Origin of the sequence: Aquabacterium sp. (assembly GCF_035476535.1) — a bacterium.
Taxonomy (GTDB): Bacteria; Pseudomonadota; Gammaproteobacteria; order Burkholderiales; family Burkholderiaceae_C; genus Pseudaquabacterium.
Genome location: NZ_DATILJ010000019.1, coordinates 1 through 55,221, shown reverse-complemented (window position 1 = coordinate 55,221; position 55,221 = coordinate 1). Strand labels below are relative to the sequence as shown.

General features: G+C 68.7%; 56 protein-coding genes and 1 pseudogene (1 of these 57 only partly in view). 48 read left to right on the top strand and 9 right to left on the bottom strand.

Translation table 11 applies throughout. The features are described from left to right. Positions 1-1,043 carry the 5' portion of a cryptochrome/photolyase family protein gene (locus tag VLK61_RS02430; protein ID WP_325417908.1) on the bottom strand. The gene continues 466 nt to the left of window position 1, outside the view, so the window shows 1,043 of its 1,509 coding nt (coding positions 1-1,043); its start codon is at positions 1,041-1,043; its stop codon lies off the left edge, out of view. Between VLK61_RS02430 and VLK61_RS02425 the strand changes: the two genes are divergently transcribed. The 7 genes from VLK61_RS02425 to VLK61_RS02395 all read left to right on the top strand — a co-directional run bounded on the left by VLK61_RS02425 (position 1,042) and on the right by VLK61_RS02395 (position 6,543). Further along, the gene (locus tag VLK61_RS02425) at positions 1,042-1,632 is read left to right on the top strand and encodes a YqgE/AlgH family protein (protein ID WP_325417906.1); all 591 of its coding nucleotides are present in this window, start codon (positions 1,042-1,044) and stop codon (positions 1,630-1,632) included. The genes VLK61_RS02430 and VLK61_RS02425 overlap by 2 nt on opposite strands. A 37-nt stretch (positions 1,633-1,669) precedes the next feature. Next, positions 1,670-2,059, top strand: a complete 390-nt coding sequence (gene ruvX, locus VLK61_RS02420) for a Holliday junction resolvase RuvX (RefSeq protein ID WP_325417904.1) — start codon at positions 1,670-1,672, stop codon at positions 2,057-2,059. Then, positions 2,056-2,562 carry a bifunctional pyr operon transcriptional regulator/uracil phosphoribosyltransferase PyrR gene (gene pyrR / locus VLK61_RS02415; protein ID WP_325417902.1) on the top strand — a complete coding sequence of 169 codons (507 nt, stop codon included), beginning with the start codon at positions 2,056-2,058 and terminating at the stop codon, positions 2,560-2,562. Before ruvX ends, pyrR begins: the two co-directional genes overlap by 4 nt. After that, positions 2,562-3,524: an aspartate carbamoyltransferase catalytic subunit gene (locus VLK61_RS02410; protein ID WP_325417900.1), complete on the top strand. Its 963-nt coding sequence runs from the start codon at positions 2,562-2,564 to the stop codon at positions 3,522-3,524. Before pyrR ends, VLK61_RS02410 begins: the two co-directional genes overlap by 1 nt. Next, positions 3,521-4,828: a dihydroorotase gene (locus VLK61_RS02405; protein ID WP_325417898.1), complete on the top strand. Its 1,308-nt coding sequence runs from the start codon at positions 3,521-3,523 to the stop codon at positions 4,826-4,828. Before VLK61_RS02410 ends, VLK61_RS02405 begins: the two co-directional genes overlap by 4 nt. Further along, positions 4,829-5,587: a lysophospholipid acyltransferase family protein gene (locus VLK61_RS02400; RefSeq protein WP_325417896.1), complete on the top strand. Its 759-nt coding sequence runs from the start codon at positions 4,829-4,831 to the stop codon at positions 5,585-5,587. A 74-nt stretch (positions 5,588-5,661) separates the two neighbouring features. Next, positions 5,662-6,543, top strand: a complete 882-nt coding sequence (locus tag VLK61_RS02395; RefSeq protein ID WP_325417894.1) for a ribose-phosphate diphosphokinase — start codon at positions 5,662-5,664, stop codon at positions 6,541-6,543. Between the two features lie 36 nt (positions 6,544-6,579). On the opposite strand, the gene gpmA is transcribed toward VLK61_RS02395, so the two are convergent. Further along, positions 6,580-7,323: a 2,3-diphosphoglycerate-dependent phosphoglycerate mutase gene (gpmA, locus tag VLK61_RS02390; protein WP_325417892.1), complete on the bottom strand. Its 744-nt coding sequence runs from the start codon at positions 7,321-7,323 to the stop codon at positions 6,580-6,582. A gap of 88 nt (positions 7,324-7,411) precedes the next feature. On the opposite strand from gpmA, the gene VLK61_RS02385 reads away from it, so the two are divergent. The 4 genes from VLK61_RS02385 (at position 7,412) to VLK61_RS02370 (ending at position 9,787) form a co-directional block, all read left to right on the top strand. Then, the gene (locus tag VLK61_RS02385) at positions 7,412-7,819 is read left to right on the top strand and encodes a rhodanese-like domain-containing protein (protein WP_325417890.1); all 408 of its coding nucleotides are present in this window, start codon (positions 7,412-7,414) and stop codon (positions 7,817-7,819) included. Between the two features lie 130 nt (positions 7,820-7,949). Then, a complete protein-coding gene (gene grxC / locus VLK61_RS02380; protein WP_325417888.1) occupies positions 7,950-8,210 on the top strand; it encodes a glutaredoxin 3 in 261 nt (86 codons plus the stop codon). Positions 8,211-8,317: 107 nt separating this feature from the next. Beyond that, on the top strand, positions 8,318-8,788 hold the full coding sequence (gene secB / locus VLK61_RS02375) for a protein-export chaperone SecB (protein WP_325417886.1): 471 nt from the start codon (positions 8,318-8,320) through the stop codon (positions 8,786-8,788). Positions 8,789-8,806: 18 nt separating this feature from the next. Further along, a complete protein-coding gene (locus VLK61_RS02370) occupies positions 8,807-9,787 on the top strand; it encodes an NAD(P)H-dependent glycerol-3-phosphate dehydrogenase (protein WP_325417884.1) in 981 nt (326 codons plus the stop codon). 28 nt (positions 9,788-9,815) lie between these two features. On the opposite strand, the gene VLK61_RS02365 is transcribed toward VLK61_RS02370, so the two are convergent. Next, positions 9,816-10,286 carry a tRNA (cytidine(34)-2'-O)-methyltransferase gene (locus VLK61_RS02365; RefSeq protein WP_325417882.1) on the bottom strand — a complete coding sequence of 157 codons (471 nt, stop codon included), beginning with the start codon at positions 10,284-10,286 and terminating at the stop codon, positions 9,816-9,818. Between the two features lie 26 nt (positions 10,287-10,312). Beyond that, positions 10,313-11,038 carry a ComF family protein gene (locus VLK61_RS02360; RefSeq protein ID WP_325417880.1) on the bottom strand — a complete coding sequence of 242 codons (726 nt, stop codon included), beginning with the start codon at positions 11,036-11,038 and terminating at the stop codon, positions 10,313-10,315. Positions 11,039-11,060: 22 nt separating this feature from the next. Between VLK61_RS02360 and VLK61_RS02355 the strand changes: the two genes are divergently transcribed. The 8 genes from VLK61_RS02355 (at position 11,061) to VLK61_RS02320 (ending at position 17,479) form a co-directional block, all read left to right on the top strand. Continuing rightward, positions 11,061-11,963 (top strand): biotin synthase, encoded by a 903-nt coding sequence (locus VLK61_RS02355; RefSeq protein ID WP_325417878.1) that lies wholly within the window; start codon positions 11,061-11,063, stop codon positions 11,961-11,963. A gap of 127 nt (positions 11,964-12,090) precedes the next feature. Continuing rightward, positions 12,091-12,666, top strand: coding sequence for a DUF2244 domain-containing protein (locus tag VLK61_RS02350; RefSeq protein ID WP_325417876.1), 576 nt, complete (start codon positions 12,091-12,093; stop codon positions 12,664-12,666). A gap of 2 nt (positions 12,667-12,668) precedes the next feature. Beyond that, on the top strand, positions 12,669-13,841 hold the full coding sequence (gene coxB / locus VLK61_RS02345) for a cytochrome c oxidase subunit II (protein ID WP_325417874.1): 1,173 nt from the start codon (positions 12,669-12,671) through the stop codon (positions 13,839-13,841). A 32-nt stretch (positions 13,842-13,873) separates the two neighbouring features. Continuing rightward, positions 13,874-15,529 carry a cytochrome c oxidase subunit I gene (gene ctaD / locus VLK61_RS02340; protein WP_325417872.1) on the top strand — a complete coding sequence of 552 codons (1,656 nt, stop codon included), beginning with the start codon at positions 13,874-13,876 and terminating at the stop codon, positions 15,527-15,529. Between the two features lie 16 nt (positions 15,530-15,545). After that, complete coding sequence (locus VLK61_RS02335) at positions 15,546-15,662, top strand: cytochrome oxidase small assembly protein (RefSeq protein WP_325417870.1); 117 nt, start codon at positions 15,546-15,548, stop codon at positions 15,660-15,662. A gap of 27 nt (positions 15,663-15,689) precedes the next feature. Next, positions 15,690-16,313, top strand: coding sequence for a cytochrome c oxidase assembly protein (locus VLK61_RS02330; protein WP_325417868.1), 624 nt, complete (start codon positions 15,690-15,692; stop codon positions 16,311-16,313). Continuing rightward, positions 16,310-16,540 (top strand): DUF2970 domain-containing protein, encoded by a 231-nt coding sequence (locus tag VLK61_RS02325; RefSeq protein WP_325417867.1) that lies wholly within the window; start codon positions 16,310-16,312, stop codon positions 16,538-16,540. The genes VLK61_RS02330 and VLK61_RS02325 overlap by 4 nt, the downstream gene beginning before the upstream one ends. A gap of 54 nt (positions 16,541-16,594) precedes the next feature. After that, positions 16,595-17,479: a cytochrome c oxidase subunit 3 gene (locus VLK61_RS02320; RefSeq protein ID WP_325417865.1), complete on the top strand. Its 885-nt coding sequence runs from the start codon at positions 16,595-16,597 to the stop codon at positions 17,477-17,479. Between the two features lie 84 nt (positions 17,480-17,563). On the opposite strand, the gene VLK61_RS02315 is transcribed toward VLK61_RS02320, so the two are convergent. Then, positions 17,564-17,791: a DUF2909 domain-containing protein gene (locus VLK61_RS02315; RefSeq protein WP_325417863.1), complete on the bottom strand. Its 228-nt coding sequence runs from the start codon at positions 17,789-17,791 to the stop codon at positions 17,564-17,566. A gap of 39 nt (positions 17,792-17,830) precedes the next feature. Between VLK61_RS02315 and VLK61_RS02310 the strand changes: the two genes are divergently transcribed. Genes VLK61_RS02310 through VLK61_RS02290 form a run of 5 tightly spaced genes read left to right on the top strand, consistent with a single transcriptional unit; the run spans position 17,831 to position 21,885 of the window. Further along, on the top strand, positions 17,831-18,562 hold the full coding sequence (locus VLK61_RS02310) for an SURF1 family protein (protein ID WP_325417861.1): 732 nt from the start codon (positions 17,831-17,833) through the stop codon (positions 18,560-18,562). Then, positions 18,516-19,223, top strand: coding sequence for an SCO family protein (locus tag VLK61_RS02305; RefSeq protein WP_414636757.1), 708 nt, complete (start codon positions 18,516-18,518; stop codon positions 19,221-19,223). Before VLK61_RS02310 ends, VLK61_RS02305 begins: the two co-directional genes overlap by 47 nt. 6 nt (positions 19,224-19,229) lie before the next feature. After that, positions 19,230-20,357, top strand: a complete 1,128-nt coding sequence (locus VLK61_RS02300) for a COX15/CtaA family protein (protein ID WP_414636756.1) — start codon at positions 19,230-19,232, stop codon at positions 20,355-20,357. A gap of 14 nt (positions 20,358-20,371) precedes the next feature. Further along, a complete protein-coding gene (cyoE, locus tag VLK61_RS02295) occupies positions 20,372-21,277 on the top strand; it encodes a heme o synthase (protein ID WP_325417857.1) in 906 nt (301 codons plus the stop codon). Beyond that, positions 21,265-21,885 carry an SCO family protein gene (locus VLK61_RS02290; protein WP_414636755.1) on the top strand — a complete coding sequence of 207 codons (621 nt, stop codon included), beginning with the start codon at positions 21,265-21,267 and terminating at the stop codon, positions 21,883-21,885. Before cyoE ends, VLK61_RS02290 begins: the two co-directional genes overlap by 13 nt. Positions 21,886-21,935: 50 nt before the next feature. Here VLK61_RS02290 and rpoH read toward each other — a convergent pair whose 3' ends face one another. The 3 genes from rpoH to ychF form a co-directional block, all read right to left on the bottom strand. Further along, a complete protein-coding gene (gene rpoH, locus VLK61_RS02285; RefSeq protein ID WP_325417855.1) occupies positions 21,936-22,859 on the bottom strand; it encodes an RNA polymerase sigma factor RpoH in 924 nt (307 codons plus the stop codon). A gap of 140 nt (positions 22,860-22,999) precedes the next feature. Next, on the bottom strand, positions 23,000-26,152 hold the full coding sequence (locus VLK61_RS02280) for a CHASE domain-containing protein (protein WP_325417853.1): 3,153 nt from the start codon (positions 26,150-26,152) through the stop codon (positions 23,000-23,002). Between the two features lie 150 nt (positions 26,153-26,302). After that, positions 26,303-27,397 (bottom strand): redox-regulated ATPase YchF, encoded by a 1,095-nt coding sequence (gene ychF / locus VLK61_RS02275; protein ID WP_325417851.1) that lies wholly within the window; start codon positions 27,395-27,397, stop codon positions 26,303-26,305. Positions 27,398-27,486: 89 nt separating this feature from the next. On the opposite strand from ychF, the gene VLK61_RS02270 reads away from it, so the two are divergent. The 7 genes from VLK61_RS02270 to VLK61_RS02240 all read left to right on the top strand — a co-directional run bounded on the left by VLK61_RS02270 (position 27,487) and on the right by VLK61_RS02240 (position 34,063). Continuing rightward, positions 27,487-28,605: an FAD-dependent monooxygenase gene (locus tag VLK61_RS02270; protein ID WP_325417849.1), complete on the top strand. Its 1,119-nt coding sequence runs from the start codon at positions 27,487-27,489 to the stop codon at positions 28,603-28,605. 10 nt (positions 28,606-28,615) lie between these two features. Continuing rightward, positions 28,616-29,347, top strand: coding sequence for a DsbC family protein (locus tag VLK61_RS02265; protein ID WP_325417847.1), 732 nt, complete (start codon positions 28,616-28,618; stop codon positions 29,345-29,347). 23 nt (positions 29,348-29,370) lie between these two features. After that, on the top strand, positions 29,371-29,817 hold the full coding sequence (locus tag VLK61_RS02260) for a DUF3429 domain-containing protein (protein WP_325417844.1): 447 nt from the start codon (positions 29,371-29,373) through the stop codon (positions 29,815-29,817). Between the two features lie 3 nt (positions 29,818-29,820). Continuing rightward, a complete protein-coding gene (locus VLK61_RS02255; protein ID WP_325417842.1) occupies positions 29,821-31,551 on the top strand; it encodes a M61 family metallopeptidase in 1,731 nt (576 codons plus the stop codon). A gap of 43 nt (positions 31,552-31,594) precedes the next feature. Continuing rightward, positions 31,595-32,710: a DUF3108 domain-containing protein gene (locus VLK61_RS02250; protein ID WP_325417840.1), complete on the top strand. Its 1,116-nt coding sequence runs from the start codon at positions 31,595-31,597 to the stop codon at positions 32,708-32,710. 24 nt (positions 32,711-32,734) lie between these two features. Further along, entirely contained in the window at positions 32,735-33,526 is a 792-nt protein-coding gene (locus VLK61_RS02245) for an enoyl-CoA hydratase (protein ID WP_325417838.1), read from the top strand. A 174-nt stretch (positions 33,527-33,700) separates the two neighbouring features. Beyond that, positions 33,701-34,063, top strand: coding sequence for a DUF4148 domain-containing protein (locus VLK61_RS02240; protein ID WP_325417836.1), 363 nt, complete (start codon positions 33,701-33,703; stop codon positions 34,061-34,063). Between the two features lie 88 nt (positions 34,064-34,151). On the opposite strand, the gene lysS is transcribed toward VLK61_RS02240, so the two are convergent. Continuing rightward, positions 34,152-35,666 (bottom strand): lysine--tRNA ligase, encoded by a 1,515-nt coding sequence (gene lysS, locus VLK61_RS02235; protein WP_325417834.1) that lies wholly within the window; start codon positions 35,664-35,666, stop codon positions 34,152-34,154. Between the two features lie 194 nt (positions 35,667-35,860). On the opposite strand from lysS, the gene VLK61_RS02230 reads away from it, so the two are divergent. From VLK61_RS02230 to VLK61_RS02150, 17 genes and pseudogenes are all read left to right on the top strand, one after another. After that, positions 35,861-36,922 carry a Gfo/Idh/MocA family protein gene (locus VLK61_RS02230; protein ID WP_414636754.1) on the top strand — a complete coding sequence of 354 codons (1,062 nt, stop codon included), beginning with the start codon at positions 35,861-35,863 and terminating at the stop codon, positions 36,920-36,922. Further along, positions 36,922-37,509 carry an acyltransferase gene (locus VLK61_RS02225; protein WP_325417833.1) on the top strand — a complete coding sequence of 196 codons (588 nt, stop codon included), beginning with the start codon at positions 36,922-36,924 and terminating at the stop codon, positions 37,507-37,509. Before VLK61_RS02230 ends, VLK61_RS02225 begins: the two co-directional genes overlap by 1 nt. Next, positions 37,491-38,600 carry a DegT/DnrJ/EryC1/StrS family aminotransferase gene (locus VLK61_RS02220; protein ID WP_325417831.1) on the top strand — a complete coding sequence of 370 codons (1,110 nt, stop codon included), beginning with the start codon at positions 37,491-37,493 and terminating at the stop codon, positions 38,598-38,600. The genes VLK61_RS02225 and VLK61_RS02220 overlap by 19 nt, the downstream gene beginning before the upstream one ends. 17 nt (positions 38,601-38,617) lie before the next feature. Then, positions 38,618-39,844 (top strand): lipopolysaccharide biosynthesis protein, encoded by a 1,227-nt coding sequence (locus VLK61_RS02215; protein WP_325417829.1) that lies wholly within the window; start codon positions 38,618-38,620, stop codon positions 39,842-39,844. After that, a complete protein-coding gene (locus VLK61_RS02210; protein ID WP_325417913.1) occupies positions 39,844-40,425 on the top strand; it encodes an acyltransferase in 582 nt (193 codons plus the stop codon). The genes VLK61_RS02215 and VLK61_RS02210 overlap by 1 nt, the downstream gene beginning before the upstream one ends. Positions 40,426-40,433: 8 nt before the next feature. Then, a complete protein-coding gene (locus tag VLK61_RS02205) occupies positions 40,434-41,531 on the top strand; it encodes a glycosyltransferase (RefSeq protein WP_325417827.1) in 1,098 nt (365 codons plus the stop codon). Continuing rightward, on the top strand, positions 41,528-42,745 hold the full coding sequence (locus tag VLK61_RS02200; RefSeq protein ID WP_325417825.1) for a glycosyltransferase family 4 protein: 1,218 nt from the start codon (positions 41,528-41,530) through the stop codon (positions 42,743-42,745). Before VLK61_RS02205 ends, VLK61_RS02200 begins: the two co-directional genes overlap by 4 nt. After that, positions 42,742-43,443, top strand: a complete 702-nt coding sequence (locus VLK61_RS02195) for a class I SAM-dependent methyltransferase (RefSeq protein WP_325417823.1) — start codon at positions 42,742-42,744, stop codon at positions 43,441-43,443. Before VLK61_RS02200 ends, VLK61_RS02195 begins: the two co-directional genes overlap by 4 nt. Further along, positions 43,443-44,603: a DegT/DnrJ/EryC1/StrS family aminotransferase gene (locus tag VLK61_RS02190; RefSeq protein WP_325417822.1), complete on the top strand. Its 1,161-nt coding sequence runs from the start codon at positions 43,443-43,445 to the stop codon at positions 44,601-44,603. Before VLK61_RS02195 ends, VLK61_RS02190 begins: the two co-directional genes overlap by 1 nt. An 8-nt stretch (positions 44,604-44,611) precedes the next feature. Beyond that, complete coding sequence (locus VLK61_RS02185) at positions 44,612-45,208, top strand: sugar transferase (RefSeq protein WP_325417821.1); 597 nt, start codon at positions 44,612-44,614, stop codon at positions 45,206-45,208. Between the two features lie 7 nt (positions 45,209-45,215). Beyond that, entirely contained in the window at positions 45,216-47,108 is a 1,893-nt protein-coding gene (locus VLK61_RS02180) for a polysaccharide biosynthesis protein (protein ID WP_325417819.1), read from the top strand. Continuing rightward, positions 47,098-49,230: a choice-of-anchor D domain-containing protein gene (locus VLK61_RS02175; protein WP_325417817.1), complete on the top strand. Its 2,133-nt coding sequence runs from the start codon at positions 47,098-47,100 to the stop codon at positions 49,228-49,230. Before VLK61_RS02180 ends, VLK61_RS02175 begins: the two co-directional genes overlap by 11 nt. Further along, the gene (locus VLK61_RS02170; RefSeq protein ID WP_325417815.1) at positions 49,223-49,768 is read left to right on the top strand and encodes a TlpA family protein disulfide reductase; all 546 of its coding nucleotides are present in this window, start codon (positions 49,223-49,225) and stop codon (positions 49,766-49,768) included. The genes VLK61_RS02175 and VLK61_RS02170 overlap by 8 nt, the downstream gene beginning before the upstream one ends. Positions 49,769-49,774: 6 nt before the next feature. Then, positions 49,775-50,911, top strand: a complete 1,137-nt coding sequence (locus VLK61_RS02165; RefSeq protein ID WP_325417813.1) for a DUF3570 domain-containing protein — start codon at positions 49,775-49,777, stop codon at positions 50,909-50,911. A gap of 150 nt (positions 50,912-51,061) precedes the next feature. After that, positions 51,062-52,732, top strand: a complete 1,671-nt coding sequence (locus VLK61_RS02160) for a DUF1800 domain-containing protein (RefSeq protein ID WP_325417811.1) — start codon at positions 51,062-51,064, stop codon at positions 52,730-52,732. After that, positions 52,732-54,072: a DUF1501 domain-containing protein gene (locus tag VLK61_RS02155; RefSeq protein WP_325417809.1), complete on the top strand. Its 1,341-nt coding sequence runs from the start codon at positions 52,732-52,734 to the stop codon at positions 54,070-54,072. The genes VLK61_RS02160 and VLK61_RS02155 overlap by 1 nt, the downstream gene beginning before the upstream one ends. 14 nt (positions 54,073-54,086) lie before the next feature. Further along, a pseudogene (locus tag VLK61_RS02150) lies at positions 54,087-55,221 on the top strand (hypothetical protein); the annotation flags it as partial.

The window sequence follows — 55,221 nt, the reverse complement described above, 5'->3', positions numbered from 1 at the left end:
TAGCCGGTGCGGCCCTGGCACCAGCCCGCGAACCAGGCGTCGGCCTGTTTGCCCTGTTCCCAGTGGATGTCGTCGTAGGCCGGCTTGAACGCGTGGCCGACGACATGCGGGTGGTGGTGCAGGATCTGGTGGTAGAAGTCCCGCCAGACCAGTTCCGACAGCCACACTTCCGCGCCGCGTGAGCCGCCCTGCATGCGCTGCCAGGCCTCGCGCGCGAGCCCGCGGATCGACACGGTGCCGAAGCGCAGGTGCGTCGACAGGTAGCTCGGGCCCTTGACGGCGGGAAAGTCGCGCGTCTGGTCGTAGCGGTCGATGCGATCGATGAAGTCGTCGAGCAGCTCGTGGCCACCGCTGCTGCCGGTCGGCAGCTTCAGCTGGTGCAGGTTGCTCGGCTCGAAGCCGATCTCTGCCAGCGTCGGCATCACCGCGCCGGCCGGCAAGGGCGCCAGCGCCGAGGCATGCCGGGCCACCGGGTAGGCGTGCACGAAGTAGGGCGCCAGCTTCTTCAGCCACGCCGTCTTGTACGGCGTGAACACGCTGTAGGGGCTGCCGGTGGCGGTCAGCACCTCGGAACGCTCGAACACCACATGGTCCTTGCTGCTGTGCAGCGCGATGCCGGCATCGGCCAGCGCGCCCCGTGCCGCGGCATCCCGTGCCAGTGCGGCGGGTTCGTCGTCGTGGTTGCAGTAGACCGCCTGCACGCCCAGCTCACGCGCCAGCTGCGTCAGCAGGCTCACCGCATGGCCGTGCCGCACGATCAGCCCGGCGCCTTCGACCCCGTGCGAGTTGCCCAGCGCACGCAACTGCGCATCGAGCCCGAGCACGCTGTCGTGGATGAACTCCACCCGCCGGTCGATGCGCGGCAGCGGATCCAGGATGTCGCGGTCGAACAGGAAGACACACCAGACCCGTCGTGCCGCCTTCAGCGCGTGGTAGAGGGCCGCATGGTCATCGGCGCGCAGATCACGCCGGAACCAGACCAGCGCGCTGTCGAGTGATTTCTCCACGGGCGCAGTGTCGCCGATCATTAGAATCGGGCCCATGTCCTCGGACCGGATCAACCTCACCAACCAGTTCCTGATCGCCATGCCGGGCATGGCCGACGACACCTTCGCCGGCTCGGTGGTCTACCTCTGCGAGCACACCGAAAAAGGGGCCCTCGGGCTGGTCATCAACAAGCCGATCGACATCAAGCTGAAGAACCTGTTCGAAAAGGTCGAGCTGAGTCTCGATTCACCCGAACTGGCCGAGCAGCCGGTGTTCTTTGGCGGTCCGGTGCAGACCGAACGCGGCTTCGTGCTGCATGAAAAGCTCGGCAGCAGCGAAAGCCCCTACAACTCCACGCTGCAGATTCCCGGCGGCCTGGAGATGACCACCAGCAAGGACGTGCTGGAAGCGCTGTCGCATGGCGCCGGACCGAAGAAGCTGCTGGTGACGCTGGGCTACAGCGGCTGGGCCGCTGGCCAGCTGGAGGACGAGATCGGCCGCAACGGCTGGCTGAATGTCGACGCCAGCCTGGACGCCAACCGCGAGATCCTCTTCGACACGCCGATCGAGCAGCGCTACGACCGCGCGCTGTCGCTGCTGGGCATCGACCCGCGCATGCTGAGCCAGGAGGCTGGCCACGCATGAAGGGCAGGGCCGGCTTGCACACCGAGCAGGGCCGCCGATGAGCAGGGAGCACTCTTTTCTGGCATTCGACTACGGCCAGAAGCGCACCGGCGTGGCCACCGGCAACAGCCTGCTGCGCCAGGCCAGCGCGTTGACGACGATCGCCGCCGAGGGCGATGCCCGCTTCCCGCGCATTGCCGCATTGATCCAGGAATGGCAACCCGATGCGCTGGTGGTCGGCGTGCCGTTCCATCCCGATGGTGCGCCGCACGACAATACGCGCCGCGCTCAACGCTTCGCGCGCCAGTTGCATGGCCGCTTCGGCCTGCCGGTGCATGAAGTGGACGAGCGTTACTCCACGACCGAAGCCCACGCGCTAGGCGCCGCCGACATCGATGCGGCCTCGGCTGCGGTGATCCTCGAGCAGTATTTGAAGAGCCTTCCATGAGCACACTCACCCTCGATGCTGAGGCGCTGTACACCGAGCTGCGCGCCGGCGTGCGCAGCCTGTGGCGGCCGGACATGAACCTGCTGGGCATCTGGTCGGGCGGCGCCTGGCTGGCCGAGCGCCTGCAGCTGGATCTGCGGCTGGACGGCAAGCCCGGCGTGATCTCCAGCGCGCTGCACCGCGATGATTTCGGCGAGCGCGGCCTGGCCGGCGGCACCGATGCGACGAAGATCCCGTTCGCGGTCGATGGTGCGCACATCCTGTTGCTCGACGACGTGCTGTTCACCGGCCGCACGGTCCGGGCGGTGATCAACGAGTTGTTCGATTTCGGCCGGCCCGCCAGCGTGACGCTGGCCGTGCTGGTCGACCGCGGCGGCCGCGAACTGCCGATCCAGCCGGCCTTGGCCGCCGCCAAGGTGGCGCTGCCGCCGGCCCAGCGCCTGTCGCTGGCCCGCGCCGATGATGGCCGCTTCACCTTTTCATTGCGTGGGGAGCCGGCCTGATGCTCCACAAGCGCAACCCGCAACTCAACGCCCACGGCGAGCTGATCCACCTGCTGTCGATCGAAGGCCTGCCGCGCGAGGTGGTGACGCAGATCCTCGACACCGCCGGCACCTTCCTGTCGGTGAATGATCGCGAGGTGAAGAAGGTGCCGCTGCTGCGCGGCAAGAGCGTGTTCAACCTGTTCTTCGAGAACTCCACGCGCACCCGCACCACCTTCGAGATCGCGGCCAAACGCCTGTCGGCCGATGTGCTGAACCTGGACATTGCACGCTCCAGCACCGCGAAGGGTGAGAGCCTGCTCGACACCATCGCCAACCTGTCGGCGATGCATGCGGACATGTTCGTCGTGCGCCACGGCGAAAGCGGCGCGCCCTACCTGATCGCCCAGCACTGCGCGCCGCATGTGCACGTGGTGAATGCCGGCGACGGCCGCCATGCGCACCCCACGCAAGGCCTGCTGGACATGTACACCATCCGCCACTTCAAGCGCGATTTCACGCAGCTGTCGGTGGCCATCGTCGGCGACATCGTGCATTCGCGCGTCGCACGTTCGGACATCCATGCGCTGACGACGCTGGGCGTGCCCGACATCCGCGCCGTCGGCCCGAAGACGCTGGTGCCGGGCGACCTGCAATCGATGGGCGTGCGGGTCTGCCACGACATGGCCGAAGGCATCCGCGGCGCCGACGTGATCATCATGCTGCGCCTGCAGAATGAACGCATGAGCGGCGCGATGCTGCCCTCGGCCGGCGAGTTCTTCAAGAACTACGGCCTCACCGACGAGAAGCTGACCGGGGCCAAGCCCGATGCGATCGTGATGCACCCGGGGCCGATCAACCGTGGTGTCGAGATCGATTCGACCGTGGCCGATGGCACCCACAGCGTGATCCTGCCGCAAGTGACCTTCGGCATCGCGGTGCGCATGGCGGTCATGTCGATCATCGCCGGGAACGAAGCATGAAGATCCTAGTGCGCAACGGACGCGTCATCGATCCGGCCAGCGGCCGCGATGAAGTCACCGACCTCTCGATCGCCGCCGGCCGCATCGTCGCCATTGGCCAGGCCAATGCCGACTTCAACGCCAGCCGCAGCATCGATGCCACGGGTTGCGTCGTGGCGCCGGGCCTGGTCGACCTCGCGGCGCGGCTGCGCGAGCCGGGGCATGAACACGAAGGCATGCTCGAGAGCGAGCTGAATGCCGCGGCGGCCGGTGGCGTGACCAGTCTGGTCTGCCCACCCGACACCGACCCGACGCTGGATGAACCCGGGTTGGTCGAGATGCTGAAGTTCCGCGCCCGCAAGCTCTCGCTGTGCCGCTTGTTCCCGCTGGGTGCGCTGACGCGCGGCCTGGGCGGCGAGGTGCTGACCGAGATGGCCGAACTCACCGAGGCCGGCTGCGTGGGCTTCAGCCAGGCCGAGGTGGCGGTGCGCGATACGCTGGTGCTGATGCGCGCGCTGCAGTACGCGGCCACCTTCGGCTACACCGTGTGGCTGCGGCCGCAGGACGGGTGGCTGGGCCAGGGCGTCGCGGCCAGCGGTGCGGTGGCGACGCGGCTGGGCCTGTCCGGCGTGCCGGTGGCGGCCGAGACGATTGCGCTGCAAATGATCCTGGAACTCGTGCGCACCACCGGTGCACGGGTGCACCTGTGCCGCCTGTCCAGCGCCGCCGGCATCGCGCTGCTGCGCCGCGCCAAGGCCGAAGGCCTGCCGGTGACCGCCGACGTCAGCATCAACTCCTTGCACCTGACCGATGTCGACATCGGCTTCTTCAACGCCGCGATGCGTTTGACGCCGCCGCTGCGCCAGGGCGCCGACCGCGCCGCACTGCGCGAAGCGCTGGCCGACGGCACGCTGGATGCGCTGGTGTCCGACCATACGCCGGTGGATGCCGACGAGAAGAACCTGCCCTTCGGCGAGGCCGAGCCCGGCGCGACCGGGCTGGAACTGCTGCTGAGCCTGGCGCTGAAGTGGGGCACTGAAGCCGGCTTGTCCCTGCCGGCCACGCTGGCGCGCGTGACCAGCGAGCCGGTGCGCGTGCTGGGCGATGCGCTGGGCTCGCTGGCCTCCAGCGCCGGCAGGCTGGTCGAGGGTGGCGTGGCCGATGTCTGCGTCTTCGACCCCGAAGCCACGTGGACGGTGGTGCCCGGCGCGCTGCGCAGCCAGGGCCGCCACACGCCGTTCGCGTTTGATGCCACCGGCATGGCACTGCCAGGCCGGGTCAAGGCCACGCTGGTCGCCGGCACGGTGGCCTACGAGGCCGGTTGATTGACGTCGCCCTCAAGGGCCTTGCGCGCCGTCTGGCGCCTGGCGCGTACTGCCGTGCATGTGCTGCATGGCCTGGCCATCGTCATCACGCGTTGGCCCCGGCTGGATCCCGCGCAGCGCCATGCGCGGGTGGCCTGGTGGGCCGGCAAGCAACTGCGGCTGCTCGGTGTGCGGCAGACGGTGGATGGAGAGTTCCGGCCGGGCGGTGCCTTGCTGGTGGCCAACCATGTGTCCTGGCTGGACATTGTGTTGATCCATTCGGCGTGCCCGCACGCGCGTTTCGTGTCCAAGGCCGATGTGAAGCACTGGCCCCTGGTGAACCAGCTGACGATGGCCGCCGACACCTTGTACATCGAGCGCGAAAACAAGCGCGACGCGGTGCGGGTGGTGCACCAGATGGCCGCGGCGCTGGCCGCCGGCGATACCGTGGCGGTGTTTCCCGAAGGCACCACCGGTGATGGCCATGCGCTGCTGCCCTTCCATGCCAACCTGCTGCAGGCTGCGGTCACCACCGGAACGCCGGTGCAGGCCGTGGCCTTGCGGTACAGCCAGCCGGGTCACGCGGTGAGCCCGGCGGTGGCCTGGGTCGGCGACGTCACCCTGCTGCAGAGCCTGTGGTCGATTGCCGCTGCCGACGGCCTGCAGGCTGGCGTGCGGGTCCTGCCACCGCAAGGCAGCCGCCATGCCGATCGCCGTGCGCTGGTCGCTCATGTGCGCGATGTCATTGCCGATGCGCTGGCCGCGGCATCCCGCCCGTAGAGCGCCCCTGGTGAATCCCCTATGCCCCACCTGACTCCGCTGCCCAGTCACACCCCGATGAAGGAGGGCGCCGCATGACGCCGGATCTGCTGCTGGCCTTCGATGATGAGTGGACGCTGGCCCAGGCACTGGCCGCTGCGCTGGGCGTGCCGCTGGCGCGCGTCGAGCGCCATCGTTTTCCCGATGGCGAGCTGAAGCTGAAGCTGCCCGCCGAGTTGCCGCCTCGTGTGGCCTTGCTGCGTGGGCTGCATCACCCGAACGACAAGCTGGTCGAGCTGTTGATCACCGCCCCGGCGGCGCGCGAGCTCGGCGCGCGCGAGTTGCTGCTGGTCTGCCCCTACCTGGCCTACATGCGCCAGGACATGGCTTTCACGCCGGGTGAAGCGGTGAGCCAGCGCCACATCGCCGCGCTGCTGGGCAGCCGGGTCGATGCGCTGGTGACCATCGATCCGCACCTGCATCGCATCGCCTCGCTCGACGAGGTGATGCCCGCTTGCCGCAGCCGTGCGCTCACGGCCGCCCGTGCGCTGGGCGCGTGGGTCGCGCTGCGGGTGCCGCAGGCCCTGCTGCTGGGGCCGGACGAAGAGGCCTTGCAATGGGTCGGCGAAGCCGGACGAGCCCATGGCCTGGCCCATGCGGTGTGCCGCAAACAGCGCTTTGGTGACCGCGACGTGCGGGTGATGCTGCCCGCCGAACCGGTGGCCGGCCGTGCCGTGGTGCTGATGGACGATGTGGCCAGCACCGGCCGCACGCTGATCGAAGCGGCCATCGCCTGCCTTGGCGCCGGAGCGGCCAGCGTCGACGTGGCGGTGACGCACGCGCTGTTTGTCGGTGATGCGCTGGCGCAGTTGCGTGCCTGCGGCGTGCGCCATGTCTGGAGTAGCGACGCGGTGCCGCACAGCACCTCGGTGATCCCGGTGGCGCCGCTGCTGGCCGAGGCTATACGCGACTTGTAGGCAGGCGTTCGGCCCGCAGCAGGCCCATCAAGCAGTTCAGGCCTTGCCCTGGCTTGCAACCGCAGCGGCCGCCTTGGCGGCTGCTTCGGGGTCGCCCAGGTATTCCCGCTTGATTGGCTTCAGCGCTGCATCGAGTTCATAGACCAGCGGAATGCCGTTCGGGATGTTGAGGCCGACGATGTCGTCGTCGCTGATGCCGTCCAGGTACTTCACCAGCGCTCGGATCGAGTTGCCATGGGCCGCAACGACGATGCGCTGGCCGCTGCGCAGGGCCGGCGCCAGAACCTCGTCCCAGCACGGCAGCACGCGCGCGACGGTGTCCTTCAGGCATTCGGTCAGCGGCACCTGCTCCGGCGCCAGCTTGGCGTAGCGCAGATCGCCGCGCTCGCTGCGCGGGTCGCCGGGTTCCAGCGCCGGGGGCGGCGTGTCGTAGCTGCGGCGCCAGGTCAGCACCTGTGCGTCGCCGTACTCACGCGCCATGTCGGCCTTGTTCAGGCCCTGCAACGCGCCGTAGTGACGCTCGTTCAGACGCCAGTCGTTGACCACCGGCACCCAGGTGCGGTCCATCTGGTCCAGCGCATGCCACAGCGTCCAGATGGCCCGCTGCAGCACCGAGGTGTAGGCCACGTCGAACTCATAACCACCGGCCTTCAGCAGCCGGCCGGCCTCCTGGGCCTGGGCCACGCCGGTGGGCGTCAGCGCCACATCGGTCCAGCCCGTGAAGCGGTTCTCGAGGTTCCAGGTCGACTCGCCATGGCGAATCAGCACAAGCTTGTACATGGGCGTTGGCAGCTGCAGCGGAGAAGGGGCCGAATTCTATAATCCGCCCCCTTCATCTTCCCGATCCCCGCTGCCGGCGGCGCCCTCTGTGAAATTCATCATCGATAACTGGATGCTCATCCTGCTGGCCGCCACCTCGGGCGGGCTGCTGCTGTGGCAGACGCTGCAGAAGAGCCAGGGTGGCGCGGTCGGCTGCAATGAAGCGGTGAGGCTGATCAACCGCGAGAAGGCCGTGCTGGTGGACGTGAGCGAGCCGACCGAATACGCCACCGGCCATGCCAATGGCGCGCGCAGCATCCCGCTGGGCTCGCTGGCCGGTGCCAAGGAACTGCCGTCGAACAAAGCGCTGCCGGTGGTGCTGATGTGTGCCACGGGCACGCGCTCGGCGCGGGCCGCCAGCCAGCTGCGCAAGGCCGGGCATGAGAAGGCCGTGTCGGTGGCCGGCGGTTTGAAGGCCTGGCGCGAGGCCGGTCTGCCGGTCCAGAAGGCGTCCTGAGCGGTTCGCCAACGCGGATCGGCAGCCGGTGCTGCCGGCGTCCGGTGTGAAGCCGGTCATGCCGTCCGCCCTGCAAGGCCTTTGGCGGGTGGTCACAATCCGCCCATCGTTTTTTGCGCCTTGCCCTGCCATGACCGCTGTTCGCATGTACACCACCCAGGTCTGCCCGTATTGCATCCGGGCCAAGGCCTTGCTCAAGCAGCGCGGTGTCGAGCAGATCGAGGAAGTGCGGGTCGACCTGAACCCAACCGAGCGTGACCGCATGATCGAGTTGACCGGCCGCCGCACGGTGCCGCAGATCTTCATCGGCGACACCCATGTCGGCGGCTGCGACGACCTGATGCTGCTGGACCGCAGCGGCGCCTTGGCCCCCCTGCTGCAAAGGGCCTGAGCGGCACGAAACCGGCACCGGCGGCGAGCGATAATCCGCGCCGCAGCCAGCCCGCCAACCTGACGGTGGCGGGCTTTTTCTTTCCCCATCGAGACAACTCCCCCGCCATGGCCGACCAAGACGAAAGCACCCCGGTGTTCCAGATCCAGCGCATGTACCTGAAGGACTTGTCGCTGGAGCAGCCGAACTCGCCGCAGATCCTGCTGGAACAGCAGCAGCCGCAGGTCGACATCAACCTGGCGATGGCCGCCGGCAACATCGCCGAGGGCATCTTCGAGGTCAGCGTCACCGCCACCGTGACGACCAAGCTGAAGGACAAGACGCTGTTCCTGATCGAGGCCAAGCAGGCCGGCATCTTCGAGATTCGCAACGTGCCGGAAGACCAGCTGCAGGGCATCCTGAGCATCGTCTGCCCGCAGATGATCTACCCCTACCTGCGCGCCATCGTCTCGGATGTCTGCACGCGCGCCGGCTTCCCGCCGATCATGCTGACCGAAGTGAATTTCCAGGCCATGTTCGAGGCCCAGCAGGCGCAGCAGAACGGCAACGGCAGCGGCATCCTGACCAGCGCCAACTGACCGCGCACGGCTGCCACGATGCGCATTGCCGTGCTGGGCGCCGGCGCCTGGGGCACGGCGCTGGCCGTGGCGGCCGCGCCGCGCCACGAGGTGCTGCTGTGGGCGCGTGATCCGGCGCAGTTGAGCGAGATGCAGGCCAGCGGCTGCAATCGCCGCTACCTGCCCGAGATCGCGCTGCCTCCCGCGCTGCAGCTGGGCAGCGACTTTGCACAGGTGCTGGACCACGCCCGCGACGGGCTGCTGGTGATCGGCACGCCGATGTCCGGGCTGCGTGAGCAGCTCGCCCGCCTGCCGGCACAGGCCCAGGTGCTGTGGCTGTGCAAGGGGTTCGAAACCACCACCGGTGCGCTGGGCCATGAGATCGCCCGAGAAGTTCAACCCGGGGCGCAGGTGGGTGTGCTGTCCGGCCCGAGCTTCGCGCTGGAAGTGGCGCGCAGCCAGCCGACGGCACTGGTGGCCGCCAGTGCCGACGAGGCGCTGGCCAACCAGGCCGTGCTGGCTTTTCACAGCGATGTGCTGCGGGTCTACACCAGCAGCGATCCGGTCGGCGTCGAGGTCGGCGGCGCGGTCAAGAACGTGATGGCCATCGCCACCGGCATCGCCGATGGCCTGTCATTGGGGTTGAACGCGCGGGCCGCGCTGATCACCCGCGGCCTGGCCGAAATGACGCGGCTCGGCCTGGCGCTGGGCGCCCGCGCGGAAACCTTCATGGGCTTGTCCGGCCTGGGCGACCTGGTGCTCACCGCGACCGGTGACCTGTCGCGCAACCGCAAGGTCGGCTTGCTGCTGGCCGAGGGTCAGGCCTTGCCGCAGATCCTGGCGCAGCTGGGCCATGTCGCGGAGGGTGTGCACACCGCACCAACGCTGCAGGCCCGCGCGCGGCAACTGGGTGTCGAGATGCCGATCACCGATGTCGTGGTCGATGTGCTGGCCGGGGCCTTGACGCCCGCGCAGGCCTTGCGCCAGCTGATGGCCCGTGAGGCGCGCGCCGAACTCTGACTCAGGCAGCCGCGCGCCGAGCTGCGAATCAAGCGCCGCCGGCGTAGCCCTGCTGGCGCCAGGCCTCGAACACGACCACCGCAACGGTGTTGCTGAGGTTCAGGCTGCGCTGGCCCGCGCGCATCGGCAGGCGCACGCGCTGCGCCGGGTCGAAGTCGTTCAACACCGCGGCCGGCAGGCCGGCGGTTTCGCTGCCGAACACCAGCCAGTCGCCGGCCTGCCAATGCTGGCCGGCAAAGGGCTGGGCGCCCCGCGTCGTGAAGGCGAAGGCGCGGCCGCCGCTGGCCTGGCGCTGCGCGCACAGGGCGGCCCAGTCGGCATGGCGCTGCACGGCGGCGAACTCGTGGTAGTCCAGGCCGGCGCGCCGCAGCAACTTGTCTTCCATCAAGAAGCCCAACGGCTCCACCAGATGCAGCGTGCAGCCGGTGTTGGCCGCCAGGCGGATCACGTTGCCGGTGTTCGGCGGAATCTCGGGATGGACCAGGACGATGTGGAACATGGCGCCGCCATTGTCGCCAGGCTCGCTCATTCATCGGGCCGTGGTGTGCGCGCCAGCACCCAGACCTGTACCGATGCGGCGCCGGCCTGCAGCAGGCTGCGGGTGGCTGCCGCAGCCGTGACGCCGGTGGTCAGCACATCGTCGACCAGCGCGATGTGGCGACCGCTAACCCGTGACAGGCGCGTGGGCTCGACCCAGAAGGCATGGCGCAGGTTGGTGGCGCGTGCACTGCGCGACAGACCCACCTGGTGCGCGGTGTCGCGCAGGCGCAGCAGGCTGTGGGCATCGGCGGGCAGATGCGTCGCCGCGGCCACGCGGCGGGCGATCTCCCAGGCCTGGTTGTGGCCGCGCTCGGCCAGGCGTGCCGGGTTCAGCGGCACGGGTATGACCAGGTTCACGTCCAGCGAAGCCTGGCGTTCCAGCGTCTGCGTCAGCGCCGTGGCCAAGGGTGCCGCCAGGTCGACCCGGCCGCGGAACTTGAAGGCCGTGATCAAGCCGTCCCAGGGGTAGCCGTAGTCGGCCATCGCGACGCAGCGTGCATAGGGCGGTGGCTCGCGCTGGCATTCGCCGCAGAAGCGGCCCTCGCCGGGCATCGGCATCGCACAGCCCAGGCAGCGCGGCCGCAGGGGTGCGAAGCGCTGCAGGCAATCGGCGCACAAGGAGCGCGGCGCCCAGCTGCGGCACAGCTCGCACAGGCGCGGCCACGACAGGCCGCGCCGACTCGAGCGCTCCACTGTCTCTTGCTCCGGCATCGGCTCAATATACTGCCCGCCCATGGCCGAACCCGCGCTCGTCGATCCCCATGCCGTGGCGCATGTGCTGGACCGTCTGGCCCGGGCCGATGCCGCGCCGTGGCTGCACCAGGAGGTGGCCCGCCGCATGGCACAACGCCTGCCGGTGATTCGCCAGCCGCCGCAGCGCTGGCTGGATTGGTGGGGCTTTGTCGGTGGTGGCGAGGCTGCGGTCAAGGGTGTGCTGCCCGCCGCGCAGCGACGGGTGGTTGAACCCACGCGGGCCTTGTTGCACCGCAGCCAGCAGGCCCTGCGCAGACCCTGGTGGGCGCTGGGTCGCCGCGGAGATCCTGGCAGCGTGATGCTCGAGGCCGAGGTGCCGCCGGCCAGCGCGCAAATGGTCTGGGCCAACATGGTGTTGCATGCCAGCCCGCAGCCGGTGCAGTTGCTGGCCCTCTGGCAGGCGGCGTTGGCCGTCGATGGCTTCCTGATGTTCTCGACGCTGGGCCCGGACAGCCTGCGTGAATTGCGCGAGGTCTATGCCGCCTGCGGTTGGGCCGCGCCGCATCCGCCTTTCACCGACATGCACGACATCGGCGATCAACTCGTGCACGGCGGTTTTGCCGACCCGGTGATGGACCAGGAAACGCTGCGGCTGACCTGGTCGTCGCCACAGGCCTTGCTCGATGAATTGCGCACGCTCGGCGGCCATGTCGGCGTGGCGCGCCAAACCGGCCTGCGCACGCCGCGCTGGCGGCAGCGGCTCCTCTCGGCCCTGGGTGAGCGGGCCGATGCGCAGGGCCGCATCGGCCTGAGTTTCGAGATCGTCTACGGCCACGCCTTCAAGGCGGCCCCGCGCCCCGCAGCGGGTGCCCCGGTGACGGTGCCGCTGGAACAGCTGCGCGCTTCGCTGGCTTCGCGGCGGGGCAAACCGGAGGCCCTGTAGCTGTCCGCTAGAATTCCGCGGTTCTGCTGCCTTGGAACAAAGACACATCATTCATGTGCGCAAGTCACCCAGGCCAGCAGATGTCAAGCAAGCAGATGCCAAGCACCCGGCCCCGCACCCCGACTCCATGACCGCGACCTTCGCTCCCAGCCCCTGGCCTGCGCCCTCCGCTCCGCGCCGCGATGCCGAATGGCGCTTCGGCCGCGCCAGTGGGTCGCCCAGCGTCAGCTGGCTGTGGGAGTTGCGGCGCAACTGCTCGATCTCACCGCGCCAGATGCTGCAGGCCTATGCGCTGTTGTGTGCGGTGGCCCTGCTGGTGGCGCTGGGCTTCTGGTGGCAGGGCGTGCAGTTGGTGATGGCCTTTGCTGCCGTCGAACTGGTCGCGGTGGGCATCGGCATGCTGCTGATGGCGCGCCATGCGCGCGACCGCGAAATCATCACGCTGTCGGGCCGCGAGATGGCCGTCGAGCAGCATGTCGGCCCGATGGTCGAACGCACCAGTTTCCGTGCCGAATGGGTACGGGTGGAGCCAGCGGCCGCCGAGGGGTCGCTGGTGGAGTTGTCCGGCGAGGGGCGCAGTGTCTGCATCGGGCGCCATGTGCGGCCCGAACTGCGATTCGAATTGGCACAGGAACTGCGCCGGGCGCTGCGGCTGTCGCGGGCGGCCGGCGAGCGGGTTTTGGATCACGAACTTAAAGCATGACGATGAACACGACAAAGAAGCTTTGGCATCGCATTGGCGCAGGGCTGGCCGGCTCGGCTGCTGCGCTGGTGACCCACGCCGCCTGGGCGGTGGGTGATCTGGCCGGCGGCCCCGCGAAGAACCAGATCGACCTGCACCCGCCTGTCACGCGCATTGCGTCGGACATCCAGGGCCTGCACTTCTTCATGCTGATCATCTGCGTGGTGATCTTCATCGCGGTGTTCGGCGTGATGTTCTATTCGATGATCAAGCACCGCAAATCGGTCGGCTTCAAGCCGGCCAATTTTCATGAGAGCGTGGGTGTCGAAATCGCCTGGACGGTGGTGCCGCTGCTGATCGTCATCGTGATGGGCCTGGCTGCTACCAAGACCGTGGTGCAGATGAAGGACACCAGCAACGCCGACCTGACCATCAAGACCACCGGCTACCAATGGAAGTGGGGCTACGACTACCTGAAGGGCGAGGGCGAAGGCATCGGCTTCCTGTCGACGCTGGACCTGTCGCAGCGCCAGGCCTCGGATGCCGGCAAACCGGTGGGTGACGACTACCTGCTGAAGGTCGACAACCCGCTGGTCGTGCCGGTCAACAAGAAGATCCGCATCATCACCACCGCCAACGACGTGATCCACTCGTGGATGGTGCCGGCCTTCGCGGTCAAGCAGGATGCGATTCCCGGCTTCGTGCGCGATGCCTGGTTCCGCGCCGAGAAGACCGGTGATTTCTACGGCCAGTGCGTCGAGCTGTGCGGCAAGGAACACGCCTACATGCCGATCCACGTGAAGGTGGTTTCGGCGGCCGACTACAGCAAGTGGGTCGACGGCAAGAAGAAGGAAATGGCTGCCAAGGCCGATGATCCGAGCAAGGTCTGGCAACTGCCCGAGATGGTCGCTCGCGGCGAGAAGGTCTATGCCGCCAACTGCGCCGTGTGCCACCGGCCGGATGGCAAGGGCGCCGGCCCGATCAAGCCGGTGGATGGCTCACCGGTCGTGCTGGATGCCGACAAGGCCAAGCAGATCCATGTCGTGCTCAACGGAGCGGCAAACGGCGCCATGCCGTCGTGGAAGGCGCTGTCGGACACCGACATCGCAGCGGTCATCACCTACACGAAGAATTCCTGGTCGAACAAGACCAACCAGATCGTCCAGCCCGCCGACATCGTCGCGGCTCGCAAGTAATCCCTCGCATCGACCGCTGAAAGGCCACGCCAATGAGCGCCGTTCTCCCGCCGCACGCCGCCCCCGACCACGGGCACCACGGGCATGCCCACGATCACGACCATGATCACCACGACCACGGCCCGGCACAGGGCTGGCGCCGCTGGTTGTTCGCGACGAACCACAAGGACATCGGCACGATGTACCTGTTGTTCTCGTTCACGATGTTGATGATCGGCGGCATCCTCGCACTGTGCATCCGCGCCGAGCTGTTCCAGCCGGGGCTGCAGTTCTTCAACCCTGAGCTGTTCAACTCGTTCACCACGATGCACGGGCTGATCATGGTCTTCGGCGCGATCATGCCGGCCTTCGTCGGCTTCGCGAACTGGATGATCCCGCTGCAGGTGGGCGCGGCCGACATGGCCTTCGCGCGCATGAACAACCTGAGCTTCTGGCTGCTGATCCCGGCGGCGCTGATGCTGGTCGGTTCGTTCTTCATGCCCGGTGGTGCGCCGGCAGCCGGCTGGACGCTCTATGCGCCGCTGACGCTGCAGATGGGCCCGTCGATGGACGCCGGCATCTTCGCGATGCACATCATGGGCGCTTCGTCGATCATGGGCTCGATCAACATCATCGTGACCATCTTGAACATGCGCGCGCCTGGCATGACGCTGATGAAGATGCCGCTGTTCGCCTGGACCTGGCTGATCACCGCCTACCTGCTGATCGCGGTGATGCCGGTGCTGGCTGGCGCGATCACGATGACGCTGACCGACCGCCACTTCGGCACCAGCTTCTTCACGCCCGCGGGCGGCGGCGACCCGGTGATGTACCAGCACATCTTCTGGTTCTTCGGCCACCCCGAGGTCTACATCATGATCTTGCCGGCCTTCGGCATCGTCAGCGCCATCGTGCCGGCCTTCGCGCGCAAGCGCCTGTTCGGCTACACCTCGATGGTCTATGCCACGGCGTCGATCGCGATCCTGTCGTTCATCGTGTGGGCGCACCACATGTACGTCACCGGCATGCCGGTGACCGGCCAGCTGTTCTTCATGTACGCGACGATGCTGATCGCGGTGCCCACCGGCGTGAAGATCTTCAACTGGATCGCCACGATGTGGCGCGGCTCGATGACCTTCGAGACGCCGATGCTGTGGGCCGTCGGCTTCATCTTCGTGTTCACGATGGGTGGATTCACCGGCCTGATCCTGGCGATGGCGCCGATCGACATCCAGCTGCAGGACACCTACTACGTGGTGGCGCACTTCCACTACGTGCTGGTCGCCGGTTCGCTGTTCGGCCTGTTCGGCGGCGTGTACTACTGGGGCCCTAAGTGGACCGGCGTGATGTACAGCGAATTCCGCGGCAAGCTGCACTTCTGGGGCTCGCTGGTCTTCTTCAACGTCACCTTCTTCCCGATGCACTTCCTCGGCCTGGCCGGCATGCCGCGACGCTATGCCGACTACCCGATGCAGTTCGCCGACTTCAACATGCTGGCGACGATCGGCGCCTTCGGTTTCGGGCTGATGCAGGTGTACTTCTTCCTGTTCGTCTGCGTGCCGATGATGCGCGGCAAGGGCGCCAAGGCGCCGCAGAAGCCCTGGGAAGGCGCCGAGGGCCTGGAATGGGAGCTGCCGTCGCCGGCGCCCTACCATTCCTTCGAGAACCCGCCCAAGCTGGATGTCAGCGCCACGCGGGTGGTCGGCTGACGCTGGGCAGGCTGCCATGGACCCTCAGGCACAACAACGCAAGGCCAATGTCCGCTTGGCACTGACCCTGGCGTCGGTGGCGGTGATCTTCGGCATCGGCTTCGTGGCCAAGGTGCTGCTGTTCGGCCGCTGACGCTTCAAGACGATGCCGTTGCCTTCGATGCCCCAACTGCTGCGCCGCGACAACCGGCGCATGCTGGGCAAACTCGCGCTGATCGTGTTGGTGATGTTCGGCTTCGGCTACGCGCTGGTGCCGATGTACCGCACGATCTGCGAGGCGCTGGGCATCAACGTGCTGTCGCTGAACGAGCGGCTTACCGCGTCGGGCCTGGCCGGCACGCGCGAGCGCAAGGCCAGCACGCAGGTCGACTATTCGCGCAAGGTCACCATCGAGTTCGATGCCAATGCGCGCGGGCCTTGGGACTTCAAGCCGGCGGTGAATTCACTGCAGGTCCATCCGGGTGAGCTGACGACCGTGATGTACGAGTTCCGCAACATGCAGAACCGGACCATGGCGGCCCAGGCCATTCCGAGTTATGCGCCGATGCAGGCGATGGCGCATTTCAACAAGCTGGAATGCTTCTGCTTCAACGAATACACCTTGAAGGCCGGCGAGCGCAAGCAGTGGCCGGTGGTGTTCTACGTCGATGCGAAGCTGCCGAAGGATGTCACGACGATCACGCTGTCGTACACCTTCTTCGAGGTCGGCGGCAAGGTGCCGCCGGCGCCGACAACGGCGACGCCCAAGGCGGCGGCCGTGGCGGTGATGCCGGATCAATCATGAGCGACGACTTCAAGAGCGCCGCCTCGCGCAAGGCCTCGCCGCTGCAGACGATGCGGGCCGTGGCCTGGTCGTTCTTCGGCATCCGGCGCTCGGCCGATTACGAGCAGGATGTGGCGAAGCTGAATCCGGTGCACGTGATCATCGCCGGCATCGTCGGCGCGGCCATTTTCATCGGCGCCCTGGTGCTGCTGGTGCGTTGGGTCGTGGCCAGCGGCGTTGCCGCCTAGGCGGCCGCGGGCCCATCAACACAGGTTCAATAGGTTTCGAGGAGAGCACACAAGATGTCCGCTGCGACGCCCCACGGGCAAACGCCCTACTACTTCATCCCGAGCCCGTCGCGCCACCCGGCGATGGCCGCCCTCGGCCTGTTCTTCGTGATCCTCGGCGCAGGGCAGTGGATCAACGGCACCGACTGGGGCAAGTGGTCCTTGCTGCTGGGCATGGTGATCTGGCTGTCGACCTTGTTCGTCTGGTTCCGCGACGCCATCGGCGAGAGCGAAGGCGGCCTGTACTCCGAGCGGGTGGATGTGTCCTACCGCTGGAGCATGAGCTGGTTCATCTTTTCCGAAGTGATGTTCTTCGCGGCGTTCTTCGGCGCGCTCTACTGGGCGCGCGCGCATGCGCTGCCGATGCTCGGCAATCTGGACCACCAGGTGCTGTGGCCGGACTTCAAGGCCATCTGGCCCAGCAACGGCGTGGGCCTCACGGCGTCGCCCGCCAACGTGGTCGATCCGTTCATGACCATGGGCCCGTGGCCGATCCCGACGATCAACACGGCCATCCTGCTGACCTCCGGCGGCACGCTGACGATCGCCCACCACGCGCTGCTGGCCAATGAGCGCGCGAAGACGATTCTGTGGATGTGGATCACGGTGTTCCTGGGCATCACTTTCGTCGGCTTCCAGGCCTACGAATACATGCATGCCTACAGCGACCTGAACCTGAAGCTCAGCTCGGGCATCTTCGGTTCCACCTTCTACCTGCTGACCGGCTTCCACGGCTTCCACGTGTTCGTCGGCATGCTGATGCTGACCTTCATCACGCTGCGCCTGATGAAGGGCCACTTCACGCCCAAGCGCCACTTCGGCTTCGAAGGCGCGGCGTGGTACTGGCACTTTGTCGACGTGGTGTGGCTGGGCCTGTACTTCCTGGTGTACTGGCTCTGACGCAGCGTCGTCTGACCACAGCGAGAAACGCCGCCCACGGGCGGCGTTTTCCCTTGGCAACGCGTATGAGCGTCAAAGACTGGATCAGCGGCCGACCGGCAGGCCGGTGGGTTTGATCCAGCCCAGATGCCAGGACAGCAGGATGAACAGGAACAGCGAGATCGACAGCGCCACGCGCAAGGCCAGGGCCCAGGCCATGCGCTTGTCGCGCGCCGTCTTGTCGTCGGTGTTGCCCTTGCGCAGCATGAACACGCCGGCACTGGCCAGTGCGCCCAGCACGAGCACCAGCGCGATCACGATGACGGTTTTCATGGCGGGCGATTATCGATGCGGTCCCGCAGGCTGGCATCGATGACACCGCGCGCAACCCGCTGGCTCATCGGTCTGGCGGCGGTCACCAGCGTGCTGCTGACGACGCGCCTGGGCCTCTGGCAGCTCGGCCGAGCCGCGCAGAAGATCGCGCTGCAGACTGCGATCGAGCAGCGCGCCTCACTGCCGCCCTTGGCCCCGTTGGAACTGGCGCGCGACAAGGCCACGGCCGCAGCGCAGCACTACCGGCGAATCCCGCTCACGGGACGCTGGCTGGCACAGCACACGATCTACCTGGACAACCGGCAAATGGACGGCCGGCCCGGCTTCTACGTGGTCACGCCGCTCCTGCTGGCGCCCGGCGACGCGGTGCTGGTGCAGCGCGGCTGGGTGCCGCGTGATGCGCAGGACCGGGCGCGGCTGGTGGCGGTGGACACGCCCGCCGGCGAACTGGCCTTGACCGGCCGCGTGGCCCCACCGCCCTCAGCGCTGTTGTCGCTGGGGCCGGAGGGGCAGGGCATCATCCGGCAGAATCTCGACCTCGACGCGTTGGCGCGCGACATCGGCGTGGCGCTGCGGCCGCTGTCGGTGCAGCAACTCGATGATGGGCCATCAACTCCGACGCAGGTGCTGCGGCGCGGCTGGCCGCTGCCGGCCGTCGACGTCGGCAAACACCATGGTTACGCCTTTCAATGGTTCGCGCTCAGTGCGCTGATCGCGGGTCTTTATGTCTGGTTCCAACTCATCCGCCCCCGACGCCTCGCCCCGCGCTGAGCCGCTGGGCCTGACCGTGCACTCGATGCCTCCGCCGGACCTGGTCGCCGGTGACCCGGCGCGCGTGCGCCGTGGCCGGCTGAAGATGCTGCTGGTGCTGCTGGTCTGCGCGCTGCCGGTGGTGGCCAGCTACTTCACCTACTTCGTCATCCGGCCGCAGGGCCGGGGCACGGCCTACAGCGACCTGGTGCAGCCCAGCGCAGGCCTGCCGGCCGTCGAAGCGCAGGCGCTGGACGGCCGGCCGGTGCCGATGCGCTCGCTCAAGGGCCAGTGGTTGCTGGTGGTGGTGGGCGACAGCCGTTGTGCTGCTGCCTGCGAGAAGCGCCTCTACCTGCAGCGGCAGTTGCGCGAAATGATGGGCCGCGAGCGCGATCGCGTCGACAAGGTCTGGCTGATCATCGATGACGCAGTGCCGGCGCCGGCCCTGCGATCGGCACTGGCGACGACACCGGGCATGCTGGCGCTGCGGCTGCCACGGGCGGCCGTGGCCGCGTGGCTGCGGCCAGCGCCGGGCCAGGCGCTGGAAGATCACCTCTACATCGTCGATCCGATGGGCGAATGGATGATGCGGGCGCCGGCCGATCCGGATCCGTCGAAACTGAAGCGCGACCTCGATCGCCTGCTGCGTGGGTCCGCCAGCTGGGACCTGCCCGGGCGCTGAAGGAGCATGGCGATGCTGGACATGGCGGGCCCTTCGCCGGCACTGAAGCTGACCGCCCTCGTGCTGCTGGTGGCCTTGCTGCCGCTGTCCTGGTGGTGGCTGCGCCAGCGCGCGGCGTCCAGCCGGGCGCGGCTGGCGGCTTTGACTGCGCTCACGCTGTTCCTGACCTTCGACCTGATCGTCTTCGGCGCCTTCACCCGGCTCACCGATTCCGGCCTGGGCTGCCCGGACTGGCCGGGCTGCTACGGCCAGGCCAGCCCGCTGGGCGCGCAGGCCGACATCCATGCGGCACAGCAGGCGATGCCCAGCGGTCCGGTCACCTGGACCAAGGCCTGGATCGAGATGCTGCACCGCTACCTGGCGATGGTGGTCGGTCTGCTGATCCTGGTGGCGGCCGTCTTCAGCTGGCGCGTTCGCGCCCGCCTGCCGCATTCGCCGTGGTGGGCACTGGCGACGCTGGCCTGGGTCATTGTCCAGGGCCTGTTCGGCAAGTACACCGTGACGCTGAAGCTCTACCCGGCGGTCGTGACCCTGCATCTGCTGGGGGCGGTGCTGCTGTTGGTGTTGCTGGTGCGTCAGCATGAATCGTTCGCCGACCGGCCGCTGCCGCCGGGCCTGCCGCGTGGGCCGGTGCTGGCCGTGCTGGCGCTGGTGCTGGGGCAGATCGCGCTGGGCGGCTGGGTCAGCACCAATTACGCAGTGCTGGCCTGTCGCGGCTTCCCGGATTGCAACGGCGCGTGGTGGCCGGCGATGGATGCGGCCCATGGTTTCACGCTGCTGCGTGAACTCGGCCGGGCGGGGCATGGCGGCTACCTGCCGTTCGAGGCGCTGGTCGCCATCCACATGGCGCACCGCTTGTTCGCCGTGGTCGCGGTCGGCGGGTTGGTCTGGTTGATGCTGCGCCTGCGCCGCGAGCCGGCCGCGCCTTATCGGCGTTATGCTGGCTTGCTGGCGGCGCTGGTCCTGGCGCAGGTGGCCACCGGCTTGTCGAATGTCGTGCTCGACTGGCCCATCGCCGCGGCGCTGGCCCACAGCGGGGGCGCCGCGGCGCTGGTCGGCGTGCTGAGCTCGCTGCTGGCGCGCCTGCGCCCGGCCGCCGGCCCTGTCGCCGCCCGGGCGGCGCAGCCTGCCTAGAATCGGCGCTCCCGATGAACCCCACCCTTGCCACTTCGCAGGCGCCGGCCTCCCGCTGGGCGCAGTACAACGCGCTAACCAAGCCACGCGTGGTGCAGTTGATCGTCTTCTGCGCGGTCATCGGCATGCTGCTTGCCGAACCGGGCTGGCCGAACCTGCGCCTGGCCTTGCCGGCGGCACTGGGCATCTGGCTGGTGGCCAGTGCGGCGGCGGCCTTCAACTGCCTGGTCGAGCAGCAGATCGACCGCAAGATGGCGCGCACGGCGTGGCGTCCCACGGCCAAGGGTGAGCTGAGCAACACCCAGGCGCTGGTGTTCTCGATGTTGCTGGGGGTGAGCGGCAGCGTGCTGCTGTACGTCGCGGTCAACCCGCTGACGATGTGGCTGACCTTCGCCACCTTCGTCGGCTACGCGGTGATCTACACCGTGGTGCTGAAACCGCTGACGCCGCAGAACATCGTGATCGGCGGGGCCTCCGGCGCGATGCCGCCGGTGCTGGGCTGGGCGGCGATGCGCGGCGACGTGGGGCCCGAGGCGCTGGCGATGTGCCTGATCATCTTCCTGTGGACGCCGCCGCATTTCTGGGCGCTGGCGCTGTACCGCGTCGAAGACTACCGGCGCTCCGGCCTGCCGATGCTGCCGGTGACGCATGGGTCGGAGTTCACGCGGCTGAACGTGCTGCTGTACACCTTCGTGCTGTTCGCGGCGACCTTGCTGCCCTTCATCATCGGCATGAGCGGCTGGTTGTACCTGGCGGCGGCGGTGGTGCTGGGCCTTTGGTTCATTGCCTTCGCATTCATGCTGTGGCGCCGCTACAGCGACGCGCTGGCGCGCAAGACCTTCCGCTTCTCGATCCTGCACCTGTCGCTGCTGTTCGCGGCGCTGCTGCTCGACCACTACCTGATGCCATGGCTGCCGTGATCCACCGTCGCAGCGCGCTGCTGCTTTCCACGCTGGCGTTGACGGGCATGGTCACCGGCTGCGACCGGCTCTCGCCGTCCGCCGGGGCCGGGTTCAAGGCCATCGACATCACCGGCGCCGACTACGCCCGGGGGTTCTTCTTGCCGGACGCCGACGGCCAGCCGCGCACGCTGGCCGATTTCAAGGGCAAGGTGGTGGTGGTGTTCTTCGGCTACACCCACTGCCCGGATGTCTGCCCGACGACGATGTCCGAGCTGGCCGAAGTCAAACGCTCGCTCGGCGCCGACGGCGCGCGGGTGCAGGGCGTGTTCGTCACCGTCGACCCCGAGCGGGACACGGCAGCGCTGTTGAAGGCCTATGTGGCGAACTTCGGTCCAGACATGGTCGGCCTGCGCGGCACGCCCGAGCAGACCAAGGAACTGGCGCGGCAGTTCAAGGTGTTCTATGCCAAGGTGCCGGGCAAGACAGAAGGCAGCTACACCGTCGACCACACGGCCGGCTCCTATGTCTTCGATGCGCAGGGGCGCATCCGCTTGTTCACGCGCTATGGCACCGGTGCCAAGGCGCTGGCCGACGACCTGAAGCGCCTACTTGCTGAGACGGGCTGAACTGCCGCCCGGTGGCTGCGGCCAGCCGGTGGGCGGCACGGTGGCGAGCGTCAGGCGACGGCCTCCATGGCCTTGCGCATCTTCTTCATCGCCGCGACTTCGATCTGGCGGATGCGCTCCGCACTGACGCCGTACTCGGCGGCCAGTTGATGCAGTGTCATGCCGCCGCTGCTGTCGTCGTTGACCTTCAACCAGCGTTCTTCGACGATGCGGCGGCTGCGTGCATCCAGCACCGCCAGCGCCTGCGTCAAGCCGTCGCTGGACATCGCATCGCGGCGGCGCGCCTCGAGCACCTGGGTCGGCTCGCCGGAGTCGTCGGCCAGGTAGGCGATCGGCGCAAAGCTTTCTTCGTTGTCGTCGGTTTGCGGCTCCAGCGCCACGTCGCCGCCGGACAGCCGGGTTTCCATCTCGATCACTTCGGCCGGCTTGACGTTCAGCTGCTTGGCCACTTGCTCGATCTCGGCTGAAGAGAGCGTGTTGCGGTGCGCATTGGCATCGCTGGCATCGCTCTTCAGGTTCTGCTTCATCGAGCGCAGGTTGAAGAACAGCTTGCGCTGCGCCTTGGTCGTGGCCAGCTTCACCATGCGCCAGTTGCGCAGGATGTATTCGTGGATCTCGGCCTTGATCCAGTGCAGCGCGTAGCTGACCAGGCGCACGCCTTGTTCCGGATCGAAGCGCTTGACGGCCTTCATCAGCCCGACATTGCCTTCCTGGATCAGGTCGCCGTGCGGCAGGCCGTAGCCCAGGTACTGGCGTGACACCGACACCACCAGCCGCAGGTGAGACAGCACCAGCCGGCCGGCCGATTCCAGGTCGCCCTGCTCGCGCAGCTTGCGGGCAAAGGACAACTCTTCCTCGTGCGTCAGCATCGGCAGGCGGTTCACGCCGGTGATGTAGGCATCCAGGTTCCCCAGCGAGGGCACCAGGGCCCAGGGATCGCGGACGGACAGCGCAGTGGTCGATGTGAGGTTCATGGGTCTTTGAGACAAGGTTCAGGCTCCTTGGTTCCCAAATATTAGCACTCCTGACTGATGAGTGCTAAATGCGGGTTCTGGCCTGTGAGATGGTTTCGTCTCAGTCCAAGACTAGATTTCAAAGAGAGTTTGTACTAACTTCATCCGAATCGTGTGTCCATCTCGCCCAGCAGGCCGTCCACCAACGCGAGGAAAGTGCCCAGGTTCAAGGGTTTGGTCAGGTAGTGCGCGGCGCCGGCGGCGATCGCTTCATTGATGCGTGCGGGCGTGGCATCGGCTGAGACCACGACGATCGGCACGTCGGCCGTGCGCAAGTCGTGCTTCAGGTGGCGCAGCAGTTCCAGGCCATCGATGTCCGGCAGGTGCATGTCCAGCAGGATCAGGTCCGGCAGCGACATGCGGATCGCCGCCAGGCCGTCCAGGCCGGAGGCCGAGACGGTCATCTCCACTTGCGGGCGCTGGGCCAGGATGCCGCGCATGACCTCGGCATTGGTCTCGTTGTCCTCGACGTAGTGCACCTGCCGCCGGCGGTAGGGCGCGCTCAGCGGGTCGATCAAGCCGGCGGCAGCATCCGGGCCGACCTGCCCCGCCGCCGCCGGCAGGCTGAGCACGAAGGTCGAGCCCTGGCCTTCCTGGCTATGGGCCTGCAGGCCACCGCCCATCAGCTCGGCCAGGCGGCGGCTGATGACCAGGCCGATGCCAGTGCCCTCGATCTGGCTGTGCTCGCGGCCCAGGCGGTTGAAGGGCTGGAACAGCTCGGCCATCTGGGTCTCCGACAGGCCCAGGCCGCTGTCGGTGACGCGGACCTCGACCATGCCGGACGCGCCGGCCTGCACTTCGACGTCGACCCGACCTTGATCGACGTTGTACTTGACGGCGTTGGACAGCAGGTTCGTCAGCACCTGCTTGAGCCGCGTCGGGTCGGCCATCACCGCGCGCGTGCCGGGTTCGATGTGCTCGCGCACCTGGATGCCACGCTGTGCGGCACTCGGCTGCACCATCGCGATGCAACTGCGCAGCAAGGGCGCCGCGTCGATGGCCACGGTGTCCAGCCGGATCATGCCGGACTCGATGCGCGACAGGTCCAGGATGTCGTTGATCATCTCCAGCAGATGCCAGCCGGCATGCTGGATTTGTGCCGTCCACTCCCGCTGGTGGCCGGCCAGCGCCGGCTGGCGGTCCAGTTCCAGCAGCTGCGCAAAACCCAGCATCGCGTTCAAGGGCGTGCGCAGCTCGTGGCTCATGCGGGAGAGGAATTCGCTCTTCGCCCGGTTCGCCGATTCGGCCAGGTCGCGGCCGCGCTCGGCTTCCAGCAGTCTCAGGTGTTCGGTGATGTCCTCGACCACCGCCACCAGCCGCTGCGGCTGGCCACTGGCGTCGCGCAGCACGCTCAGGATCATCTGCACCCACACCGGCTGGCCATCGCGGCGCTCCAGGCGTTTGCGCCGGCGCAGCGGCGCGGCCTCGCCGCGCAGCAGTTGCACCAGCAGCTCGGCATCATCCGCGCGGTCTTCTTCGGGTGTCAGCTCGGCGATGGATTTGCCGGCCAGCGCATCGGCGGCGTAGCCCAGCATGTCGCGGAACTTCGGGTTGGCTTCCCGCACGCGGCCCTGCAAGTCGGCATAGAGGATGCCGATCGGCGCGTGGTCCAGGATGTTGCGCAGCCGTTGTTCACTTTCGCGCAGGGCCTGCTCGGTGCGGGCGCGCTCGCCCATCTCGCGCTCCAGCTCGGCGGTGCGCTGCGCGACAGCCGATTCAATGCGCCGGGTGCGCCCGGTCACTGTCAGCAGCAGCACGGCCAGCAGCGCCGTGGACAGCAGGCCGGCAGTCGAAAACAGCCAGGCATTGACATGGCCGCCCTCGGCGAAGTCCGCCGCGCGGGCGGCAATGCGCACGCGCCACTGCCGTCCCGCGAAGTTCAGCGTGCGCTGGAATTCATGGGTGTCAGGTGCCGCGTTGTCGCAACCCTGCGGGCCGGCCAGGCGAGGCCGCGTCGCGCTCGGATCGATGTCCACCAGGCACCAGCGCAGGGTGCCCGGCTGCTCCTTCATCGCCGCGGCGAGTGACTGGTCCATGCGCAGCGTGACGAAGACCACCCCGCGCAAGGCCTCGGCGCGCTCGGCCGGCCCGGGCTCGCCGCGGTACAGCGCGCGGTAGAGGACCACGCCGGTCTGGTCGCCCACTTCCTGCGTCAGACGAAAACCGGCGGAGGCCGTGGCCTGATCGCCGCGCGCCGCGCGGCCGATGGCTTCGCGCGCGGCCGGAATCGACAGCACGTTGACGCCCAGCGCCGAAGCGTTGCGGTCGAAAGGTTCGACGAAGCGCATCACCACGCCGTCAACGTCCTGCGCAGAGATCGGCGCGGTGCCGCGCTCGCGGCGCTCGAAGATGCGCAGGCTGCGGCCATCGCTTGCCGACACCCGCGCTTCATAGTCGGCGAAGTCGCTGCGCGCGACCCGTTCGCTGTAGCCGATGGCCTGCAGGCTGATCGGCAAGGCCAGCCAGGGTTCGGCGACGCGCCGCAGTTCGTCGCGCGAGACTTCGTTGGAGGCCAGGAACAGGCCGTGCGTGGCCTGCAGCGCGAACAGCGCCTGTTGCAGGTGGCTGCTGATGGTGTCGGCCGCCGCGGCAGCGGATTGCTCGAAGACCGCGCGGCCCCGCAGCTGGTCCAGCCGGGTCACTTGCACGGTGGCCAGGGCCAGCAGGCTGAGCGCGGCCATCAGCGGCAGGGCCAGGGCCACCCGGCGCGGCGCCCAATCGGCGCGCGGCCGCCCGATCAGGCTCAGCACCGTGGGCGCGCCGATCAGCACGCCCAGCGTGTCGCCGGCCCACCAGGTCCACCAGGTGAAGGCCCGTGCCTCGGCAGGCAGCACGCCGAGCAGCGACAGCGCCGTGGTGGCGATGGAGGCATTCAGCAGGCAGGCCAGCACCGCGCCGTAGAGGCAGAACGCCAGCACGTCGCGCGGCTCGGCCAGCGCGCGTGAACTGCTGCGCCGGCGCACCAGCCAGGCGCCGACGCCGGCCTGCGCGGTGGCGCCGATGGCAATGGCCAGCGCCAGCAGCTGGGCCGTCATCGGTGGCAGCCCGCGCGGGTGGGCCAGCAAGGCGTTGACGAAGAAGGCGCCGGCCAGCACGCCGGGCAGGGCGCGGTAGCCGTAGACCAGCACGACGGCCAGCGCAATGCCGGCCGGCGGGTAGATCGGCGCCGCGTAACTTGGCGGGATGGCCAGCAGGAGGGCCAGTTGCCCGGCGCCCACGTAGGCCAGTGCCGTCAGCACGGCGGGCAACAGCATCGAGAGCAGTCCGGCAGCCGGCATCACGGGGCGGACGCCGCGCGGCGCGGGCGCCCTGTCAGGCAGAGTGGCAAGACTACCACCGCGCCGGCCGGAACCGTCGCGGTGATCGTGGGCATCGGCGCACGGTCGCCGACCAATACCGAGCGGTCAGACGTTGAACAGGAAGTTCATCACATCGCCATCCTTGACGACGTATTCCTTGCCTTCGGCGCGCATGCGCCCGGCATCCTTGGCGCCTTGCTCGCCGCCATGGCTGACGAAGTCGGCATAGGCGATGGTCTGCGCGCGGATGAAGCCCCGTTCGAAATCGGTGTGGATCACGCCGGCAGCCTGCGGCGCGGTATCGCCGATGTGGATCGTCCAGGCGCGCACTTCTTTCACGCCGGCGGTGAAGTAGGTCTGCAGGCCCAACAGCGAAAACGCGGCGCGGATCAGCCGGTTCAGGCCCGGCTCATCCTGCCCCATCTCGGCCAGGAACATCGTGCGGTCTTCATCGCTCATGTCGGCCAGCTCGGCCTCGGTCTTGGCGCAGATGGCCACCACCGGTGCGCCTTGCTTGGCGGCGTAGTCCTTCAGCCGGTCCAGGTAGGGGTTGTTGTCGAAGCCGGTTTCGCTGACGTTGCCGACGAACATCGCCGGCTTGGCGGTGATCAGGCACAGCGGCTTCAGCACCACCTGCTCTTCCTTGCTGAACGCGATGCTGCGCACCGGCCTGGCTTCGTCCAGCGCGGCCTGGCACTTCTTCAGCACATCGACCAGGCGCTGCGCTTCCTTGTCGCCGCCGGCCTTGGCCGACTTGGTGTAGCGCACCAGGCTCTTTTCCACCGTGGCCAGGTCGGCCAGGCACAACTCGGTCTGGATCACCTCGATGTCGGAGATCGGGTCGACCTTGCCGGCGACGTGGATCACGTTGTCGTCTTCGAAGCAGCGCACGACATTGACGATGGCATCCGTTTCGCGGATGTGCGACAGGAACTGGTTGCCCAGGCCTTCGCCCTTGCTGGCGCCGGCCACCAGCCCGGCGATGTCGACGAACTCAACGATCGCCGGCACCACACGTTCGGGCTGGACGATCTCGGCCAGCTGGCTGAGCCGCGGGTCGGGCAACTCGACAATGCCCACGTTCGGCTCGATCGTGCAGAACGGGTAGTTCTCGGCGGCGATGCCGGCCTTGGTCAGCGCATTGAAGAGGGTGGACTTGCCGACGTTGGGCAAGCCCACGATGCCGCATTTGAGGCTCATGGAAGGCTTTCGGGGGCTTGACCGGCAACTTTGCGCGGCCAAAGCGGGCAATTTTATGCGGTGAGGGTGGCGCTTCCTACAATCGCGCGATGGAAACGGTCGGTGGCAAGGTCGATGTCTGCATCCGGGGCAGCGGGGCGGTGGCGTTCAGCCTCGGCCTGGCGCTGTCGCGCCAGGGTCTGTCGGTGGCCTTGCCCAGCGTGCCGCCGGCGGCGGTGCAGGGTGATGTGCGGGCCTATGCGCTGAATGCCGCGTCGCGCCAGTTGCTCAGCGACTTGCGCGTGTGGGACGCCTTGCCGCCGGATGCGGTGACGCCGGTGTACGACATGCATGTCGAAGGCGACGCGCCGGGTGGCGCGATTCACTTCTCGTCGTGGCGGCAGCGGGTCGAGGCGCTGGCCTGGATCGTCGATGCCGCGGAACTGGACACCGCCTTGCGCACGGCCGCGCGCTTTGCGCCGCATCTGCGGCTGGCCAGCGGCGAGGTGCCTGCTGCGCTGACCGTGCTGGCCGAAGGCAAGGAATCCGCCGCGCGGCAGGCGCTGGGCGTGAGCTTCGAGCGCCACGCCTATGGCCAGTCGGCCATTGCCGCGCGCCTGGTCGCCAGCCAGGCCCATGGCGGCGTGGCGCGGCAGTGGTTCAAGTCCCCCGATGTGCTGGCGCTGCTGCCGCTGGACCGCCCGCAAGCCGCGCACAGCCTGGCGCTGGTGTGGTCGCTGCCCAGCGCACGTGCCGAGGCGCTGCGCACTGCGCCGGCGGCCGAGTTCGAGCAGGCGCTGAACGAGGCCACCGGCGGCGCCGCCGGCACGCTGAGCCTGGCCAGCGAGCGCACCACCTGGCCCTTGGCCATCGCGCAGGCCGATCGGCTGTGCGGCCCGGGCTGGGTGCTGGTGGGTGACGCCGCACACCTGGTGCACCCGCTGGCCGGCCAGGGGCTGAACCTGGGCCTGGCCGACGTGGCTTGCTTGGCACGCACGCTCGCCGAGCGGGAACCCTGGCGCGGCCTGGGTGATGAACTGCTGCTGCGCCGCCACGTGCGCGAGCGCGCGCTGCCCACGCAGGCGATGGCCGGGCTGACCGATGGCCTGCTGCACCTCTTCGCCAGCCCCCAACCCCTGCTGCGGGAACTTCGCAACCGCGGCATGACTCTGCTCAACCACCTGGCGCCGATCAAGCGTCTGCTCACTGCCCGGGCGCTTGATGCCTGAAGGAACCCTGATGATCTCGTTGACAACGCTGCGCCGTGGCGCATGGGCCATCGCGCTGCTGGCCGCGGCTTCGGTGCAGGCCGACGAGGCGGCGATCCGCAAGAACCTGGCCGAGCGTCTGCCCAACCTGCCGAAGATCGACGAGATCAGCAAGACGCCGATCCCGGGCGTCTTCGAGGTGCGCTACGGCGCCGAGATCTTCTACACCGACGAGAACGGCCAGTACGTGATCCAGGGCGCGATCATCGACACCAAGACCCGCACCGACCTGACCCAGGCGCGCATCGACAAGCTGACGATGATCGATTTCGCCACGCTGCCGCTGAAGGACGCGGTGCTGGTCAAGCAGGGCACGGGCGCGCGCAAGCTGGTGATCTTTGCCGACCCGAACTGCGGTTACTGCAAGCGCATCGAGCGTGACCTGCTGACCCTGAAGGACGTGTCGATCTACACCTTCCTGTACCCGATCCTCGGGCCGGATTCGAACGTCAAATCGCGCGACATCTGGTGCGCCAAGGATGCCGGCAAGGCCTGGCGCGCCTGGATGGTCGACAACGTGGCGCCGACCAAGGCCGCCGCCGAGTGCGATGTCGCGGCGCTGGAGCGCAACGTCAAGCTGGGCCAGAAGCACCGCGTCAACGGCACGCCGGCGGTGGTGTTCGAGGATGGCTCGCGCGCCCCGGGTGCGCTGCCCGCGGCGCAGATCGAAGCACGCATCCTGGCAGCGGCGAAGAAAAGCTGAGCAGCGGTGACAATCCGGGCACGATGAGTGCCCATGTGTTTTCCGATCCGCCGATGTCGGTGATGGCCCGACGCCTGGGCCATGCCGGCTCGGCTGCCTTTGTGCTGGGTGCGATGCTGGTGTGGATCGTCAACGACCAGGCGCACCCGTATGTCACGCTGGCCCTGTCGGCCTATGCGGCGATGGTGGTGTCCTTCCTGGGCGGCATCCACTGGGGGCTGGGCTTCCAGCATCACGATCCGCCGGCTTCGCTGTTCGTCTGGGGCGTGCTGGCGTCGCTGTTCGCCTGGGTGGCGGTGATGATGCCGGCCAACGCCGGGCTGGTGCTCGATGGCGTGCTGCTGGTGCTGTGCTACCTGGTCGATCGCAAGGTCTACCCCGCACAAGGCCTGGCGCGCTGGCTCACGCTGCGCTTCCGTTTGTCGGCCGTGGCCGCCCTCAGCTGCTTTCTGGGTGCCGCGGGCACCTGAACCATGATCTCCTATCGCGTCGACCTTGCCGATCCGCATGCCCACCAGTACCGCGTGACGTTGACGCTGCCGGCCCCCGCGGCCGAGCAGGCGCTGTCGCTGCCGGTGTGGATCCCGGGCAGCTACATGGTGCGTGAATTCGGCCGCCACCTGTCTGGCCTGCAGGCGCGGCAGGGCCAGCGTCCGGTGGACCTGGAGCAGGTCGACAAGACGCGCTGGCTGGCCCGCTGCAGTGGGCGCGCGGCGCTGACGCTGAGCTACTTCGTCTATGCCTTCGACACCTCCGTGCGCACGGCCTTCCTCGATGCGCGGCGCGGCTTCTTCAACGGCACCAGCCTGTTCCTGCGCGCCGAAGGCCGCGAGGCCGAAGCGCAGCGCGTGACCCTGGGCAGCCTGCCCGAAGGCTGGCAGGTGGCCACCGGCATGCGCGCGATCGGGCCGCGCAGCTTCGAAGCCGCGGACTATGACGAACTGGTCGATCATCCGTTCGAGCTGGGCCGCTTCTGGCGCGGCAGCTTCCATGCCGGCGGCGTGCCGCATGAATTCGTCGTTGCCGGGGCCTGGCCCGGCTTCGACGGCCAGCGCCTGCTGAAAGACACCCAGCGCATCTGCGAGCAGCAGATCCGCTTCTGGCATGCCGAGGCCGGCACCAAACCGCCCTTCGAGCGCTATGTGTTCCTGCTCAACGCGGTGGACGAAGGCTACGGCGGCCTCGAGCACCGCGCCAGCACCGCCTTGATCAGCACCCGGCGCGACCTGCCGCGCGAGCGCATGGAAGGGCTGAGCGATGGTTATGCCACGCTGCTCGGGCTGATCAGCCACGAGTACTTCCACACCTGGAACGTCAAGCGCCTCAAGCCCGCTGAATTTGCGCGTTATGACTACACACAGGAGAACTACACCCGCCTGCTGTGGTTCTTCGAAGGTTTCACCTCGTACTACGACGACCTGATGCTGCTGCGTGCCGGCCTGATCGACACCAGCCGCTACCTCAAGCTGCTGGGCAAGGCGATGAACGCCGTGGCCGCCACGCCCGGCCGCCAGGTGCAGAGCGTGGCCGAGTCCAGCTTCGACGCCTGGGTCAAGTACTACCGCGCCGACGAGAACACGCCCAATGCCACGGTCAGCTACTACCTGAAGGGCTCACTGGTGGCGCTGGCGCTGGACCTGAGGTTGCGCGAGCGCGGCGCTTCGCTGGACGCGGTGATGCGCCTGCTGTGGCAGCGCTCCGACGGCGGCCCGGTGAGCGAGGCCGACATCGCTGCCGCCTTGAAGCAGGTCGGGGGCCGTGCGTTCGCTGCCGAGCTGCAGGCCTGGGTCCATGGCACCGAAGAGTTGCCGCTGCAAGAGCTGCTCGCCGGCGTCGGCGTACAGCCGCGCAACGAGCGTGCAGGCTTCGCCGCGTCGCTGGGCCTGCGCTTGTCCGAAGGCCCGGTCACCGGCGTGCAGGTCAAGAGCGTGCTGGCCGGCAGCGCCGCGGCCGAGGCCGGCGTCTCGGCCGGCGACGAGTTGCTGGCCATCGACGGCTGGCGTGTGCGCCGCTTCGAGGATGCGCTGGGCTGGATCGACCGCCACCAGCCCTTCGACCTGCTGCTGGTGCGCGACCAGCGCGTGACGACGCTGCGCCTGGTGCCGGACAAAGACACGCCGCTGGCGCAGACCCTGGCGCTGCAGTTGATCGACAAACCCGCGCGTGCCGTGATGGCCCGGCGCCGCGCCTGGCTCGATGGCTGAAGGGGCCGCGGCCGGCCTGCCGGGCCGCAGGCCCGGGCGCGCCTTGCTGCGTCGTCGTTCCGGCTGGATGTTGTTGGCGGGGGTCACGCTGGTGCATGTGCTGGCCATGGACGAGTTGGTGACCGACCGTTTCGGCTGGGGCGCCAGCGAGCACAGCAGCCCCCGCATCGAGGTGGCGTTTGTGCGTGAATTGGTGCAGCGTGCCGCGCCGGCCGCGGCCGCCGTACCCCGGCCGGCACGCGCGGCCGAACGGGTCTTGCCGAGCGTGGCCAAGAAGCCGGCGACACCCGCGTCAGCCCCGGACACCCAGGTGGCCGTTGCGCCTGCGCCGCCGCCTGAGCCCGTGCCATCGCCGCCCACACCGCAGCCTGCGGCAGCCGAGCCATCCCCCGCCAGCACCCCGGCCATCACGCCGACGATCGAACCACCGCCGCCCGAGCCGACGCCACGAGTTGCCGAAGCGCCCAGCGCCGCGGCGTCCACCGCCGAAACCCATGCCTTCGAGTGGCCGCCGTCGACGCGCCTGAGCTACGCGCTCAGCGGCTACTACCGCGGACCGATCGAAGGCGGGCATGCGCAGGTGGAGTGGTTGCGTGCCGGCACGCGCTACCAGGTGCGCATGGAGTCCAGCCTCGGTCCGATGTTCTCGCGCCGCGTCTCCAGCGAAGGGGAGCTGACCGATCGCGGCCTGGTGCCCAGCCGCTTCGAGGGCGAGCAGAAGCAGTTGTTTCGAGCGCCCAAGCGCTGGACCCAGGACATCGGGCGCGAGCGCATTGCCTTCGCCGACGGCGTCGAGATCGATTCGCTCCCCGGTGTGCAGGACGAGGCCAGCCAGTTCGTGCAGCTGACCTGGCTGTTCACGACCCAACCCGCCTTGCTGCAGGTGGGCCGCTCGATCGAGGTGCCGATGGTCATCAACCGCCGGGCCGACCGCTGGATCTACGATGTCAAGAGCGAAGAAACGCTATACCTGCCGTTCGGCCAGGTGCCCACCTTCCACGTCAAACCGCGGCGTGAGGCCAAGGGCGGCGAGATGGTGGTCGAGATCTGGTTTGCGCCCACGCTGCAGTACCTGCCGGTGCGCATGCTGGTCCGGCAGAGCGAATCCACCTACATGGAATTGACGCTGAAGCAGCCACCGCTGCAGGCAGCCAAGTGACTTAACCCTGGAGGCATGACCCCGATGAGCACCCCACAACACATCCTGATCGACACCCGCGGCGACGGCGAACGGCGCACCGGCCTGATCACGCTGAACCGCCCGAAGCAGCTGAATGCGCTGAACAACGAGCTGATGGACGAGCTCGGTGCGGCGCTGAAGGCCTTCGATGCCGACGCCGGCATCGGTTGCATCGTGATCACCGGCAGCGACAAGGCCTTCGCGGCCGGCGCCGACATCGGCGCGATGGCGAGCTACAGCTTCACCGACGTCTACAACGGCGACTACATCACGCGCAACTGGGAGTTGATCCGCAGCGTGCGCAAGCCGGTGATTGCCGCGGTGGCAGGCTTTGCACTGGGCGGCGGCTGCGAGCTGGCGATGATGTGCGACATCATCATCGCCGCCGACACCGCGCGCTTCGGCCAGCCCGAGATCAAGCTCGGCGTGATCCCGGGCGCCGGCGGCACGCAACGCCTGCCGCGCGCCGTGGGCAAGGCCAAGGCGATGGACCTGGTGCTGACCTCGCGCATGATGGACGCCACCGAGGCCGAACGCGCCGGCCTGGTCTCCCGCGTGGTGCCAGCGGCGACGCTGCTGGATGAAGCGTTGGCCGCCGCGGCCACGATCAACGGCTTCGGCGCCACCAGCGTGATGATGGCCAAGGAGTGCGTGAACCGCGCCTACGAAGGCACGCTCAGCGACGGCGTTATGTTCGAGCGGCGCATGTTCCACGCCTTGTTCGCCACCGAAGACCAGAAGGAAGGCATGGAGGCCTTCATCAACAAGCGCAAGCCGGTGTTCACGCACCGCTGAAGGCGCAGCTGCGGGTTTTCAAGGCTTGCGATTGTTCCTGAAACCGCATTGGTGCGTTCGCGCCGCAGTGCTTTTTCTTTGTGCCGCAGGTTTCTACAGTGTGGGTCATGGATGCAGGCGGTGGCCACAAGCACCGGTCAAGACATCCAGTCCCAACCCTGTAGGAGTTTGCTCATGAACAAGCTGATGATTGCCGCGCTGACCGTGTTTGCCACGGGTGCAGCGCTGGCTGATGACCCGACGATCGACAACAGCGCCAACACTCTCACGCTGAAGACCCGCGCTCAAGTCGTCGCCGAACTGAAGCAGGCCCAGGCTGACGGCTCGATCAGCGCCTGGGCGAATCGCCCGCAGATGAACAAGGCCCAGGACATCAAGTCGGTGCGTGTGCGCGCAGACGTCAAGTCCGACGTGATCGCCGCCCGCGCTGCCGGCGACCTGAATACAGTGACCGGCGAAGACAGCGGTGCGCTGGCCTTCAACGCCAAGCGCCGCGTCACGACGCCGACGACGGTGGTGGCCGCTTCCCAGCGCTGATCAAGCACTGCCCGGCACCGCGCCGGGCAGATCAGCTTTCCCGGCGCCAGGCCGGTGAGGCAGCCTCCCCGGCGTAGCGCCGGGAGAATCAGCCTTCCCGGCGCAAGGCCGGGAAGAGGATCACATCCCGGATACTCGGGCTGTCGGTCAGCAGCATGACCAGCCGGTCCAGCCCGACGCCGCAGCCGCCGGTGGGTGGCATGCCGTATTCGAGCGCGCGGATGAAGTCGGCGTCGTAGTACATCGCTTCTTCATCGCCGGCTTCTTTGTTGGCTACCTGGGCCTGGAAGCGGGCGGCCTGGTCTTCGGCGTCGTTCAGTTCCGAGAAACCGTTGGCGTATTCGCGACCGGTGATGAACAGCTCGAAGCGCTCGGTGACCGCCGGGTTGCTGTCGGAGGCACGGGCCAGCGGCGACACCTCGACGGGATAGTCGATGATGAAGGTCGGCTGCCACAGCTTCTCTTCGACCACCGCTTCGAACAGGCCGAACTGCAGCTCGGACAGCCCCCAGTGCGCCGGCACGTCTTCGCCGGCCGCGAGGATCTTCGCGCGCAGCACGGCCACGTCGGTGGACTCCGCGTCGCTCAAGCCGGCATGCACCACCAGCGACTCACGCACCGACAGCCGCGCAAACGGCTTGTCCAGTTCCACCGGCTTGCCGGCATAGGTGAGGCTGGCCGAGCCGGTGGCCATGCGTGCGGCATGGCGCAGCAACTGCTCGGTGAAGTCCATCAGGTCGTGGTAGTTCCAGTAGGCCGCATAGAACTCCATCATCGTGAATTCGGGGTTGTGCCGAACGGAGATGCCTTCGTTGCGGAAGCTGCGGTTGATCTCGAACACGCGCTCGAAACCACCGACGATCAGGCGCTTGAGGTACAGCTCCGGCGCAATGCGCAGGAACATCTCCTGGTCCAGCGCGTTGTGGTGCGTGACGAAGGGCTTGGCATTCGCACCGCCCGGAATCGGGTGCAGCATCGGCGTCTCGACCTCGAGAAAGCCATGCTCGACCATGAAGCTGCGGATCGAGCTGACGGCCTTGCTGCGCGAGACGAAGCGGGCCCGCGCCGTTTCATCGGTGATCAGGTCGACGTAACGCTGGCGGTACTTCTGCTCCTGGTCCTTCATGCCGTAGAAGTCGCCAGGCAGCGGCCGCAGGTTCTTGGTCAGCAGGCGCAGCGTCGTGACCTTGACCGAGAGCTCGCCGGTGCGCGTCTTGAACAGCACGCCCTCGGCGCCGAGGATGTCGCCCAGGTCCCAGTGCTTGAAGGCTTCGTAGGTGGTTTCGCCCACCGCGTCCTTGCTGATGAACAGCTGGATGCGGCCATGGGTCTTGCCGAAGGAGCCGTCCTGCACCGTCGCGAAGCTGGCCTTGCCCATCACGCGCTTCAGCATCATGCGGCCGGCCACGGCCACCGGCACGCCTTGCGGCTCCAGCTCTTCGTTGCTCAGTTCGCCGTACTTGGCCTGCAGGTCGGCGGCATGGTGCCGCGGCTTGAAGTCGTTCGGGAAGGCAATGCCCTGCTGGCGGATGGCGGCGAGTTTTTCGCGGCGCTCGGCGATCAGCTTGTTGTCGTCGTCGGGCGGGGTGGCGTCGTTCGTCATGGTGAGCCGGCTGGGCTTGGGGGAAACCGCGAATTGTAGGCAGCGGGGCCGAAGCCGTCGGCTGGGCGACGCGTTCGACGGCGTCCATCCGACCCCCTGAAGTACGGCAGCGCTGGCGGATAATCCGCTCCCTGGCCGCGCGGGCCCGGCCGCCCCGGCCGCGGGCGCAGTGGCCGATGCGCCCATCCTCCGCCATGCACCTGCAACACGCCCCCGTCGTCGACCGCAAGATCCGCTTTGCGCTGGCGGGCTGCGGGCGCATTGCGGCCAACCATGTCGAAGCAATCAGCCGCCATGCCGAGCGCGCCGAACTGGCGGCGGTCTGCGACACCGACCCCGCCGCGCTGGCCGCGATGGCCGGTCGCACCGGCGCCCAGCCGTTCACCAGCCTGACCGCCCTGCTGGCTGGCGCCGGCGCCGACTGCGTGGTGCTGACCACCCCCAGCGGCCTGCACCCGCAGCAGGCCGCCGAAGCCGCCCAGGCCGGCGTGCATGTGATGACCGAAAAACCGATGGCCACGCGCTGGGCCGATGGCCTGGCAATGGTCCGGGCCTGCGACGATGCCGGCGTGCGCCTGTTCGTCGTCAAGCAAAACCGGCGCAACCGGACCTTGCAGTTGCTGCGCCAGGCGCTGCAGCAGGGCCGCTTCGGCCGGGTCTACATGGTCACGGTCAACGTGTTCTGGTCGCGGCCGCAGAGTTACTACGATTCGGCCGATTGGCGCGGCACCTGGGAATTCGACGGCGGTGCGTTCATGAACCAGGCCAGCCACTACATCGACCTGCTGGACTGGCTGATCGGCCCGGTGGAGAGCGTGATGGCCTACACCGGCACGCTGGCCCGCAACATCGAGGTCGAAGACACCGGCGTTGCCGCGCTGAAGTGGCGCAACGGCGCGATGGGCTCGGTCAACGTCACGATGCTGGCGCACCCGAAGAACTTCGAAGGCTCGATCACTGTGCTGGGCGAGAAGGGCACGGTGCGCATCGGCGGTGTGGCAGTGAACAAGATCGAGCACTGGGAGTTCGCCGAACCGCACGCCATGGACGAGCAGCTCGACGAAGCCAGCTACCAGACCACGTCGGTCTACGGCTTCGGCCACCCGCTGTACTACGACAACGTGATCCGCACCTTGCGCGGTGAATGCGAGCCCGAGACCGATGGCCGCGAAGGCCTGAAGAGCCTGGAACTGCTGATCGCGATGTACCGCTCGGCGCGCGATGGCAAGCGCATCAACCTGCCCCTCGAGTACTGATGGCCATCACCGTCCACCCCTCGGCCATCGTCGACGACGGCGCGCAGCTCGGCGACGGCTGCCGCGTCTGGCATTTCGTGCACATCAGCGCCGGCGCGCGCATCGGTCAAGCGTGTTCGTTCGGCCAGGGCGTGTATGTCGGCAACGACGTGGCGATCGGCAACAACGTCAAGGTGCAGAACAACGTCTCGATCTACGACGCGGTGACGCTCGAAGACGATGTGTTCTGCGGCCCGAGCATGGTCTTCACCAACGTGCACAACCCACGCTCGGCGGTGCCACGCAAGGACGAATACCGCCGCACGCGCGTGCGGCGCGGCGCCACGCTGGGCGCCAACTGCACGATCGTCTGCGGCACGACGATCGGCGAATACGCGTTCGTCGGCGCCGGTGCCGTGGTCAGCCGCGATGTGCCGGCCTTTGCCTTGATGGTCGGCGTGCCCGCGCGCCGCATCGGCTGGATGAGCCGCCATGGCGAGCGCCTGTCGCTGCCCGCCAGCGGCCAAGGCGAGGCGCAGTGTCCCGCCACCGGCGAAACCTACCGCCTCGATGGCGAAAGTCTGCAAGCATGCAATTCACCGACCTGAAAGCACAGTACGCCGCGCTGAAATCCAGCATCGATGCGCGCATCCAGCGCGTGCTCGACCATGGCCAGTACATCATGGGCCCCGAGGTCGCCGAGATGGAGCAGGCCTTGTCGCGCTACACCGGCGCCAAGTACTGCATCGCGGTGGCGAGCGGCACCGAGGCGCTGCTGATCGCGCTGATGGCGCTGGGCCTGAAGCCCGGCGACGAAGTGATCACGACGCCATTCACCTTCGCTGCCACGGCCGAGATGATCGTGCTGGCCGGCGCGACGCCGGTGTACGTCGACATCGAGCCCGACACCTGCAACATCGACGCCTCGCTGATCGCCGCGGCGATCACGCCACGCACGCGGGCGATCATGCCGGTCAGCCTGTACGGTCAGGTCGCCGACATGGCGGCGATCAATGCGCTGGCGGCGCAGCACGGCCTGGCGGTGATCGAAGACGCGGCGCAGAGCTTCGGCGCCGGCTACCAGGGCCGCAAGAGTTGCAACCTGTCGACCCTCGGCTGCACCAGCTTCTTTCCGAGCAAGCCGCTGGGCTGTTACGGCGACGGCGGCGCGATGTTCACCAACGACGATGCGCTGGCCCAGGCCTGCCGCGAGATCCGCGTGCACGGCCAGAGTGGGCGCTATCAGCACACGCGGCTGGGCGTCGGTGGCCGCATGGACACGCTGCAGTGCGCGGTGGTGCTGGCCAAGCTGGAACGCTTCGAGTGGGAGATTCAGCGCCGGCTGGCGCTGGGCGAGCGCTACAGCCGGCTGATCCGCGACAGCGGCGCGCCGGTGCAACTGCTGGCGGTGCGGCCGGACCGCGATTGCGTCTGGGCGCAGTACACCGTGATGGTCGACGACCGGGCGCGTGTGCAGCAGGCATTGCAAGCGGCGGGCGTTCCCACTGCCGTGCACTACCCGAAGCCGCTGCACCACCAGCCGGCCTATGCCGCTGGCCAGAATGCCGGCTCCTGCCCGCACAGCATTCGCGCAGCCCAGCGGGTGCTGAGCCTGCCGATGAGCGCCGACCTGAGCGAGGCCGACCAGGACCGCGTCGTTGCGGCACTGGCTGCGGCGCTGGTGCCTGCGACGGCCTGACGCGGCCGCACACCCGCATGGCCGCCGCCGGCTTGCTGCGCCCGACGCTGACGCTGCTGACCGGCGGAGCCCTGGCCCAGGCCTTGCCGCTGCTGCTGGGGCCCTGGCTGGCGCGGCTGTACAGCCCGCAGGAGTTCGGCGTCTATCACCTGTTTGCCGCGGTGGCGGCCAATGTCGCGGTGGTGGCCTGTGCGCGCTATGAATTTGCGCTGCCGCTGGCTGCGGACGAGTCTGAGGCCGGTGCCCTGCGGCTGCTGTGCCTGATGCTGTTGGGCGGTGTGACGCTGGTGTGTGTCGTTGCCGCTGCATTGTGGGCATGGATTGCCGGCGCACTGTGGCCGGCCTGGCTGCCGCTGGCGGTGGGCGTGCTCGGGGCGGTGTCGCTGGCCACGCTGTGGGCCACGCGGCAGCAGCGCTTTCCGGCGCTGGCCGTGGCACGTGTGCTGCAGCATGGCGGTGGGGCTGTGGCGCAAACCGTGGCCGGTGTGCTGCACGCCGGCGTGCATGGCTTGATCGGCGCGACGGTGGCTGCCGGCCTCGCAGCGCTGGCGGTGTTGCGCCTGCCATGGGGCCGCCGTGTGGCGGGGCGTGTGGATCAACAGGCGATTCAATCCGCCGCGCGCAGGCACCGCGAATTCCCGCTGCTGAACACGCCGCATGCCTTTCTCGGCGCGCTGCAGGACACCGTGACTGTCGCACTGATCTCGGCGCAACTCGGCTCGGCTGCGGCCGGCGCCTGGGGCCTGGCACTGCGTTACTTGAAAGCGCCGGCCACGCTGGTCGGCGGTGCACTGTCGCAGGCGCTCTATCCACGCCTGGCCGCCGGCGGTGGCCGCATCACCGCCGAGTCCCGCGCGACGGTGCGCCAGGCCATGCTGACGCTGGCCGCTATCGCCACGCCGCTGGTGGGGCTGCTCTGGGCCTGGGGCCCGCAGCTCTTCGCCTGGGCCTTCGGCGAGCGCTGGCGGGAAGCGGGTGAGTTGGCGCGTGCGCTGGCGCTGTACATCGGCGTGCACTTCATCGCCTCGCCATTGGCAGTGGTGACGATGGCCTGGCAGGCCCAGGCCTGGGCGCTGCGGCTGGCGCTGGTCGGCCAGCTGGCTTTCATCGTCGCGCTGGCCATCGGCCTGCAGCTGGGCAGCCTGGCAGCGGCCGGCTGGGTCGTGTCGGGTGTCACGGCCGCGTACTTCGGCTGGTACTTCTGGCGGCTGGCGCGCTGGCCGCTGAGCGAGGCCGCACCATGATGCGCGCCTGGTTCAACCGCAGCCGCCGCTGGCTGGCGCGCTGGCTGTGGCACCGCATCGTGTTCGGTGAATCGTCGCAGGGCCGCTGGTTGCCGCACACGCGCATCGCACCCTCGGCCTGCATCGAGCATGAAGAACGCCTGCAGCTGGCCGACCATGTGTTCATCGGCCCGTTCAACTTCATCGAAGCCAGCGCCGGCGTGGTGATCGGCGAGGGCGTGCAGATCACCCACCATGCCAGCATCGTCAGCCACAGCTCGCACCGGGCGCAGCGCCTGCTCGGTCAGCGCTTCGTCGACTGGCCCGGGCCGCGGCCGGGCTGGGTCTCGGGGCCGGTGGAGATCGGCGCCTACTGCTTCATCGGGCCGCACAGCGTCATCGAAGCCGGGTCGCGGCTGGGCCGGGGCTGCGTGGTGCGCGCCGGCAGCGTGGTGCGTGGCGTGTTCGACGAGTTCTCGGTGATCGCCGGCAATCCCGCGCAGCGGGTGGCCGACGCGCGCGTGGCCGACCGGCGCTGGCTGGACCAGCATCCCGAGCTGCGGGCCCACTACGACGCCTGGGCCGGCGATCTACCGCGTTAGCAGTGGCAATGAAACTCGTGCTGTTGGGCGATGGCGAAAGCCCGCACCTGCTGAAATGGGCGCGGGCCCTGGCGCCACGGCTGGAGCTGTATGCCGCCTCGTCGCGCGGCTTTGCGCCGGCACTGGCCGAGCTGCTGCCGCCCGAGCGGCGGCTGGCGCTGGACACCCAACCCTCGTTCGCCGGCGGCAATGTGGCGGTGCTGCGTTCCCTGCCGCGCCTGGCCCGCTGGCTGCATCAGGTGCAGCCGGACTGGGTGCACGCGCACTACCTCACCTCCCACGGCACACTGGCCTGGCTGGCGCGGGCGCTGTGGCGGCTGCCGGTGCGCATCGTCGGCTCGGCCTGGGGCTCGGACATCCTCGTCACGCCCGAGCGCAGCGTGCTGATGCGCGCGCTGACACGCCGCGTGCTGCGCGCCTGCACGCTGTGCACCAGCGATTCGCTGCACATGGCCGAGCGCATGCGCGCGCTGGGCGCGGGTGAGGTCATGAGCTTTCCGTTCGGCCTGGAAACCCTGCCCGAGCCACCGGGTACCAAGAGTGAGCACCTCTTCTTCGCCAATCGCGGACTGGAGCCGATCTATGCACCGCAGCGCGTGCTGGCCGCCTTCGAGCTCATGGCCCGGGCCTGGCCGCAGGCCGAACTGGTGGTGGCGAACGATGGCTCATTGCGGGCGGCGCTCGAACAGCAGGTACAGCACAACAGTAGCCTCGCCGGCCGCGTGCGCTTCGTCGGCCGGCTGGACGCGGCGACCCAGGCGCGGTGCTACCGCCAGGCGCGCTGGTACCTGAGCCTGCCGGTGAGTGACTCGGTCTCGGTTTCGGTGCTGGAAGCGATGGCCCATGGCTGCGTGCCGCTGCTGTCCGACCTGCCGGCCAACCGCGAGTTGGTCACCGATGGCGACAACGGCCTGATCCTGGCCGATGGCCAGCTGCCGGACCCAGCGGCGGTGCAGGCGATGGCCGCGCGCGCCGCGACCATCGCTTCGGCCAACCATGCCTGGGTCGCGCGCCAGGCGATGTTCGACCCCGCCGTCGAGCGCTTCGTCGCGCGCCTGCACGCACTGCAGTCGGCCGGCGCGCACGGCAGGATGCGCGTGGCATGAACATCCTCTACCTGAACCACTATGCCGGCAGCCCGGCGCTGGGCATGGAGTACCGGCCCTACTACCTTGCGCGTGAATGGGTGCGGCTGGGTCATCGTGTGCAGATCATCGGCGCCACGTATTCGCATGTGCGCACGCGCCAGCCGCAGCCGGGCGACGAACTGATCGACGGCATCCACTACCGCTGGCTGCCCACGCCCGGCTATCAGGGCAATGGTGTCGGCCGCGTCTGGAACATCTTTCGTTTCCTGGCGCCGCTGTGGTGGCGGGCCGGGGCGCTGGCGGCCGAGTTCAAGCCCGATGTGGTGATCGCTTCCAGCACCTACCCGATGGACATCTGGGTCGCGCGGCGCATCGCGCGGCGCGCGAACGCCTTGCTGGTGTTCGAGGTGCACGACCTGTGGCCGTTGTCGCCGATCGAGCTGTCCGGCATGTCGCCCGGTCATCCGTTCATCCGCTTGTGCCACGCGGCGGAATCCGCGGCCTACCGGCATGCCGACCGCGTGGTCTCGATGCTGCCGGTGGTGCACGAGTACATGGCCTCCCGCGGCCTGGACCTGAAGCGGCTGAGCATCGTGCCCAACGGCATCACGCTGGAGGAGTGGCAAGGCACGCCCGCACCGCTGCGCGAAGACGTGGCCGCGGCCATCGCTGCGCAGCGCGCCGCGGGCCGCACGGTAGTGGGTTACGCTGGCTCGATGGGCTTGCCCAACGCGCTGGACGTGCTGCTCGACGCGGCGGCCCTGCTGCGCAGCGACACGCTGGCCATCGTGATGGTCGGCGACGGGCTCGAGCGTGAACGTCTCGCGCAGCGCGTGGCGGCCGAAGGCCTGTCGAACGTGATCATGCTGCCGCCGATTCCCAAGGCCCAGATCCCATCGTTTCTGGGCCGCATCGACATCGCCTACATCGGCTGGCAGCGCGTGCCGATCTACCGTTTCGGCATCGCGCCGAACAAGCTGATGGACTACATGATGGCGCGCTGCGCCGTGCTGCATTCGGTCGCCGCCGGCAACGACCCGGTGGCCGAAAGCGGCTGCGGGCTGACGGTGATCCCGCAATCGCCGGAGGCCGTGGCCGCTGGCCTGCGGCAGCTGGCCGCCGTGCCCGAGGCCGAGCGCCGCGCGATGGGCGAGCGCGGCCGCGAGTTCGTGCTGAGCCACCACACCTACCCGGTACTGGCCCGGCGATTCCTGCAGGCGCTGCTGCGATGAACGACGACCCAGCCAGCGAGGTGCAGGCCGTCGCGCAGCGCTATGCCCGGCGTGGCCAGCCCGACCGCTACAGCATGCTGCAGCCCGATGTCTGGCAGACGGTGCAGGAGCGTCAGCGCGCGATGCTGCAGTTGTTCGCCCAACTGGGCTTGGCCGAGTTGTCGCAGCTGACGGTGCTGGAAGTCGGCTGCGGCGCCGGCGGCAACCTGCTGGAACTGCTGCGGCTGGGCTTCCGGCCGGAGCATTTGGCCGGTATCGAACTGCTGCCTGAGCGCCACGCGCTTGCACGGTCGCTGCTGCCACCCGCCGTCACGCTGTGGCAGGGCGATGCCAGTGCCTTGACCATCGAGCCGGGCAGCCGCGACATCGTCTGCCAGCACACGGTGTTCTCGTCCTTGCTCGACGACGCCTTCCAGCAGCAACTGGCTGCCGCGATGTGGTCCTGGCTGCGGCCGGGCGGCGGCGTGCTGTGGTACGACTTCACCGTGGACAATCCGCGCAACCGCGACGTGCGCGGCGTGCCGCTGCAGCGCGTGCAGGCGCTGTTTCCGCAAGCGCGGATGTGGCGCCGCAAGCTCACGCTGGCGCCGCCGCTGGCGCGCTGGCTGTGCCGCATCCACCCCGCGCTGTATTCCGTGTTCAATGCCTTGCCGCCGCTGCGCACGCATGTGCTGGCGTGGCTGGAGAAACCTGTCTGATGAGCCAAGCTTTCCTGCCCTATGCCCTGCCCGAGATCGGTGACGACGAGATCGCCGAGGTCGTCGATACGCTGAAGTCCGGTTGGGTCACCACCGGCCCGAAGGCCAAGCGCTTCGAGGCCGATTTCGCGACCTTCCTCGGCGATCCGACGCTGCATTGCATCGCCGTCAACTCCGCCACCGCCGGCTTGCACCTGGCGCTGGAAGCGCTGGGCATCGGCCCCGGCGATGAAGTGATCACCACGACGCACACCTTCACCGCCACCGCCGAAGTGGTGCGTTACCTCGGTGCCGATGTGCGACTGGTCGACATAGCCCCCGCCACGCTGAACATCGATCCGGGGCTGATCGAAGCCGCCATCACGCCGGCCACCCGCGCGATCATCCCGGTGCACTACGCCGGCCTCGCGGCCGACATGCCGGCGCTGCTGGCGATCGCGCAGCGCCATGGCCTGAAGGTGGTGGAAGACGCCGCGCATGCGCTGCCGACCACCAGCGCCGGGCAGTTGATCGGCACCTTGGCCAGCGATGCCACGGTGTTCAGCTTCTACGCCAACAAGACCATCACCACCGGCGAGGGCGGCATGCTGGTCACGCGTGACGCTGCGCTGGCCCAGCGCGCCAAGGTGATGCGCCTGCACGGCATGAGCCGCGATGCCTTCGACCGCTTCACCGCCAATGTGCCGAGCTGGTACTACGAAGTCATCGCGCCGGGCTTCAAGTACAACCTGACCGACATCGCCGCGTCGCTGGGCCTGCACCAGCTGAAGAAGGCGCATGCGTTTCAACAGCGCCGCGCGGCGATTGCCGCGCGCTACGAACAGGCCTTTGCCGGCTTGCCGCTGATCAGCGCGCCGATGCCGTCGGCCGGCGAACTGCATGCCTGGCACCTGTACGCCATCCGCCTGGCCGATGGTGCCGGCGTTGCGCGCGACCGCTTCATCGAGCGCCTGTATGAACTCGGCATCGGCTGCAGCGTGCACTACATCCCGCTGCACCAGCAGCCCTACTGGCGCGACCGCTATCAGCTGAAAGCCTCGGACTTCCCGCACAGCCAGCATGCCTACGAACAGATGCTGAGCCTGCCGATCTACACCCGCATGACGGATGCCGATGTCGAGCGCGTGATCGCCGCGGTGAAGACGGCGCTGGGGGCCTGACCCGCGGCATGGCCAAGCGCGTGTTCGATGTGCTGATCGCGGCTGTCGCGCTGCTGCTGCTGGCGCCGCTGCTGCTGGGCGTGGCGCTGGCCGTGAAGCTCGATTCACGCGGGCCGGTGTTCTTCCGCCAAGAGCGGGTTGGGCGCCAGGGCCGGCTGTTCCGCATCCACAAGTTCCGCACGATGGCCGCCGACGCGCCGCAGCGCGGCCCGGCCGTCACCATGGCGCACGATGCGCGCATCACCCGCATCGGCCACGCACTGCGCCACTACCGCCTCGACGAACTGCCGCAGCTGATCGATGTGCTCATCGGCAGCATGAGCCTGGTCGGCCCGCGCCCCGAGGTGCCGCGCTTCGTTGCGCACTATCCACCCGGCCTGCGCGAACGCGTGCTGGCGGTTCGGCCCGGCATCACCGACCCGGCCTCGCTGGAGCACATCGACGAAGCCAGCCTGCTGGCGGGGTCCACCGATCCCGAGCGCGACTACATCGAACGCATCCTGCCGCACAAGCTGCAGCGCCAGGCCGACTATGCTGCGCAGGCCACGCTGAGCTCAGACCTCGGCGTGCTGCTGCGCACCTTGCGTGTGCTGATCCAGCGATAAAGCAGCGATGACCCCGCAACCCGAAGACCAAGCCGACCTGTCGTTCTGGCTGCGCCTGGACCAGTTCCTGGCCCGGTTGCGGCCGCACCGCGCGCCGCTGTCGCTGGTGGTCGACGCCGGGGTCGTGATGCTGGCCTGGAACGTCACCTACCTGTTCCGACTGGGCTTCGAACGCTGGCTCAGTGCACGACCGGGCTATGACGTCTGGGTGATGCTCGGCATCGTCACAGCCTACCTCATCGGCTTCATCGCGCTGCGCGTGCCGCAAGGCATGTGGCGCTTCTCGGGCTTCGGCGACATCAAGCGGCTGGCGCTCGCTTGCGCAATGGCCGGGCTGGGCTCGGCGGTGGTGGTGCTGATGCTGCAGCTGACGGCCGTGCCGCGCGCGGTGCTGGCGCTGCACCCGGTCGTGGCCCTGATGGGGCTGGCGCTGGCGCGCCTGGCCTACCGCATGCTGTACGAGCACGCGCGCCGGCGCATCACCGGCAGCGATGTGGAAGTCAAACGCGCGATCGTGCTCGGTGCCGGCGAAGCGGCGCGTCGCCTGATTGCCGGCATCCAGCACCAGGGCTGGCAGGTCATCGGCCTGCTCGACGACGACCCGGCCAAGCAGGGCGCACGCATCGCCGGCGTGCCGGTGCTCGGCCCGCTCGAAGCGGTGCAGGACAAGGCCGTGCGCGGCGTGGCCACGCACCTGATCGTCGCGATGCCGGCGGCGCGCGGGGCGCAACGCCGGCGCGCGTTCGAGCTGGCCGCACCGGCCGGGCTGCCAGTGCTGACCGTGCCGTCCGCCGCCGAACTGCACACCGGCCGCAGCGGCATCGAGCGCGTGCGCGACATCGAGCCCGAAGACCTGCTGGGCCGCGAGCCGGTGCAACTGGACGAAGCCGGCATCGCCGAGGTGCTTTCCGGCAAGACCGTGCTGGTCACCGGTGCCGGCGGCTCGATCGGCAGCGAACTCTGCCGCCAGCTGGCGATGTACGGCCCGGCACGGCTGGTGCTGCTGGAGCAGAGCGAGTTCAACCTCTACAGCATCGAACAGGCCCTGAGCGCCAGCTTTCCACAACTGCCGCTGGTGCGCCTGGTCGGCGACGTCAAGGACCTGGACGCGACGCGCGAGGTCTTCAGCCGCTGGCGGCCGCAGGTGGTGTTCCACGCCGCGGCCTACAAGCATGTGCCGCTGATGGAGGAGCACAACGCCTGGGCAGCCCTGCGCAACAACACGCTGGGCACCTGCCATGCGGCGATGGCGGCGGCCGAGTGCGGGGCAGAGCGCTTCGTGCTGATCAGCACCGACAAGGCCGTGAACCCGACCAATGTGATGGGCGCCAGCAAGCGTGCCGCCGAGCGGGTGGTGTCGGCGCTGGCCCAGCGTCATCCGAACACGCGCTTCATGGCGGTGCGCTTCGGCAATGTGCTGGGTTCCAGCGGCAGCGTGATCCCGAAGTTCAAGGAGCAGATCGCCCAGGGCGGCCCGGTGACGGTGACGCACCCGGACATCATTCGCTACTTCATGACGATTCCCGAGGCCGCGCGCCTGGTGCTGCAGGCCGCCGCCATCGGCGACAGCGGGCAGGTGCTGGTGCTGGACATGGGCGAGCCGGTGCGCATCGTCGACCTGGCGCGCGACATGATCCGGCTGTCGGGTCATGCGCTGGACGAAATCGCCATCGTGTTCTCCGGCCTGCGTCCGGGCGAGAAGCTGTACGAAGAGCTGCTGGCCGATGCCGACACCACGCTGCCGACAACGGTGAGCCGGCTGCGCGTGGCCAGGCTGCACGACGAGGATGCGGCCGCCGTGCTCGACTGGGTGCAGCGCATTGCCGGCTCGGGCCGGCTGGACGATAGCGCTGTTCGGGAGCGGCTGCGCGAGCTGGTGCCCGAGTACCGTGAAGCCTAGGCGTCTGGCGCAGGGCAGTCGATGGCGCGGGCTGGCGGCAGCGATCGTCTGCGGCGCGGCGCTGCTGCCATGCGCCGCGCGAGCCAGCGATCCGGCCCACGGTGAACAGCTGTTCATGACCTCGCCGGCGCCCGGCGAGCTGGCCTGCGCCGACTGTCACAGCGACAACCCGCGGCTGAATAACTTCGGCAACATCTGGTCGGGCCGCAATGCGGTGGCGCTGATCCAGCGCGCCGTCAGCCTGAACACCGGCGGCATGGGGGTGTTCAGCCGCTACTACGGCGCGGCCGACCTGGCCGACATCGCGGCGTTCCTCGGCAACACACCCGTGCGGGTGGACTTTCCGCAGACGCCGCTGGGCCAGCGCAGCGCCGTGCAGCGCATCACCGTCAGCGCCAGCAGTAAGACCGGGCTCGCCGGTTTGTCGCTGCAGTTGCAGGGTGACTTCGTGCTGGACAGCGCGCCGTGCCCGGTCAGCCTGCCGGCCTTCGGCAGCTGCGTGGTCGACATCGCGTTCGCGCCCGGCACCGCGGGCCTGCGCAGCGGCAGCCTGATCATCACGCACGACGGCTTGCCGACGCCGGCGGTCATCGCGCTGGCCGGCCAGGGGCGGGACAAACCGCCGGCGGTGGTCACGCTCAGCGCCTCGGCGCTGTCTTTCGGCGCCGCGGCCGTGGGCACCGGCAGCGGAGATCGGCAACTGCGGCTGAGCAACCGCTCGCCGGAGGCCATGGTGCTGGGCGAGATCGGTCTGTCGTCGGCCGATTTCGTCATCGAGGGTGGCAACTGCCACGCCGGGCGCGTTGTGGCCAGCGGGCAGTTCTGCATGCTGTCGCTGCGCTTCGTGCCGCTCGATGCGGGCGAAGGCGGTTCCGGTGGCGCGTTGCGCCGCGGCGAACTGCGCGTGGCGCACGACGGCGCCGGCGGCGTCTCGACGGTCGCCCTTGATGGCCAGGCGCTGGCCGGCCCGGCGGCACAGCTGCGGCTGTCGGCGCCGCTGCTGAGCTTTGCGGCGGTGCCGGTGGGCAGTGCCGGCGCGGCGCAGTTGCTGGTGCTGCAGAACATTGGCGCGGCGGCGCTGCTTTTGCGTGATATCAGTGTCTCCCGCGCCGACTTCGTGCTCCAGGCGGGCGGCTGCGCAGCGGGCGGCAGCTTGACGCCCGGCGCGGCCTGCAACCTGGTCCTGCTGCTGCAGCCGCAGCGCGCTGGCGCGATCGCCGGCGAGTTGCTGATCCGCCATGACGGCAGCGATGTTCCGCTGCGCGTGGTGCTGGACGCCCGTGGCGACGCGACCAGCGGCCGTGCTCCGGCAGCGGCGGCGCTGTGGGCCGACCGCGTGGCCCTGGCGATCGGCGCGGACGTGCAGCGGCTGCAACTGGCCAACCACGGTGCGCAGGCGTTGCCGATCAGTGCGCTGCGGCTGGTTGGCAGCCGCGCCGCGAGCTTTCAACTGGCCGGAACGTGCGACGCCGGCGTCATGCTGCGGCCGGGTGGCGAGTGCACGGTCGAGGTTCGCCGCATAGTGGATGCGGCCGCTGCTGCCGCTTCCGTCGCATCCAAGCAACCCGGTCCACTGCGCGCCACGCTGGTGGTGCAGGCGGGCCTTGAGGAGGCACTGTTCGAGCTGGCCGATGCCATGCCAGGCCAGGCGCCGGAGCTCGCCGTTCTGGCACCGGCCAGCGCACAGCTGGCGGTCAATCCGTCGGTGCTCGGTTTCGTCGCGGTGCCGGGCGGCAGCGGCGGTGCTCGCCAGCGGCTGTGGATCGCAAACCAGGGTGCGGGCCTGTTGGTGGTGCGCTCGATCGCGCTGCTGGGCAACGGTTTTACGCTGGCCGAGTCCGAGCACGAAGGCTGCCCGCTGTCCGGCACCGACCTGCTGCCGGGCCGCGGCTGCGCGGTGGACGTGGCCTGGACCGGCGCGGCCGACGCCCGATTCGGCGGCGAACTGGTCGTCGCCACCGACGCGCCGGCCGCCACGCAGCGTGTCGCGCTCAGCGTGGTCGAAGATGCCGAGCGCCACAACCAGGGCGGCGGTGGTGCGATGGGCCCGGCAGCGTGGCTGCTGTTGGCGCTGGCCTGTTGGGCGCTGGCCCGCAGCAAGCCAGAATCGCCGGATGTCTGAGCCCGCTGCCCTACCGACCCGCCGCGCTTGCCTGGCCGCCGCCCTGCGCCTCGGTGCTGGGTTGCCGGGTCTGCCGCTGGCCGCCGGGTTGCAGCTGAGCCATGCGGCCACACCGGGTGACACCGCGCCGGCGCTGGCCTTGCTGACGACGGCCGGCGAAGCAGTGCTGCCCGGCACCGGCCTGCCGCGCTGGCGCGCGCTGTACCTCGACTTCTGGGCCTCCTGGTGCGGCCCCTGTCGCCAGTCGTTTCCGTGGATGAACCAGCTGCACGACCAGCACCAGGCCGCGGGCCTGCGCGTCGTCGGCATCAACCTCGATGCACGGCCCGAGGATGCGCAGGACTTCCTGAAGCAGCTGCCGCCGAGGTTCGCCATTGCCTTCGATGCGGCCGCTGCCAGCGCGCGCGACTTCGGCGTCAAGGCGATGCCCAGTTCCTTCCTGATCGCCCCGGACCGCCGCGTGCTGCTGGCCCACCGCGGCTTCCGCAACGAGCAGCGGGCCGAGCTGGAGCGCCGCATCGTCGCGGCGCTGAGCTGAACGCCGATGGCGGCTGCCGCCGAAGACAGCCGCCGCTGGGGCCGGGTGGTCTGCGCCGCGCTGGCGCTGCCGGGTGTCGGGGCGCCGGCGGCCGAGGCGCCAACCGAGGGTCGGATCGGCTTCAAATGGCTCAGCTACCAGGACTGGCAGCCGGGGCTGAAGCGCGTGCGGGCCGAATCGCCCTCGCTGCAACTGCAGGCACCGCTGGGCGAGCACTGGTCGCTGGTGGCCGGTGCCACCCACGACAGCGTCTCCGGCGCCTCGCCGCGTTACCACAGCGCGGTGTCCGGCGCTTCGCGCATGAGCGACCGGCGCCGCGCTGGCGACCTGAAGATCACCCACCACGATGAACGCAGCAGTTGGAGCGCCGGCGCTGCCGCCTCGAGCGAGCATGATTTCGCATCGCGCGCGCTGTCGTTCGAAGCCGCCGGGGCCAGCGAGGACAACAACCGCAGCTGGAACGCCGGCCTGGGCCTGACGCGTGACCGCATCTCGTCGAGCGACGATGCCGCGCTGCAGCGCCGGCGCCGCACGGTCGAGCTGACGGCGGGGCTGACCCAGGTGCTGTCGACGGTTGATATCGTGCAGGCCGGCCTGACACTGGCCGAGGGCCAGGGCTACTACTCGGATCCGTACAAGCGCGTCGACCAGCGCCCGGAAAGCCGCCACCAGCGCATCCTGCTGCTGCGTTGGAACCACCACGCCGAGGCCTGGCACGGCACGCTGCGTGCGAGCTACCGGCACTACCGCGATTCCTTCGGCATTCGCGCGCACACGCTGGCCGCCGAATGGGTGCAGCCGATGTCGGCCGTGTTGGTGCTGACGCCATCGCTGCGGGTGTACTCGCAGAGCGCCGCCTGGTTCTATTACGACCCGGTCTACTCCTACGCCGGCGCGCCGCTGCCGCCCGGCTACCTGAGCGATCCGCCGGACTCCCTGTCGCCCGACGCGCGCCTGTCGGCCTTCGGCGCGCTGACGCTGGGGCTGAAACTGGCGTTGCGCCTGCCCGAAGGCTGGCATACCGACATCAAGCTCGAACACTATGAGCAGCGCGGCAGCTGGCGCCTGGGCGGCGGCGGCTCGCCGGGGCTGGTGCCGCTGCGCGCGCGCTTCCTGCAATTCGGGCTGTCGCGGCAGTTCTGAACGGCGCGTCACTCATTCCAAGTGACGATGCCGTGCCCGTCGCAAGGGGGCATCCGGATTGCGACGTGTCCGGCCTTTCGTTATGGTCACGACACCCACTGCCGTGGCAAGCCCGTCACGGCCACAAGCCAGTCCGTCCGAGGGAATCCCATGCGTGTGAGTCTTCGCTGCACGGCGCTGACGGCGCTGCTGTTGCTGGTGTCCTGCGGCGGCGCCGAGCGCGACGACGCCGGCGCGGTGCCCGATGCGTCCTCGGGCCAGGTGGCCAGCGGCGGCCCGGTCTACCCACTCAGCCACTACGCGGCCTCGCGTTTCGCCGAGCAGGCCAGCTTCGGCCCGACGCCGGCGCTGGTCACCGAGATCCGGACCCAGGGCTTCGAGAAGTGGATCGATGCGCAGTTCGCGCTGGCGCCGTCGACGCTGGATGCCAAGCCGGTCGAGGACTACATCGATCCGGTGCCCGATTCGCAGTGGGTCTACTGGCAGAACGGCGTCCAGCAGCTGCTGATGACGGCACCCGACCAGTTGCGCCTGCGCACCACCTGGTCGCTGTCGCAGTTCATCACCACGTCCACCCGCAAGGGCGATGTGGCCGGTGCCGTGCACTGGCTGAACATGCTGCAGAAGCAGGCCTTCGGCGGCTATGCCGACATGCTGTACCAGGTCTCGGTCAGCCCCTACATGGCGCAGTACCTGGACAACGACCAGAACCGGCCCAAGAGTGCCGAATGCCCGTTCTGCGCGCCGAACGAGAACTTCGCGCGTGAGTTGATGCAGCTGTTCACGCTCGGCGTCTTCAAGCTGAACCCGGACGGCACGCCCATGCGCAACAGCAAGGGCGGCTACGTCGAAACCTACAGCCAGCAGGACGTGGAACAGCTGGCGCGCGTGCTCACGGGCTGGCAGCACAACCCCGAACCGCAGAACCGGCCCAATCGCAACTGGGCCAACTGGGGCAAGCCGATGGTGCCCTCGAGCTGGCCGCCGGAGCGTGATTCGGGCGAAAAGCGCGTGCTCGGCAAGACCTTTCCCGCCGGCCAGTCGGCGCCCAAGGATCTGCAGGACACGATCGCGCTGCTGATGGGCCATCCGAACATCGCACCCTTCGTCAGCCTGCGCCTGATCCAGCACTTGGTGAAGAGCAACCCGACGCCGGCCTATGTCGGCCGCGTGGCGGCGAAGTTCCGCAACAACGGCAGCGGCGCGGCCGGCGACATGAAGGCGGTGATCAAGGCCGTGCTGCTGGATGCCGAAGCGCGCGCCGGCGACAACCCGGCCAGCGTGCGCAGCGACGACGGCAAGTTCCGCGAGCCGGCGCTGCACCGCGCGGCGCTGTACCGGGCGCTGGGCTGCCAGCGTGCACCGACCGGCCGCCGCTGGCCGGGCTACATGCTGAACACGCAGCCGCATTTCGCGCCGAACAGCGTGTTCAGCTACTACGCGCCGACCGACCGCGCGCCCGGCAGCAACCTGCTGTCGCCGGAGCAGAAACTGGTCAATGCCACCGAACTGGTCGGCCGTTTCGGCGAACTGAACTGGCTGCGCTGGGACGATGCCACGCGGACCAACAGCTTGATGAACTACAGCGATGCTGGCTGCCAGATCGAGGCGCTGAGCCGCGCCTTTGCCAGTTCGCCACGGGCGTTCAACGACTACCTGAGCCAGCGCTTCTTCCGCGGCGCGATGCCACCCACGCTGCGCAGCAACATCGAGCAGTTGATGCGCGGCGACCCCTTCTGGGACCGCAATGCACCGGATGACGGCGCGCTGCGCCTGCTCGGCTATGCGCTCGCGACGCCCTACTACGGAGTCATCAAGTGATGCAACGCCGACACTTCCTCGGCTCTGCCGGCCTGGCGGGCGGTGCGGGCCTGCTCGGGCTGCTGAGCGGTGATGGGCATGCCGCGGCGGACGAGTACCGCGCGCTGGTCGTCGTCTTCCTCGAAGGCGGCAACGATGGCCACAACTGCCTGGTGCCTACCGATGCGGCCTATGGCGACTACCAGTCGGCCCGCGCCAACCTGGCCTTGTCGAAGAACAGCCTGGTGGCGCTGGCCGGCAAGTCGGCCGGCCACAGCTTCGGCGTGCATCCGACGCTGGCGGCGATGGCCGGGCTGTACAACGAGGGCCGCCTGGCCTGGATCGCCAATGCCGGCCCGCTGGTCGAGCCGGCCACGGCGCAGCAAGTGCTGGCCAACGCGGTGGAACTGCCGCCGTTCCTGATGTCGCACAGCGACCAGGTGGCGATCCAGCAAGGCTGGACCGTGCAGGACGACATGAGCGGCTGGGCCGGCCGCGGCCTCGAGCTGCTGCCCTCGACGATGCGCCACCCGATCTCGGCGGTGACCACCAACACCAACCGCACGCTGGTGCTGGGCAAGCGTTCGCCGGTGTCCTTCCTGCCGCAGGACGGCGCGCGCTGGTGGGGCGCCGGCGATCTGTCGCAGCCGCAGCAAGAGCAGGTGCAGGCCATCAACCGCATGGCCCAGTGGCAGTTCGCCAATGCCTACGAGGCCGAATACGCGCGCACGCTGGGCAGTGCGGTGGCCGATTCGGCCCGCTTCACCCAGGCGCTGATGCAGGCCGCGCCGCCCAGCGCCGATTTCGGCAACGCCTACCTGGCCGAGCAACTACGCACTGTGGCCACCGTGCTGCCGATGTTCAAGAGCGAGGGCTTGAAGCGCCAGGTCTTCGTCGTCAGCGAAGGTGGCTACGACACCCATGCCAACCAGCGCGGCAGCGGCGCCAATACCCAGGACACGCTGCTCGCCGGCATGGCCAAGGCGCTGGCCGGCTTCGACCAGCACATGCGCACGAGCGGCCTGGATCAGAACGTCGTCACGCTGGTGATGAGCGACTTCGGCCGCACGCTGCGCCCCGGCTCCGGCGGCGGCAGCGAGCATGCCTGGGGCAACCACTGGTTCGCGCTCGGCGGCCCGGTGGCCGGCGGCCAGGTGCTGGGCAGCTTCCCGGCGCTGAAACTCGGTGGCGTCGACGACGGCGACCCTGGCAAGAACGGTCGCCTGGTGCCGGCCGTGGCCACCGACCAGGTCGGCGCCACGCTGATGCAGTGGCTGGGCCTGGCGCCCAACCTGCTCCACGACGTGTTTCCGAACCTCGTGAACTTCAACCAGAAGACGATTCCGCTGCTGCGGGCCTGACACCAGGGGAGCCCATGCCCGACATCACGCTGACCAGCGGCGACGACACCTACACGCAGCCCACCAGCGCCCGCGACGTCTGGAACGACTACCACGCCCTCGCAGGCAACGACGTGCTGCGCGTGTACGCGGGCACGGTCTTGGGGGGCGCCGGCGACGATCGCATCGAACGGCTGCCCAGCGACGATTGGTGGCGCGACCTCAACGCGGCCTACTGGGATTCGCCGGACGGTGTGGTGGTGGACCTGGCGCAGGGCTGGGCCCAGGACGGTTTCGGCGGCCGCGACACCTTGGTCGGTGTCGACAACGTCTCCGCCAGCAACCATGACGACCGGGTCACCGGCAACGCCGAAGACAACCGCTTGTGGGGCGGCGGTGGCCACGACACCTTCAACGGTGCTGCCGGCACCGACTGGGTCAACACGAGCTGGTTCGAGCCCGCGCCCGGCGAGCCGTGGCGGCCGCCGCTGCTGTCGGAGCTGAGCGTGCAGGTCTCGGTCGACGGCCGCAGCGCCACACTCAAGCCGGCCTTCGGCCACGGCTTCGAGTACACGCTGACCGATGTCGAAGAGTTCGAGGTCTGGACCGGCCGTGACGCCGAGGGCAACAACCTGTACACCAACCACGCGTTCGGCGACTTCATCCGCCCGGCCGACATGGCCGAGCAGGCCGTTGCCAGCGGCGGCGACCTGCGCTGGAACGCCGCGCAGGCCCTGGGCAGCCCCGTCAGCCTGAGTTTCAGCTTTGTCGCCCAGGCGCCGGCCTCCGGTGTCGGCAAGGCCGGTTTCCGGGCCTTCACCGCCGCTGAGCAGCAAGTCGTGCGGAGTTTGCTGGCCGATACCGCAGCGCTGGCCGGCATCAGCTTCACCGAGGTGTCCGAGAGCGGCGGCGCGGTGGGCCAGCTGCGCTTCGGCGTCAGCCAGCAAGCCGGCACCAGGGGGGTGTCGTGGCAGCCCAATGCGCCGGGCGCGGGCGATTTGGCCGGCGACATCTGGATGGACGTCGAATCGATGCTCGGCCTGGCGCCCGGCAGCGAGGGCTACGCGGCACTGCTGCACGAGATCGGCCACGCGCTGGGCCTGCGCCATCCGCGCAATGCCGATGCCGGCGACGATTACGCGGTGCAGCTGCGCGAGGGGGACGATCGCA

Bases quoted from the DNA above. Each gene is read 5' to 3' on its own strand.
- ychF (WP_325417851.1), bottom strand. From the start codon at position 27,397: ATGAGCCTCAAATGCGGCATCGTGGGCTTGCCCAACGTCGGCAAGTCC.
- VLK61_RS02270 (WP_325417849.1), top strand. From the start codon at position 27,487: ATGGAAACGGTCGGTGGCAAGGTCGATGTCTGCATCCGGGGCAGCGGG.
- VLK61_RS02180 (WP_325417819.1), top strand. From the start codon at position 45,216: ATGACCCCGCAACCCGAAGACCAAGCCGACCTGTCGTTCTGGCTGCGC.
- VLK61_RS02405 (WP_325417898.1), top strand. From the start codon at position 3,521: ATGAAGATCCTAGTGCGCAACGGACGCGTCATCGATCCGGCCAGCGGC.
- VLK61_RS02220 (WP_325417831.1), top strand. From the start codon at position 37,491: ATGCAATTCACCGACCTGAAAGCACAGTACGCCGCGCTGAAATCCAGC.
- VLK61_RS02170 (WP_325417815.1), top strand. From the start codon at position 49,223: ATGTCTGAGCCCGCTGCCCTACCGACCCGCCGCGCTTGCCTGGCCGCC.
- VLK61_RS02190 (WP_325417822.1), top strand. From the start codon at position 43,443: ATGAGCCAAGCTTTCCTGCCCTATGCCCTGCCCGAGATCGGTGACGAC.
- VLK61_RS02265 (WP_325417847.1), top strand. From the start codon at position 28,616: ATGATCTCGTTGACAACGCTGCGCCGTGGCGCATGGGCCATCGCGCTG.
- VLK61_RS02320 (WP_325417865.1), top strand. From the start codon at position 16,595: ATGTCCGCTGCGACGCCCCACGGGCAAACGCCCTACTACTTCATCCCG.
- VLK61_RS02290 (WP_414636755.1), top strand. From the start codon at position 21,265: ATGGCTGCCGTGATCCACCGTCGCAGCGCGCTGCTGCTTTCCACGCTG.
- VLK61_RS02305 (WP_414636757.1), top strand. From the start codon at position 18,516: ATGTCTGGTTCCAACTCATCCGCCCCCGACGCCTCGCCCCGCGCTGAG.
- VLK61_RS02365 (WP_325417882.1), bottom strand. From the start codon at position 10,286: ATGTTCCACATCGTCCTGGTCCATCCCGAGATTCCGCCGAACACCGGC.
- VLK61_RS02165 (WP_325417813.1), top strand. From the start codon at position 49,775: ATGGCGGCTGCCGCCGAAGACAGCCGCCGCTGGGGCCGGGTGGTCTGC.
- VLK61_RS02325 (WP_325417867.1), top strand. From the start codon at position 16,310: ATGAGCGACGACTTCAAGAGCGCCGCCTCGCGCAAGGCCTCGCCGCTG.
- VLK61_RS02410 (WP_325417900.1), top strand. From the start codon at position 2,562: ATGCTCCACAAGCGCAACCCGCAACTCAACGCCCACGGCGAGCTGATC.
- VLK61_RS02395 (WP_325417894.1), top strand. From the start codon at position 5,662: ATGACGCCGGATCTGCTGCTGGCCTTCGATGATGAGTGGACGCTGGCC.
- lysS (WP_325417834.1), bottom strand. From the start codon at position 35,666: ATGACGAACGACGCCACCCCGCCCGACGACGACAACAAGCTGATCGCC.
- VLK61_RS02230 (WP_414636754.1), top strand. From the start codon at position 35,861: ATGCACCTGCAACACGCCCCCGTCGTCGACCGCAAGATCCGCTTTGCG.
- VLK61_RS02300 (WP_414636756.1), top strand. From the start codon at position 19,230: ATGGCGATGCTGGACATGGCGGGCCCTTCGCCGGCACTGAAGCTGACC.
- VLK61_RS02240 (WP_325417836.1), top strand. From the start codon at position 33,701: ATGAACAAGCTGATGATTGCCGCGCTGACCGTGTTTGCCACGGGTGCA.
- VLK61_RS02185 (WP_325417821.1), top strand. From the start codon at position 44,612: ATGGCCAAGCGCGTGTTCGATGTGCTGATCGCGGCTGTCGCGCTGCTG.
- VLK61_RS02215 (WP_325417829.1), top strand. From the start codon at position 38,618: ATGGCCGCCGCCGGCTTGCTGCGCCCGACGCTGACGCTGCTGACCGGC.
- VLK61_RS02225 (WP_325417833.1), top strand. From the start codon at position 36,922: ATGGCCATCACCGTCCACCCCTCGGCCATCGTCGACGACGGCGCGCAG.
- VLK61_RS02280 (WP_325417853.1), bottom strand. From the start codon at position 26,152: ATGCTGTTGCCCGCCGTGCTGACGGCACTGGCCTACGTGGGCGCCGGG.
- cyoE (WP_325417857.1), top strand. From the start codon at position 20,372: ATGAACCCCACCCTTGCCACTTCGCAGGCGCCGGCCTCCCGCTGGGCG.
- VLK61_RS02370 (WP_325417884.1), top strand. From the start codon at position 8,807: ATGCGCATTGCCGTGCTGGGCGCCGGCGCCTGGGGCACGGCGCTGGCC.
- VLK61_RS02350 (WP_325417876.1), top strand. From the start codon at position 12,091: ATGACCGCGACCTTCGCTCCCAGCCCCTGGCCTGCGCCCTCCGCTCCG.
- VLK61_RS02260 (WP_325417844.1), top strand. From the start codon at position 29,371: ATGAGTGCCCATGTGTTTTCCGATCCGCCGATGTCGGTGATGGCCCGA.
- VLK61_RS02330 (WP_325417868.1), top strand. From the start codon at position 15,690: ATGCCCCAACTGCTGCGCCGCGACAACCGGCGCATGCTGGGCAAACTC.
- secB (WP_325417886.1), top strand. From the start codon at position 8,318: ATGGCCGACCAAGACGAAAGCACCCCGGTGTTCCAGATCCAGCGCATG.
- gpmA (WP_325417892.1), bottom strand. From the start codon at position 7,323: ATGTACAAGCTTGTGCTGATTCGCCATGGCGAGTCGACCTGGAACCTC.
- VLK61_RS02335 (WP_325417870.1), top strand. From the start codon at position 15,546: ATGGACCCTCAGGCACAACAACGCAAGGCCAATGTCCGCTTGGCACTG.
- grxC (WP_325417888.1), top strand. From the start codon at position 7,950: ATGACCGCTGTTCGCATGTACACCACCCAGGTCTGCCCGTATTGCATC.
- VLK61_RS02205 (WP_325417827.1), top strand. From the start codon at position 40,434: ATGAAACTCGTGCTGTTGGGCGATGGCGAAAGCCCGCACCTGCTGAAA.
- VLK61_RS02255 (WP_325417842.1), top strand. From the start codon at position 29,821: ATGATCTCCTATCGCGTCGACCTTGCCGATCCGCATGCCCACCAGTAC.
- VLK61_RS02425 (WP_325417906.1), top strand. From the start codon at position 1,042: ATGTCCTCGGACCGGATCAACCTCACCAACCAGTTCCTGATCGCCATG.
- ctaD (WP_325417872.1), top strand. From the start codon at position 13,874: ATGAGCGCCGTTCTCCCGCCGCACGCCGCCCCCGACCACGGGCACCAC.
- VLK61_RS02315 (WP_325417863.1), bottom strand. From the start codon at position 17,791: ATGAAAACCGTCATCGTGATCGCGCTGGTGCTCGTGCTGGGCGCACTG.
- VLK61_RS02200 (WP_325417825.1), top strand. From the start codon at position 41,528: ATGAACATCCTCTACCTGAACCACTATGCCGGCAGCCCGGCGCTGGGC.
- VLK61_RS02245 (WP_325417838.1), top strand. From the start codon at position 32,735: ATGAGCACCCCACAACACATCCTGATCGACACCCGCGGCGACGGCGAA.
- ruvX (WP_325417904.1), top strand. From the start codon at position 1,670: ATGAGCAGGGAGCACTCTTTTCTGGCATTCGACTACGGCCAGAAGCGC.
- VLK61_RS02155 (WP_325417809.1), top strand. From the start codon at position 52,732: ATGCAACGCCGACACTTCCTCGGCTCTGCCGGCCTGGCGGGCGGTGCG.
- coxB (WP_325417874.1), top strand. From the start codon at position 12,669: ATGAACACGACAAAGAAGCTTTGGCATCGCATTGGCGCAGGGCTGGCC.
- VLK61_RS02160 (WP_325417811.1), top strand. From the start codon at position 51,062: ATGCGTGTGAGTCTTCGCTGCACGGCGCTGACGGCGCTGCTGTTGCTG.
- rpoH (WP_325417855.1), bottom strand. From the start codon at position 22,859: ATGAACCTCACATCGACCACTGCGCTGTCCGTCCGCGATCCCTGGGCC.
- VLK61_RS02360 (WP_325417880.1), bottom strand. From the start codon at position 11,038: ATGCCGGAGCAAGAGACAGTGGAGCGCTCGAGTCGGCGCGGCCTGTCG.
- pyrR (WP_325417902.1), top strand. From the start codon at position 2,056: ATGAGCACACTCACCCTCGATGCTGAGGCGCTGTACACCGAGCTGCGC.
- VLK61_RS02210 (WP_325417913.1), top strand. From the start codon at position 39,844: ATGCGCGCCTGGTTCAACCGCAGCCGCCGCTGGCTGGCGCGCTGGCTG.
- VLK61_RS02195 (WP_325417823.1), top strand. From the start codon at position 42,742: ATGAACGACGACCCAGCCAGCGAGGTGCAGGCCGTCGCGCAGCGCTAT.
- VLK61_RS02355 (WP_325417878.1), top strand. From the start codon at position 11,061: ATGGCCGAACCCGCGCTCGTCGATCCCCATGCCGTGGCGCATGTGCTG.
- VLK61_RS02310 (WP_325417861.1), top strand. From the start codon at position 17,831: ATGACACCGCGCGCAACCCGCTGGCTCATCGGTCTGGCGGCGGTCACC.